Source organism: Pseudomonas sp. P867 (assembly GCF_019891455.1).
Taxonomy (GTDB): Bacteria; Pseudomonadota; Gammaproteobacteria; order Pseudomonadales; family Pseudomonadaceae; genus Aquipseudomonas; species Aquipseudomonas synxantha_A.
Genome location: NZ_JAFLXB010000013.1, coordinates 1 through 57,055, shown reverse-complemented (window position 1 = coordinate 57,055; position 57,055 = coordinate 1). Strand labels below are relative to the sequence as shown.

Sequence of the window (57,055 nt, the reverse complement as noted above, 5' to 3'; positions counted from 1 at the left end):
TCATGAAGAACACCGACTGCAGGGCCAGGCTGCGGATAAAAATGTCGCGGTTGACCGCCAGCAACGGCCTCCAGCTTTGCCACAGTTTCAGTGCAGCCCAGGCGATATGGCCAGGGTAGGCGCGCAGGGCTTTTTGCGTAAGTGCCAGGCCGAGCAGCGCGCCGGTCCATTCAGCGATCACCGAGGCGCGGGCGGAGCCGACCACGCCCCAGTCCAGGCCGAGTACAAACCACAGGTTAAGCGCAATGTTGACCAGGTTGGTGGTCAGCAGAATCGCCAGCGGCGCCCGCGCATTCTGTGTGCCGAGGAACCAACCGACCAGCGCATAGCTGGCAAGGGCGGCGGGCAGGCCGAACAGGCGGGTGTGGAAGAATTCGCGGGTCAGTTGGTTCAGTTCAGGGGAGGGCTGCATCCATTCCAAAGCCAGATGGCTCAGGGGAATACCGACCGTGCCCAGTAACATCGCCAGCCCCAGCGCCAGCAGCAAGCCTTGCAACAGGATTTGCCGCAGCGCCGCGCCATCCTTGCGCCCGGCGGCCTGGGCGGCGAACCCGGTGGAGCCCATGCGCAGGAAACCCATGGCCCAGGCCAGAAAGGTATACAGGCTGGCACCGACGGCCACGGCGCCCAGTTGATGGGCGTGGGGCAGGTGGCCGATGACCATGCTGTCGACCAGGGCTACCAGCGGCACGGAGATATTCGACAGGATCATCGGCGCGGCCAGGGCCCAGACGCGGCGATGGGTGGGGCGGTGGCGCCAGTCGGCAAGCAGGGCGGTCATGAAGGCTCCTTGGTGGAGCGGGCATTGTACCCGTCCACCCATCACGCCGCAGATCCATGTGGGAGGGGGCTTGCCCCCGATTGCGGTGAATCGGCCAGGAATTTCTAACCTGATACACCGCCATCGGGAGCAAGCCCCCTCCCACATTTTGAACTGCATTGTTTGTGGGATTTGGTTTAGCCCGGAAGGCACCCAGAACCAAACTTCCCTCCGTCGGTCAATGTGACCGGCACCGCAGCAGCCAGCGCGGCGCTGATATATAGTTCACCCCTCGGTTCCCTCTGACTACGAGTGCCCCATGCTTAACAAAGGACTGTTCCTCGCTTGTGCGCTGGCCCTGCTGAGCGCCTGTGATTCTTCCGATAAGCCCGCTGCACCGACGGCACCCGCCGCGGCAAGCGTAGTGCCCAAACCCGCCAAGGCGGCGGTCGACGTGGCGGCGCTGAAGCAGCGCTATGCCGGGCGCGAGTTAAGCGTGGTGGACGTGTCCGAGGTGCAGTTGGACGGGGCCAGCACCTTGTCGGTGAGTTTTTCCATTCCTCTGGACCCGGATCAGAAGTTCGCCGACAAGCTGCACTTGGTGGACAGCAAGTCCGGCAAGGTCGATGGCGCCTGGGAGCTTTCCGATAACCTGATGGAGTTGCGCCTGCGCCACCTGGAGCCGCAGCGCAAGTTGGTGCTGACCGTGGACGCCGGGGTGAAGGCAGTCAACGGCAACACCCTCGCCGCCGAATACAGCGCCCGCCTGGAAACGCGCGACCTGCAAGCCACCGTCGGCTTTGCCAGCCGTGGCACGTTGCTGCCGACGCGCCTGGCCGAGGGCTTGCCGGTGATCGCGCTGAACGTCGACAAGATCGATGTTGAGTTCTTCCGCATCAAGCCCGAATCCCTGCCGTCGTTCCTGGCGCAGTGGGGGCGCAATACCAGTCTGCAAAGCTATGAGTCCCGTGAACTGCTGCCAATGGCCGAGCTGGTCTACGGTGGGCGTTTCGACCTGAACCCGGCACGCAACACTCGCGAAACCCTGCTGCTGCCGATTGCCGGCCTCAAGCAATTGCAGCAGCCGGGCGTGTACCTGGCGGTGATGCGTGCCTCGGGCACCTACAACTATTCGCAACCGGCCACGCTGTTTACCTTGAGTGACATCGGCCTGTCGGTGCACCGTTATGCCAATCGCCTGGATGTGTTTACCCAAGCGTTGGAAGGCGGCAAGGCACTGAACGGCGTCGAACTGGAAATCCTCGATGCCGAAGGCCGCGTACTCGGCCAGGGCAAGACTGAAGACGGTGGTCACGCCGAGCTGCCGCTGCCGAAAAAAGCCCAGGTGTTGCTGGCCAAACAAGGCGAGCAGACCAGCCTGTTGCGCCTGGACAGCGCCGCGCTGGATTTGGCCGAGTTCGATATCGGCGGGCAGCCGTCCCACCCGCTGCAGTTCTTTGTGTTCGGCCCGCGTGACCTGTATCGCCCTGGCGAAACCGTGCTGCTCAATGCGCTGTTGCGCGACAAGGATGGCAACGCGGTCAAACCGCAGCCGGTGAGCGTCGAGGTGCGTCGTCCGGATGAACAGGTGAGCCGCAAGTTTGTGTGGGATGCTGATGCCTCCGGCCTGTATCAATACGCGCTGCAACTGGCCGGCGAAGCACCGACCGGGCGCTGGCAGTTGGTATTTGACCTGGGTGACGGCAAGCCGCAACTGTATGAATTCCTCGTCGAAGACTTCCTGCCCGAACGCCTGGCACTGGAACTCAAGGGCAGTGAAACCGCACTGAGCCCGGCGGAGAACCCGGTCATTCAGGTCAATGGGCGCTATCTGTACGGCGCACCGGCTTCCGGCAATCGGGTCAGCGGCCAGGTCTATGTGCGCCCGCTGCGTGAGGCGGTCAAATCCTTGCCGGGGTACCAGTTCGGTTCCGTCACTGAAGAAGAGCTGAGCCAGGATTTCGAACTGGACGAAAGCGTACTCGACGCCAATGGCGAGCAAGCGCTGACCCTGGAAAGCAAATGGGCCGAGGCCAAATCTCCGTTGCAACTGATCGTGCAAGCCAGCCTGCAAGAGTCCGGCGGGCGGCCCATCACCCGACGCCTGGTGCAGCCGATCTGGCCGGCCGAGCAATTGCCGGGCCTGCGCGGGTTGTTTGACGGCAAGGAAACCAATGGCGATGGCCCGGTGGAATTCGAAGTGCTGGTGGCCAACCAGGACGGTCAGAAACTAGCTGCGCAAAACCTCAAGGTGCGCCTGGTGCGTGAGCGCCGTGACTACTACTGGAACTACTCGGAGAACGATGGCTGGAGCTATCACTTCAACGAGAAATTCCTCAACCTCGATGAGCAGAGCCTGAACATCAAGGCCGGCGACACCGCCAAGGTCAGCTTCCAGGTGGAGTGGGGCCCGTACCGTGTCGAGGTGGAAGACCCGCAGACCGGACTGGTCAGCAGCGTGCGCTTCTGGGCCGGCTACCAGGCCCAGGACAACACCGAAGGCGGCGCCGTGCGCCCCGACCAGGTCAAGCTGGCGTTGGATAAACCGGCCTATGGCGATGGCGACACCGCCAATGTCACCGTCACGCCACCGGCTGCCGGTAAAGGCTACCTCTTGGTGGAATCCGCCGAAGGCCCGCTGTGGTGGCAGGAGATCGACGTACCGGCCGAAGGCAAAAGCTTTGCGGTGAAGCTCGACCCGAAATGGTCGCGCCATGATCTGTATGTGAGCGCCCTGGTGATTCGCCCCGGCGAGCGCAAAGCCAATATCACCCCCAAACGTGCCGTGGGCCTGTTGCACCTGCCGCTGGATCGTACCCAGCGCAAACTCGGCCTGACCCTCACTGCACCGGAAAAAATGCGCCCCAAACAACCTCTGACGGTGAAGATCGCCGCCAAAAACGCCGATGGCAGCGTGCCCCAACAGGTGCATGTGCTGCTGGCGGCGGTGGATGTGGGCATCCTCAATATCACCGAATACCCCACGCCTGATCCGTATTCCAGCCTGTTCGGCCGCAAAGCCTATGGCGTCGACCAGTTCGACATCTACGGCCAGTTGATCGAAGCCGGCCAGGGGCGCCTCGCCAGCCTGGCATTTGGCGGTGACGCGGCGTTGGCCAAAGGCGGCAAGCGCCCGGACACCAGCGTGACCATCGTTGCCCTGCAAAGCGCGCCGGTGACCCTGAACGACAAAGGCGAGGGCGAAGTCAGCGTCAATATCCCCGACTTCAACGGCGAACTGCGCCTGATGGCCCAGGCCTGGAGCGATGATCGCTATGGCATGGCCGAGGGCAAGACGGTCATCGCCGCACCGCTGATTGCCGAACTCTCGGCGCCGCGCTTCCTGGCCGGAGGCGACCAGACCACCTTGGCCCTGGACCTCTCCAACCTGTCGGGCAAGGCGCAGAAACTCGATGTGCAATTGACCGCGCAAGGGCAGTTGGAACTGGTCAACGGCGGTGCGCAATCGGTTGAGCTCAAGCAAGGCCAGCGCACCACCCTGCGTATTCCGGTAAAAGCCTGGGGCGGTCTCGGCCAGGGCAAGGTCAAGGTCACCGTCAATGGCCTGGACCTGCCGGGGGAAAACCTGCCGCCGTTCAGCCGCGAATGGACCCTGGGCGTGCGCCCGGCGTACCCGGCCTTGCTCAAGCATTACCGCGCTGTGCTCAAGGATCAGCCGTGGAGCCTGCCGGCGGGCACGCTCGATCAGTTCGATGCCTCGGGGCGTGAGGCGCTGTTGAGCCTGTCGAGCCGGCCGCCGTTGAACCTTGGTGCACAGATCAGTGCGCTCAAGGCCTACCCCTATGGCTGCCTGGAACAAACCGCCAGCGGCTTGTACCCGTCGCTCTATGCCGATGATGCGCTGCTCAAGCGCCTGAGCATCAAGGGCGAACCGGATGCCGAACGCAAACGCAAGATCGAGTTGGGCATCGAACGCCTGCTGGGGATGCAGCGCTACAACGGCAGCTTTGGCTTGTGGGGCGCTGACGGCGAGGAAGAATATTGGCTGACCGCCTATGTCACCGACTTCCTGCTGCGCGCCCGCGACCAGGGGTTTGCCGTACCGCCTGAAGCCTTGAAGAAGGCCAGCGAGCGGTTGCTGCGGTATGTGCAGGAACGCAACCTGATTGAAGTCGACTACAGCGACAACGCCGAGCACACGCGTTTTGCCGTACAGGCCTACGCCGGCATGGTGCTGGCGCGCAGTCAGCAGGCGCCGTTGGGTGCCTTGCGCAGCCTGTTCGAACGCCGCAGTGATGCGCGCTCCGGCTTGCCATTGGTGCAGTTGGCCATCGCCTTGCAAAAAATGGGCGACCAGCCGCGTGCCGATCAAGCCTTGCTCGCCGGTTTGGCGGCGCAGCGCAGTGCCAAGGAATGGCTGGCCGACTACGGCAGCCCATTGCGCGATCAGGCGATGATCCTGGCGCTGCTGGAGGAAAACGACTTGGCCAAGGGCAAACGTGAAGAGCGCCTGTTTACCTTGTCGGACCAGTTGGCGGCCAGCCCGTATCTGTCGACTCAGGAGCGCAACTCGCTGTTCCTGGCCGGGCGGCTCGGCTTCGCCAAGCCCGAGGCTGACTGGCAGGTGTCGCTGACCGGCAGTGGCGGGGCGCGGGAGCTGAACAACCAGCAGTCCACGCTGCAACTGGATGAAAAGCTGCTATCAAGCGACCTGAGCCTGAGCAATCAGGGCCAGACCCCCGTTTACCAGCAGCTGACTATTTCAGGTTACCCACAACTGCCACCGGCAGCGGGCGGCGAGAACCTGAGCATTCGCCGCGAATACCTGGGCATGAACGGCCAGCCGTTGAACCTGCGCAGCCTCGACAGCGGCGACCTGGTGCTGGTGCACCTGGCCGTCAGTGCCAAGCAGCGCGTGCCGGATGCCCTGGTGGTAGACCTGCTGCCCGCCGGCCTGGAACTGGAAAACCAAAACCTGGCACAAAGCGCGGCGAGCCTGGAGAACGCCAGCAGCCAGGTGAAGGAGTGGCGCGAGTCGATGCAGAACGCATCGCTCAAGCATCAGGAGTTCAGGGATGATCGCTATGTGGCGGCGATGAACCTGGACGGCTACGGCACCACGCACTTGCTGTACCTGGCACGTGCGGTGACGCCTGGCACCTATCGCGTGCCGCCGCCGCAAGTGGAGTCGATGTATCGGCCGAACTGGCAGGCGGTGGGCGAGACGCCGGCGGATATGGTGATCAAGGGCCGCTGATCGCTGAAGTTGAAGTGGGGGGCTTTTGTGGGAGGGGGCTTGCTCCCGATAGCGGTGAATCAGTCACAACATCATTGGCTGACACTCAGCTATCGGGAGCAAGCCCCCTCCTACAAGGGATTGGGGCTGTCAGATAAATCAGTGCACAACCCAGCTCAGCAACCACAGGCCCAGCAGCAGCCAGATGATGCCCACGATGATCGAGGCCCGCATAAAGGCGCGTACCGCCGAGTACAAGAAGAGCAACCCGACGATCAGGGTGATGATGCTGATGATCGAGGTGTCCATGCCTAGCGCTCGAGACATCCCATCGACAAAGTTGCCGCCGGCGTTGGATAGCATATTGAACAGCCCACTGAAGAACTCGATGATGTAGTGGATGATCAAGCCGAGTGTGTTACCCAGCCATCCAAAAAAGTCTGCTTGCATAGGTGTGTCTCGATGAATAAGTGGACGAAATTGCCAGCACTGAGCCTTTTGTCGCGATGGGGCGTGGCTAGTTCCCTACAAGCATAGAGGTTTAGCCGCTTGAATTTGCGTTTTGTTGCCCGCTGGACCCTGGCGAGCCTGCTGTTGGTAATCGCCGTGCTATGGCTGGCCGATCGTATCTGGCCATTGCCCCTGCCCCAGGACGACCTGGCCCGTGTGGTGCTGGCCGAAGATGGCACGCCGCTGTGGCGATTTGCCGATGCCAACGGCGTATGGCGCTACCCGGTGCAGACGCGCGAGGTGTCGCCGTATTATCTCGACGCGCTGCTCACTTACGAAGACCGCTGGTTTTACCAACACCCCGGGGTAAACCCGCTAGCGCTGGTACGCGCGACCTGGCAAAACCTGACCGGTGCACGGGTGGTGTCCGGCGGCAGTACCTTGTCGATGCAGGTGGCGCGTTTGCTCGACCCGCATTCACGCACCCTGCATGGCAAGTTGCGTCAACTGTGGCGTACCGCGCAGTTAGAGTGGCACCTGTCCAAGGACGAAATCCTCAACCTTTACCTCAATCGTGCGCCCTTCGGCGGCACGCTGCAGGGCGTGGCAGCGGCGAGTTGGGCGTATCTGGGCAAGTCGCCCTCACAACTGACCCACGCCGAAGCCGCCTTGCTCGCGGTATTGCCCCAGGCGCCCAGTCGCTTGCGTCCGGACCGTCATCCGCAACGTGCCCAGGAGGCCCGCGACAAAGTGCTGCGCCGCCTCGCTGAATTCCAGGTGTGGCCGCAGCCTGCGGTTGATGAAGCCCGGGAAGAACCGCTGCTGCTCGCCCCGCGCCTGGAACCGAGCCTGGCGCCGTTGCTGGCGCGGCGTCTGAACCGCCCCGACAGCCCGCCGCTGATTCGCACCACCCTGGACGCCACCCTGCAACGCCGCCTCGAAGACCTCCTGTTGGGTTGGCGTGCACGCCTGCCGGAACACACCTCGGCAGCGATTCTGGTGGTGGAAGAGGAAAGCATGGCAGTGCGCGCCTACCTGGGCTCGGTGGATATCAACGACACCAAGCGTTTTGGCCACGTGGACATGATCAGTGCGCTGCGCTCGCCCGGTTCGACCCTGAAGCCTTTCCTGTATGGCATGGCGTTGGACGACGGCCTGATTCACTCCGAGTCCCTGTTGCAGGACGTGCCCCGGCGTTACGGCGATTATCGGCCGGGCAACTTTTCCATGGGCTTTACCGGGGCGGTGCCGGCGAGCACGGCGCTGTCCAGCTCGTTGAACCTGCCGGCGGTGCAACTGTTGGAAGCCTACGGGCCCAAGCGCTTTGCCGCACAGATGCGCATCGGCGGCATGCCGTTGGCGCTGCCGGCGCTGGCCGAGCCGAACCTGGCGCTGATCCTCGGCGGCGCGGGCAGTCGCCTGGAGGACCTGGTGAGCGGCTACAGCGCCTTGGCCCGTGATGGCAAAAGCGCGACGTTGCGACTACAGCCGGAGGACGCGCTCAGGGAGCGGCCTTTGCTGTCGCCGGGGGCTGCGTGGATTGTGCGGCGCATCCTCAGCGGCCAGGCACGGCCCGACCGCGACCCGCGTGCCGAGCTGGTGCAACGCCCGGTGCTGGCGTGGAAAACCGGCACCAGCTATGGCTTTCGCGATGCCTGGGCGATTGGCGTGGGCCCGCGTTATTTGATCGGCGTCTGGATTGGCAGGCCCGATGGCACACCCGTGCCGGGCCAGTTCGGCCTGGCGTCGGCGGCGCCGTTGATGCTGCAGGTGCATGACGTGCTGACCAACCGCGACAGCCAACGCGGCATCAGTGCTCCGGTCAAACCGGTGCCGGCGAATATCGGCGTGGCGGCAATCTGTTGGCCGCTGGGCCAGCCCATGGCCCGCAGTGACCCCAATTGCCGGCGCCAGCGGTTTGCCTGGACCCTGGACAACACTACGCCGCCTACCTTGCAGGCATTGGATCAACCCTTGAGCGTGGGGCTGATGGAGAGCATCTGGGTCAATGCCAAGGGCTTGCGGGTTGATGCCCATTGCCCTGGCGCGGTGCCGAGGCATATTGCCCTGTGGCCCGCGCCGCTGGAGCCCTGGTTGCCAAGGGTTGAGCGCCGTGAAGCGCGCATTCCTGCGCCTGACCCGGATTGCCCGCCACCGGCGCTGGCTGCGGCTTCGCCATTGTCCATTGTGGGCGTGCGCGAGGGCGACCAGTTGCGCCTGCCCGCGGCCAGCCAACAAGCCTTGCGCCTGAAAATCTCCGCGTTGGGCGGCAGCGGTCGGCGCTGGTGGTTTCTCAACGGCGCACCGTTGGGGGACAGCGCCAATCAGGACAGCATCAATGCCAGTTTTGAGCGGCTGGGGCGCTATCAGCTCAGCGTGTTGGATGAGGCCGGGCAAACTGCGAGGCTTGAGTTTAGCGTGGTTGATTAGGGCCTCATCGGGGGCAAGCCCCCTCCCACATTTTGAAATGTGTTCACAAATCAGAGTATGGGAGGGGGCTTGCTCCCGATAGCGCCCTTGAGAACCCCCCCGCTATTCACTTGCCTTCAATCCCCATCCCCCTGAAGCTATACCCATTCAGGAGCCCCCCAATGAACCTCGAACACCTCACCGAACGCCTGCACCGCATCCGCGATACCAACGACTGGAAGCAGTTCCACAGCCCGAAAAACCTGGCCATGGCCGCCAGTGTGGAAATGGCCGAACTGGTGGAAATCTTCCAATGGCTTACTGAAGACCAATCCCGCCAGCTTCCCGCCGATAAACTCGCCCATGCGGGCCAGGAAGTCGGTGACATCGTGCTGTACCTGCTGTTGCTGTGCAGTGAGCTGGGCCTGGACATGAATGAAGTGGTGCGTGCCAAGTTGGCCGACAGCGAGCGGCGGTTTGCCCATGAGTGATCGTCATTTCGACCAGTTGGCCACGCGTTTTGCCGAGAAAATCTATGGCGGCGCCAAGGGCGCGATTCGCCTGGCGGTGCTTCAGGCTGACTTGCTTGAAGCGTTGCCTGATCGTCCGTTGCGCGTGCTGGATATCGGCGCGGGCCTGGGGCATATGTCGCTGTGGCTGGCCGAGCGCGGCCACCAGGTGACCTTGGCTGAACCCGCTGAGCCGATGCTCGACGGTGCGCGCCAACGTTTTGCCGACGCCGGCCAAAGTGCGACGTTTATTCATGCGCCATGGCAAGACTTGCTCGGCCAACTCACCGAGCCTTACGATCTGGTGCTGTGCCACGCGGTGTTGGAATGGTTGGCCGAACCCCATGCCATCCTGCCGGTGCTGCATCAGTTGACGCTGCCCGGCGGCTGGTTGTCCCTGGCTTTCTACAACCGCGATGCGTTGATTTACCGCAACCTGCTCAAAGGCCACTTTCGCAAAATGCGCAAGAACGACATGGCCGGTGAAAAGCAGAGCCTCACGCCGCAGCAACCGCTCGACCCTCGGGAATTGGCGGCGCAACTCGAAGGGTTGTGGCAGGTCGAAAGCCAGAGTGGGGTGCGGGTGTTTCACGACTACATGCCGATGGAATTCCAGGCCCGCGCCGATTTGCAGGACTTGTTGGAGATGGAGCTCGCTCATCGTCGTCACCCAAGCTTTGCCGGGCTTGGGCGTTATTTGCACTGGATCTGCCGTCCGGTTTAAGCGGCCCAGTCTGCGGAGGTCGAAATGCGTCGTCTCGGTTTAATCCTGTTATCCCTGGGGCTGGGGGCGTGCTCCAGCCCCAACCCTTACGTCGCCGCTTCAGCGCCGATGCCGCCGGCTCCGGCGCAGGCGGCCACGACCTTTGATGCCAGCGCCTATCCGGCACCAGTACGCGACTATGGCGCCTATCGCAGTTGGGGCTGGCTCAACGGCCAACTGCCGGCGGGTACGGCCTGGGCCGATTCGGCACAGATTGCCGAGGCGGTCAGCGGCGCCCTCGACCAGCGCGGCCTGCGCCCCTTGCATGACAACCGTGTGCCCGACCTGCTGGTGAGTGCCGATGTGCGCCTGGAGAAGCGCCTGCGCCAGGTCCAGGACGATTACGGGTATGGCTACAGTGGCTACAACCGCTATGGCAACGGTTATGGCATGTACAACACAGTGCCTGTGGTACGCACCTATGAAGTGACGGTGGCGGTGGCGCGCATCAGCCTGTTCGACGCCCGCACCCGCCAACCGGTGTGGAGCACCAGCGCAGAAACCACCAGCCAGGGCAGCCTGAGTGAGCGCGCCGATAGCTTGCGCAAGGCGATGCAGAAGGCAATGGCTGCCTATCCGCCCAGTTAGCAGCTATTCTCATTTCAGGTTCATGTCGTTTTCTGGAGAACATCATGTTGGGTCGCATCGCTGCACTTGCTGTTGTTGTGTTGCTGGGCGGTTGCCAGAGCAACCAGGTCAACCACGATTTCGACGCCAGCCGCGACTTTGGCGCCTACCGCAATTGGGCCTGGAAAGACCCGGCGTTGCAGTACCGCCCCGATGACCCGCGGATCAAGAGCGACCTTACCGAGCAGCGCATCCGCCAGGCCGTGGGCGAGCAACTCGACCAACGCGGCCTGCGCCCGGCAGCGGCAGGTACCAAGGCCGACCTGAATGTACAGGCGTACCTGATCGTCGAAGACCGCCAGCAACAAGTCACCACCAACTACGGCGGCGCCTGGGGCGGCCCATGGAATGGCTACTGGGGCGCGCCGATGTACAACGAAACGCGCAACATCACCTATAAAGTGGCGACCATCCAGATCGACCTGCTCGACGGCAAGGACGGCAAACTGGTGTGGCGCGGCAGCGACGAGCAAATGATGGCCAGCACGCCTAATCCGGAAGATCGCAGCAAGGCCATCCGCAGTACGGTGACCAAAATCCTTTCCAACTATCCTCCGCACTAATCAACATCGGATAACTAATGTGGGAGGGAAACTTTTATCAGTCGTCAATGTGGCGAGTTGCCAGCAACCTGCCTGTCCCTTGTCTACACTCCAGTGCAACCCCGGTGAGTTAGCGCAGGAGTGCTTCGATGTCTCCCCGATTCGGTTCCAGGCAGCGTGGGGCAATAGGCTTGATGGCGGCAGGCACCTTGGCCTTGGCCCTGGTGTTTACGTTGCTGGCGGTCGACAGCGGGCGTCTGTATCTGGAAAAGCGCAAGCTGCAGTCCGTCGCCGATACTTCGGCGCTGGAAGCGGCCGGCCTCGGTGGTCAGTGCGGCGCCAACACCACGGCCAACGCCTACGCCACGCAAAACGCTGCGCGCAATGGTTTTGTGGTCGGCAATGGCCGCACCTTGGCCGTAACGTGCGGGACCCTGGCCACCAACGCCCTGAACACTCGGGTGTTTACCGCCGATGCCACCAAGAGCGACGCGATCCGCGTGGTGGCTTCGCGCACGGTGATGAGCAGCATCGCCAACGGTCTGTGGAACCTCTTTAGTGGCGCGCCGATCACCGCGCAAATCAACCTGAGCGCCACCGCTGTCGCGGCGACGCCTCCTCCGGTAGCGCAGTTGTCGATCCGCAGCAGCCTGGCCAGTGTCGATTCGAGCAAGTCGCCAATACTGAACCTGGTCATCGGCAACCTGCTGGGGGGCAACCTGTCGCTCACGGCAGCCGGTTGGAACGGCTTGTTGCAGACCAACGTCAACCTGCTCAGTTATCTGGACCAGTTAGCGATCGACTTGCAGGTAAAGGCTGGAGACTACGATGCATTACTTAACACCGCCGTCTCCGCTACCCAGTTGATCGATGCCGCCGTCCAGGTCTTGCAGAAAAACGGTGCGGCAGTCACGTCGGTGATCAATGACGTGATTTCTATTGAAGCGATTGCGCCTAATTCCAAGCTGTTGACGGTGGGGGACCTGATCGACATCGCCACTGGCACGCCGACGGCGGCGCTCAATACCAATGTGCAACTGTTTCAGTTGCTCGAAGCGGTGGCGCAGTTGTCCAGCAGCAAGAATGCCGTGAGTGCGGCGGCGCAAATCGCTATTCCGCTGGTGGGCAACGTTTCGATCCAGACCAAAGTCATTGAGCCGCCGCAGTTGTCGGCCATTGGCAATCCGGCATTGGCGAAGAAGGGCTTATTGAATGTCCCTCCGACCGATCAGATTTTTGTGCGTACTGCGCAAGTGCGCACATTGGTGACCGTACAGGCGCCGATTATCAAGGCCGTGTCCGGCGTGGCTTCCATATTGACGGGGCTGGGTACGCCGGTGTCTCAAGTGGTCAAGGGCTTGTTGAACCTCAACCTGCCGGCAGTGGTGGGAGGGGTGCTATGCCTGGTGGCCTGCAATGTGGCTGATGTTGATGTTACGACGTCGCTGGCCATTTACATTGAAGCCGGCAGCGCGCAAACCCATGTCACGGACTTCAATTGCGACTCGCCGGCCTCCAAATCCTTGACGGTGAAAACCACTACGTCCCTGGCTACCCTGGCGGTTGGTACGGTGGATCCGGTAGCGGCTTTTTCTTCATCCGCACCTGTCAATGTGCAGCCTGTCAGGCTGATCGATTTTGGCGAGCGCTACTGTGTTGTCCTGACGCTGTTGTGCAGCCCCACCCGTACACCCAATGTGGGGGGCGGTTTGCTGTTGAAGGCCAACTCCACCATTGCCGCGCAAACCAGCACGATGGTGTTTTCGCCGGTTGCCGAGATGAATGCGCCGCCGACCTATAAGTTCGCGCCGGGCACAGCCAATATCGTCGGTAGCCTGGCGGCGACTTTAAATGGCTTGCAGGTGACTTACGCACCGCCCAGCGGCAGCGTATCCAACGGTGCGCTGGCTGGCGTCGCCGGGCTGCTGGCGACAATCACCACGGCGGTGGTGGGGCTGATCCAGAACGTGCTGTCGCCGATCCTTGATCCCATCGTCAACACGTTGCTCAGTGCCTTGGGCATCAACTTGGGCAACGCCGAAGTTGGCGCCAACCTCACCTGCCATATGGGCCGGGCTTACCTGGTGATCTGATCCTGGACGATGGGCAGTTCTACGCAGAATTTCGCTCCCGCCTCGCCATTGCTGACGCTCAGGCGCCCGCCCATGTTTTCTACAATCCCATAGCTCACCGAGAGCCCCAGCCCGGTGCCTACGCCGATTGGCTTGGTGGTAAAGAACGGCTCGAAAATCCGTTCCAGCAAGCGCGGGTCAATGCCGCCTGCGTTGTCTTCGACCCAGATGCGTACATGGTGGCGGTCATGCTCGCTGTACAGGGCAATCCAGGGGCGCAGTGCGGGATTCTTTTCGCGCTGGCTGAGCAGCGCGTCGCGGGCGTTGACCATCAGGTTGATCAGCACCTGTTCCAACTGATCGACGTAGCCTTTGACCTGCACCGCAAAGTCCGCAGGTGTGATGCGCACTTCCACACCTTTGCCACGCAAGCCTTCGCTGAGCAACGCCAGGGTGCCTTCCAGCGCTTGCGCCGGGTCGAACGGTTGCTGCTCGATTTCCGAGCGACGGCCGAACACGCGCATGTGGTCGACCACCCGGGCTGCGCGTTGCACCTGGGCGTCGATGCGCTGGAGTTTTTCGGTGAGATAGTCGATTTGCACATCGCCATTGCCCAGGCGCTTGAGCACGTTGACGACGGCCATATGCATTACGTTCAGCGGCTGGTTGATCTCATGGGCCAGGCCGGTAGCCATTTCGCCGAGGGTGGCCATTTTGGCGCTTTGGGTCAGTTGTTGTTGTGAGCGGCGCACTTCAGTGTTGTCGCGGCCCACGGCTTGCACTTCCACCAGGGTGCCTTGCTGATCAAACACGCCACGGTCGGACCACACCCACCAGGCATGTTCGCGTCCGGGCAGTTGCAGGCTGATCTCGGCGGTGCTGACCGGGAATTCGGGGGTCAATCGCGCGATGCGTTGCACAAAGGACGCGCGCTGTTCATCCGACAGCCATTGGCCTAGGTCAATGCCCGGCAATTGGGCGGGCTGGCATTCCAGGTAGTTGGCCAGCGGCGTGTTGCCGAAGGTCAGGATCAGGTCGGGCCGGTAGCGGCAGATCATTGCCGGTGAGTCTTCCACCAGGATGCGGTAGCGCTCCTCACTCTGGCGCACTTGCTCAGCCGCCAGGGTCGCTTCGGTCACGTCCAGCCACAGGCCCACGGCTTCCACCGGCAGGCCGAGGTCATCGCGCAACAGCTTGGCTTCGTCGAGCAGCCAGTGGTAATGGCCTTGTTTATCGCGCAACCGGTAGCGGCTGCGCACGGTGCCTTCGCGCAGCAGTTGGCGGGTGCGTTCAAAGTAGAGTTCGCGGTCGTCGGGGTGGATCAGCGTTGCCAGGGTGTCGTGGTTGCACTCGGCCAAGGTCCAGCCCAGCAGCGGTAACAGGCTGGCGCTGAAAAACGCCGGGTGCAGCGCGCCGTTGACGTAGCGCTGTACATAGATCACCGCCGGTGAGCTGGCAATCAGGTTGTCCAGGCGCGCATGGGCGGAGGCGGCTTGCAGTTGCTGGTTCTTGATGTCGCTGATGTCGAGCATGAAGCCGATCCAGCGCCGCTCACTGCCCACGCCCAGCACTTGCCCCTGTATGCGATACCAGAGCGGCGCCTGCTCGGCCTGTGTGCGTTGCAGGCGTACGCTGGTCAGCAACGGCTTGCCCAGGGCTTGCAGATCTTGCAGGCGGCTATTGAGGGCTTGGCGGTCGGCGGGGTGGATCAATCCGAGCCAGGTGTCGAGGGCCTGGCGGGTGGGGCCGTCCTCCTGGCTCAGGTTGCGCAGCAGTTGTGGCGCCAGCTGGATCTCTTGGGTGGCGGGCAACAGTTCCCACCAGCCGGTGCCGAGCAGGCCCTGCAAGGCTTCCACCCGTTCCAGTTGTTGGTGGTGGCGCTGTTCACGCAGGCGGCTCAGCAGTGGCGCGGCGAGGGCGGCGCACAGGGTGAGCCAGTCACGTTCGCGGGTGTGATCCACCTGGCCGTCGTAGCAGCCACACAACAACCAGGCCGCCACGCCGTGGCTGTCGCGGTAGGGCACCAGCAATCCGCCGGCATTACCGAAGATGCTGTGCAGGCGCGGGTTCTCGCTGCGGCCCAGGGCAATGTCCAGGTTCAGAGGCATGTTGCCGTTCAGGCTGTCGAGGCTGGTGCCAAGATGTTGCCCGGTTTGCCACAGGGCCGGGGCATCATGGGCGGCGTATTGGCTGTAGATGCGCCAACCCTGATCGTCTTCGTCGAGCAGCGCCATCGCTACGCAAGGTATGCGCCAGCGCTGGGCCACGCTGCGCAGGTGCTCGTTGAACACCTGTGGCAGGCGGTTGAAGCTGCACACGCGCAGTTGTTCGCTCATCAGGCTAGCGAGTTGATGGTTCTGTTCGCGCTGTTGCATCCGTGCCCGGTCGGCCAGCAGGTCGGTGACATCCAGCAGACGCAGGGCCCAGCCGTCGCCCTCTGGCTCAACCCAGCCGCGGGTGTGCAGAACCAGGCCGGCGGCACCCTGAAAGTCCAGGTCCAGACCCTGTCGTTGCCATTGCGGCGGTGCACCTTCGACACTCAGCGCGCTGCTTGGGCACAGCAATGTGCGCAACGGCGGGTTGGGCGTGTTGACCAGGTGTTGGTCGAGCAGAGGCCGCAGGCTACCGGCAATGCTTAGCACTTGGCCCAGGTTGTCCAGTTGCAACTGCAGGCCCGGCGCAGGCGTTGCCGGGGCATCCAGGGCCAAGGCGCTGCTGCGCCCGCGCAGGCGTGCGAACAATTTATCCCCCGTCGTCAAAATTGAAGGCTCGAGGTAGCGGTCAGGTTGGTGGGCAGGTTCGGAACGGTGCCAACGCCAGGCAATACCAGGGCCGGCAATACCGCTTTGATGTTGGCTGATGGATAAGTGATTTTCACCGTCAGCAAGTTATTGGTGTAAGTGGCGGTGATGTAGCCGGGCAAAAAATTCAAGGAGCCGGGGATCCAGTTCAACTGCGCCTGGGCTGCATCTTTGGCGCGCTGCACAACCAAAGCCGAATAGCCTGCGGTGCCTGGGTCCAGTGACACACTGCGGCGCACGCCTTCTGCCGCCGCCTGGTGGAACGACTGCATCAGCAGCAGCGGCAAGCTGTAGCTGAGGAGGCCGTAGAACACCGCAAAGAAGATTACGAAGACCAAGGCAAACTCGATCGCCGCCGCACCTTTTTGCTTTCTCGGGAGGCCTGATTTCATGACTGCGTCTACCCTGAGGCGAGTACCTGATATCAGCATAGAATCATTCGGCAAAAAGGGATGTTTTTTACGTGATCCAGAATGTAGTGATATTGCTGTGGTTGGGGCTGTGCGCTTTACAGGATATGCGTGAGCGGCAAATTGCTAATACGCTGACCCTGGGCGTCGGATTACTGGCGTTGATCTACCTGCTGTGGACCGGCTCGACGTGGCTCGGTGCTCCACGCAGCGATGGCGGCCTGGCCCTGGTGCTGGCGCTCGCCCTGACCCTGCCGGGTTATGCGTTGGGCCGCTTCGGCGCCGGGGATGTGAAGTTGTTGGCAGCCCTGGGCCTGGCCTCCAATACCGAGTATCTGCTGGGGTCTCTGATTGGCGCGGGCATCGCCATGGTGGCTTGGGCACTTATGCATCAAGGGCTTAGCTCAAGCCATGTAGAGCGGGACGCGCAGGTGTCAACAAAACAGCCTTTTGCACCCTTTGTTCTGACAGGTTATGCCGCCTGCTGGCTTTGGATCCACTAGTCGTTCGAGTTGATTAGTCGTATGTACATAGTCAGAAAGTACGTCTACGTTTAATGAGTGGTTGTGGGATTTTTCGTCAGAAAGGATAGGTCACCTTTTGGCTTGCCAGGCATGGAGTAGCGCGTGAACAAGCTTACATCTGCAGTAAAAGTGCTCGTAGTCGACGACCAACCGTTAATCGTAGAGGAGCTCTGTGAATTTCTTGAAAGCAGCGGGTACCGTTGTGTCCCGTGCGAGTCCAGCAAACAAGCTATAGAGCGTTTCAGCGAAGACCCTCTGATCGGCCTGGTGCTGTGCGATCTGCATATGCCGGACATGGATGGCATCGAACTGGTTCAGGCGTTGCAACGCGTCGCCGGCAAGCATCGTGCATTTGAAGCGATCATGCTCACCGGGCGCGCCGACAAGCAGGATGTGATCAAGGCCCTGCGTGCAGGGATCGCCGATTACTACCAGAAACCGATCAACCTGGATGAACTGCTCGAAGGCCTCAAGCGCCAGGAAGCGGCATTGGAGGAGCGGCAAAAGGACCTGCAACTGGGTACGCTTAACCAGAAGTTGCAGTACCTGTCCGAATCCATCAATGACTTGTATATGGACCTGGACAAGGTGCGGCGCAACCCGGCGCCCAAGGCCAGCGACGGCGAGGCGATGGCTGACGAAGCCGGGCCAGTGGAAATCCCGGCGATCTTCAATCAGTTGTCTCCGCGCCAGTTGGACGTGGCGCGCCTGGTCGGCAAGGGGCAGACCAACTACCAGATTGCCTGTGAACTGGGGATCACCGAGAACACGGTCAAGCTGTATGTGTCCCAGGTGCTGCGCCTGACCCATATGCACAATCGCACACAGTTGGCGCTGGCGTTGTCACCGAGCAACTCGGCGATGGGCCAGCGGGTGACGGCGCACTGAAAGCCCAGTCAACGGCAGAGCAAAAGCAGGTAGAGATTCAATGTGGGAGGGGGCTTGCCCCCTCCCACAGTCACCCTATTTATTCCCGCTCTGCGCAGACCCGCCCACCTTCTGATCAAAGAACTCCGGGATCGGATGCTTGTTGCTGTCCAGCCAGCGCTTCAGCGCCTGCTCGCGTTCCGCCGGCGTGGTCTTTTGCGGGTTGGCCGAGGCTGCGCGCCCGCTGAGTTGCAGGGCCATCCAGTTTTCTGTTTCCGCCTGTTGCGGGGAGGAGGGCCCGGCCTCGATGGCCGATGCTGCGTAGGGCAGGGCCAGCAATGCGAGGCTGGCGAGGTAATGGATTTTCATCATCGACTCCCTATTTCACAGACGCCGGCAGCGTGTCGCTGACGGCCGCTACCTGGTCTTTGGATGGACGTACCGTTGCCGCAGTCGCCCCCTTGATGCGTTGTGCGCGTGCCTGGGCCTGCGTCACTTGCTCGGGGCTCAGCCCGAGTTGGCCGACCACTTTTGCGGCCTGCTCCCAGTTGTCCTGGTAAATCAGCAAGGTCACCAGGTTCACCGCCGCCAATTGATCGCTCTGCTTGAGTTCGATGGCGGTCATGAATTCAAAGCGTGCGTCTTCAAGGCGCAGTTGATCGAGGTACACCACGCCCAAGTCATTGCGGATTTTTTCGTCGGTGGGCGCCAGGCGTGCCGCACGTTGCAGATGGGCCATGGCCTGGCCATTGTCGCCCTTGGCCGATGCCAGTTGCCCCAGGCCGTGCTCGCCATCGGCGGCCAGGCAGGTGCCGAGCAAACTGCGGTACAACGGCTCGGCCTCGGTGCGGCCCAGCAGGCGATAGGCGCGGGCCTGGCGCTGGCGCACCTGAGGCAAGGTAGCGGGCAGGTTTTGCAGGTTGGCCAGGCTGGCGTGCAGCTTGCCTTCGTTGGCCATGTCGTCGGCCAGGTTCAAGGACAGCTCCTGGTCCGAGCTGGGTTTGGGGCAACTGCCGGGCGCCAGCAAGCCGGCCCACGGAGCCTGGCCATTACTGGCGCAGCCACCCAGCATCAGCACGCTTATGGCGACAATCAGTGGCTTCATAACAGACTCCTCAGAAGTTATTCAGGGCGCGGGAGATGGCGATCATGGCCGGGCCCCCGAGCACAATCAGCAAGGCTGGAAACAGGAACACCATCATCACCACCGACATCTTCGCCGACATTTTCGAGATGTATTCCTGCAGGCGAGTCAGACGGCGGTCATCGAGCAATTGCTTGAGCGCCAGCAGCGACTTCATCGCGCCGCCGCCCTGCTGAATCAGTTGCTGAAGAATGATGCAGGTGTCGGTGAACTCGTCCACCGCCAGCAGGCGTGCGGTCTTGCCCAGCTCCTCGGACAGCTCCAGGCCCGAGTCGACTCGCGCCAGGATCAGGCGCAGTTCATGGGTCAAGTCAGGGAGCAGGCGCTGGGCTTCGGTACTCAACACTCGCAGTGATTGCTCAACCGCCATGCCGGATTCGAACAGGATGCGCAGCAGTGGAATGAACGTGGAGATTTCCCGAGCAATGCGTTCCTGGCGATATTTGGCGCTGAGGGCCAGGACGCGCTTGGGCAGCAGGTAACCAATCCCCAGGGCCACCGCCGGCGCGATCCACGGCGAGCCGGCATGGGGGAACAGCAGTTGCTGGCCCAGTAGGGTCAGGCCCAGCAGCACGATCGGTACGCCGACCTGGCAGGCGGCAAACATCGAGCGTTGGTTGGCCTTGCGCCAGCCGACACGGTTGAGCAGGGTCTGTGTTTCGTTGTCCAGGCTGACCGAGCGCTGGGCCACCTGGCTGGCGCCCAGTTGGCGCATCAGGCTGCCGAGTTTGTCTTCGCGGGTCAGGTGGCCTTGCAGGCGCTGGCTGACCATGCGCTGGCGCCGCCGTTGCTCCAGCAGGTTGCCGGCGATCAAGGCGACGGCGGCGAGCAACAGCAGGATGCTGATCAGAATCGCCATTTCAAATACTCCGCAACATGCGCCACATGACGAAGGTGCCCGTGATGTCGAGCGCCACCGCGGCCAGCAACAAATAGCGCCCGGTACCGTCATTCCACATGCTCATCAGATAACCCGGGTTGACCATCAGGAAGTAGCCCACCATGACGATGGGCAAGCCCGCCAACACATAAGCGGTCATGCGTGTTTCACCGGTCATGGCCTTGAGTTGGCGTGCGCCCTGCTCACGCTCGCGAATCATCTTGATCAGGTTCTCCAGCAATTCACTGGCGTTGCCGCCGTAGCGGTGGTTGACCTTCAAGCCCAGGGCAAACAGGCGAAACTCATCGCGTTCATAGAACTCGGCAAAGTCGCTGACAGATTCCGGCAGGCTTACGCCCATCTGCACGTTGCGCTGGATGCGGCTCATGGCCTGCTTGAGTGGCGCCTCGGTGCTGTCGATAGCACCCAGTACGGCATCGGCGAGGGTACGGCCCGACTTGAGGCTGCGCACGCTGTGGTCCAGCAGTTGCGGCAATTGTTCGATCATGCGCTGCACGCGTCTTTGGTAGCGCCAAGCGATATACGCACGCAGCAGCAGCGGCGGCATTATCAGCATGGCAAGCAGGCCCAGCCCGTCGGCCAGCAGGTAGCCCAACAACATGGCTACCGCCCAGCCGCTCAGCCACAGCCCCAGGCGATCGGTGGGTTTGCCCAGGCCGGCACGCTGGAACATGCGCTCCAGCGCAATCCAGCTGCCGTTCGGTTCCTGGGGCAACGGCTGGCCGTCGGCGAGACGCTCCAGCACGCGGTCGGTGCCCGCCTGGCGCAGCCCGCGCTGGAACAGCCACACCGACAGGCTGATCAGCAGGATGCAGATGAGCAGCAAGATAAGTCCGGTCATGGTGCCCTCTACAACGGCAATGCCGATTCACGCCGCAGCTTGTCGCCGGCCGGGTTGAGCGCCTCGCGCAGGAAGCCAAAACCGGTACGGCGGTCCAGGCGAAACAGGGTATTGGTGACATACACGTCATCGCGCACGCCCACCACTTCCACCACCTCGCTGACGCACCGGCGCCCATCGGGCAGGCGTGTCAGCTGGATCACCACATCGAGTGCCGCACAGATCATTTGCCGCAGGGTTTTTTCCGCCACCACGCGCCCGGTCAGACCCACCAGGGTTTCCAGGCGCAGCAGCGCGTCCTGGGCATTGTTGGCGTGCACGGTGCTCATGGAACCATCGTGGCCGGTGTTCATGGCGGTCATCACGTCGAGTACTTCTACGCCGCGAATTTCGCCAAGAATGATGCGGTCGGGTCGCATCCGCAGGGCGTTGCGGATCAGGTCGCTGGCTTTGACCTCGCCATGCCCTTCGGCATTGGGCGGGCGGGTTTCCAGGCGCACCACATGGGGGTGGCCCAGTTGCAGTTCGGCCACATCTTCAATGGTGACCAGGCGCTCATGGGGGTTGATCAATTGGCTGAGGATATTGAGCAGCGTGGTCTTGCCGGTACCGGTGCCGCCACTGATAAGGATATTGCAGCGCTTGCCCACCGCCTCCTGGAAGAACTCGAAGATGCTGTGGTCTATGGTTTGCATCGCCACCAGGTCGCTGCTCTTGAGCATGTCCTTGCGAAACTTTCGGATCGACAGGCAGGGCCCATCCAGGGCAATCGGCGGGATGATCGCGTTGACCCGGCTACCGTCAGGCAGGCGCGCATCGACCATTGGCGAGGATTCATCCAGGCGCCGCCCCAGTGGCGCAAGGATGCGCTGCATGACGCGCTCCACATGGTGCGCATCGATAAAGCGCAGGTCGCTCTGGTACAGCACACCGTCGCGCTCGATAAACACCCGGTGCGGGCCGTTGACCAGGATCTCGGTCACCGACACATCGCGCAGCAGCACTTCCAGTGGGCCGAAGCCGGTCAGCTCATCGACGATTTCTTCGGCCAGGCGCTCCATCTCATAGCGCGAGATCGCCAGGTGCATGCGCGTGATGTATTCGGCGACTTTGTCGATGACAAATTGCGCCAGGGATTGGCGCGAGCCTTCCAGCAAATTCTGTCCGGACTCCTCGATGGCGTCGATGATGTAGCGATGCAGCACCAGTTTCAGGCCGTCGTGATCGTTGTGCGCGGCGGCGCCGCGAGTTGGGGCGCCGAAGAGTTTTTCGCCGTTCATCGACCTGGCCCCAACAGGCGCTCGAACCAGCGCGTCGAGGGTTTTGCAATGCCCTCGGAGCGTTTCGCCAGGCGCTCACCCAGCTGACGCAGGGCTTGGGTCAAGGCTTCGCGTGGCGCCAAAGTGAACAGGCTTTGCCCCTGGTTCTTGGCGTTCAGGCGCACTTCGGGGCTCAGCGGCAATACGGCGATGCACTCAAGGCCGAAGCTTTTTTCCAGGGCTTCGGTGTCGGGCGCGCAGCCTTTGATATAGCGGTCGACAAGCAGCTTGGCATGGTCGAGTTTCATGCCTTTTTCGCGCCACAGGTTCAGCACCGCGAGGTTGCGGCGACAGTCCAGTACGCCCTGGTCGGTGCACCACAGCAGCTTGTCGCAGTGGCTGACAAAGGTGCGCAACGCTTCGCTGTCAGCCTGGCCGGTGAGGTTCACCACGATGTGCTGGAAGTGCTGGCGCAGGGCGCTGAGCAGCATGTACAGCTCGGCGGCGCTGGTCACTTCCAGGGGCTCTTCGTTGCCGGCGTAGGCGAGGATGCGCAAGCCCGTGTCGGTGCTGGTGAACGCGCTGTTGATCAGTGTGGTGTCGAGGCGGCGCAGGTGGCGCAAGGCGTCGCCGAAATTGAAGGTGCTCTCCAGGCCCAGCAGCGCGAGGCTGTCGCCCTTGGGCAGGCCGAGGTCGAGCAGCAGGGTTTGTTGGCCGCTCTTTTGCACCACCATCGCCAGGTGGCTGGCGAGCAGGGCGCCATCGGTATTGCCCTGGGCGCCGTAGAGCACGGTCAGGCCGCCAAGGTGGGCATTGGGCGCGGTGGGCGGCAGGCGTTTGCTCAGGCGCCGCACCAGCCCGGCGACTTCACTGGAGCGCGAGCCATAGGCGACAAAGTCTCTGGCGCCGGCGCGCATGGCGTTGAGTACCAATTGGTTATCCATGCCATCGCCGAGCGCGACCACCGCCAGCATCGGTTTGGCTTCCAGTGCGCCTTCGATCAAGGCGCTTTGGGCCACCAGGTGCTCGCGGTCCAGGCCCACGAACACCAGGTTGGCGAAGGTCACGTCCACCAGCGCCAGCAGTTCGTCGAGGCTGCCGCCGCCCACGCTGATCACTTGACCCAGCGGTGCCAGCGCACCCTGGAGCCATTCCAGGTCGGTGCTGTTGCGGGTGATTGCCAGGAAGGTCTGGCTCAGGCTATCGCTCATTGGGAAAGTCCACTGCGACGGTCGAAGTTGCCGTTTTCCAGGAAGAACAGGCGGAACCAGTTCGGGTCATAGTTGCGCAGTTTTTCGCCGGGCAAGGACGGCAATTGCGCATTGGCCGCCAAGGGTCGAACCAGGTGCGGGGTGACAATCATCAGCAGCTCTTTCTCTTCGCTCTGGATATTGGAGTCACGGAAAAACGCGCCAAGGATCGGGATATCGCCCAGGCCCGGAAGCTTGGCGATGGTGGAGCGGTTGGTGCTGCTGATCAGGCCGCTGATCACGAAGCTTTCGCCGTCGGCCAACGACACGCTGGTGTCGGTACGTCGCACGGTCAGGGCCGGCACCTGAATGCCCTCGATGCGGATCGCATTGTTGTAATCCAGTTCGCTGACTTCCGGGGCGACTTTCAGGGCGATGCGGTTGTGGTCGATAACCGTGGGCGTGAGGGTCAGGCGAATGCCGAACTCCTTGTATTCGATGGTGATGGTATCGCTGCCGGCACTGGGCACCGGGATCGGCACTTCACCACCGGCCAGGAAGGTCGCGCTCTGGCCGCTCATGGCCACCAGGCTCGGGCGCGCCAGGGTGTAGGCAAAGCCGCTGCTCTCCAGCGCGTTGATCAATGCCTTGACCCGCCCACCACCGAAACCGATGTTGAAGCTGTCAGCACTCACCGGCAATTTGAACACGCTCTCGGCTGGAGACAGCAGGTCGGGGCTGCCGAGGAAGAAGTTCTTGCCCATGCCGAGGATCTTGGTGCTGGCTTCCTTGAGCTTGGTACGGCTGACTTCGACGAAGCGGATGTCGGTCTGCACTTGGCTGGGCAGTGTCGGGTCTTCGGAGGGCGACAGCGATTGGCTGGTCAGCGCCGAAGTGGCCTTGCCCTTGACGAACACCATGCTCTGGCGCGGGCCGGTCGAGCAGCTCGTCCACACCATCAGGCTGGTGGCGCCGGTGCCGACGCCGGTCAGCAGGAAATTGCGGTCGCCATTGACCCGCACGTCGGCGATTTTCGGGTCGCCAATGGCCAGGCGCGTGATCGCCACCGGCGAGTGCAGTTCGGTTTGCAAACCTTCGCCCACCTCGACCACAGCGGGCAGTTGGCCCAGGGTGTTGCAGTTACCCGGTGCTGCCATCGCCACGCCCACGGGCAAGCACGGCAGCATCAAGGCCAAGGCCAATTGAGCGTAGCGTTGGCTCATTCAAGGCATCCTTGTTCAATCAGGGGGTTTGGGGTGCTGACGCTGCGCCGCGAATCACTTCGACGCCGCGACGCTGGCCGGTGTCGGCAACCGTGGGGGCGATTTTCTTCGGCGGTCCGCTGAGGGCCAATTGGGTGAATTGGTAGAGGTCGCGGTTGGCGCTTTGCACTTTGTCCGGGGTATCGCTTTCGCCAGCCCAATAGCGGCTGAGCAGTTGCTCATCGGCACTGCGCACGGCCAGGCGCAACGTGCCGGCCTGGGAGGCGAGCATCAGCCGGCTCAGCAGCGGTTCTGGCACTGCCAGCACGACGCTGCGCGCGGCGGTACGGCGTTGGGCCGCCTGGGCGCGTTCTTCGGCGGTGGCCGGTGGCGGCACTGCGGGTTGGCCGTCGTTGGCCAGGCCCAGTTGATCGCCGACGCTGAGCAAGCGAATCGCCGGAATAACCACCTGTGCCGACTGCTCGGCATTGGCATTGTCCTGGCGCAGGAACAGCAACACATCGACGTAATCGCCGGGGCTCAACTGGCCACCGGCCCCGATGACTTCATCGACAGCCACGGCCAGGGCACGTTCATTCGCCCGGATCATGCGGGCCAGGGGGCCGCCGGCGGTGAAGCTTTCTTCGTTCAGCCAGGTGCCGGCACCCAGGGCACGCAAAGGCGCGCGGCCGATGGCCTGGTCGAGGCTAGTGAGGCTCCCGGCCGGGACGGTGCGCAGTTTTTCCACCGCCACATCGGCGGCAGTGAGAGCGACGAAAGGCGGCACCGCGTGTACCAGCACCACCACCGGCTGGCGGGTTTGGTCCTCGACGACGGCGACGGTTTTTTCAACGGAAATGACAGGTTCTGGTGATGGGGCCGCCACTGGCACTGGAGAACGGCTAAGCACCAGGCCCCAATACCCAGCAATCAAAGCCCCAACAAGCAGCAAGCCAGCCAGGACCATGCTGATGCGACTGTTCATGACGGCTCTCCCTATCCTGTTGCACGGCTTTTTTCCCGTTACTTCAAACGAGTTAAATTCGCAACTTGGCTGTGATGAACAACTAACGATTTGGCTATTTGAAGGTAGCTCAGCTAGGACAAAATGCCATTACCGAACGAAAAAATTATCTGAGGTTCAAGGGTGGTCCTGTAAATGCAGGATGTGCGGCGTGTTTGCGGCGACTAATACTTTGTGATTAATGCGTTCTTACAGTTGTGAGTGTTAAATTTCTTGACAATGCTCTAGTGGCACACGGCAATCATTTTGCGGGCCAGCTGTAACGGCGCTTTGTGGCGCATGAAGGAGATCTTCCTATGATCCTTGACCTGTTCTTGAAGTTGTACATTCATGCCCAGTTATTTCTGCGTCGCAGAGAGGGGGCGTCGGCTATTGAATATGTGATTATTGTGGCGATAGTGGCGTTGGTTATCGTCGGCATTGGTACTGGGCTTGGCGATAAGATAAAAGGCATCTTTAAGCAAGTGTCTGATGCGCTGCCAGCTGCGCCTTAACCGTAACTGCTGTACGTTTTCGTTCCGGTGATTCTTTTTATCAGGTACTGCCCATGAGCAACCCCTCGTCATCCCGCCAAAAAATCCTATTGGTGGACGACGAGGAGGATGCGCTGATCGAGTTGGCCGAATCCCTCGAAAACGAGGGATTCGTCTGCTTTACCGCCACGTCCGTTACTTTTGCCCTGCAAGAACTGACACTTAATCCCGATATCGCCCTGGTTATCACCGACCTGCGTATGCCCGAGGAAAGTGGTATCTCCTTGATCAAGCGCCTGCGCGAACATACCTCTCGCTCGCATTTGCCTGTGATCGTGATGTCCGGTCATGCCGAGATGGATGATGTCAGCGATATGCTGCGCTTGCAGGTGCTGGATCTATTTCGCAAGCCGATCTATCTGGTGCGGTTGATTGATACGCTGGATAACTTGTTTCCCCCCTCGAAGCCTCATTGATCGATGGATCAAATGCGAGTGCTGCCTGACAACTGACAGGTATTGAACTAATACACCTCGGTCAAAATGTGGGAGGGGCGGTGCGACGATTCGACTTGCCCCCGATAGCGGTGGGTCAGGCAAAAATGCATCTGCTGACACTCCCTCATCGTGGCATGGGTATCTACACAAATTCAGTTCGCAGCCCCCTACGGTAACTACGATGCGAAGCGAGCCGCTCTTGATCTGCTTTTGATCTGAGGCGCCCCGTTAAACCACGCTGGCCGGAATTCGACAGGGATTTGGGGGGTAAACCGGCAGGGATGCCGGTTTAGCCGCCCCGCGCCATGGATGGCGCGTGGCGGCGGCCCCCCAAATCCATGGCGGATTACGGGCACACCGAGCCTAAGCGAGGTGCCGAGTGGTGGGGCAAGAGCCCTTTTGGTTACTTTTGGGGCTCTTTTCCAAAAGTGACCCGCTGTAAAAGCGGAACCAATAGTGGCCGTTACCTAAATAACGGATATGTACTCGGTCTAATCCAACATCCTGGTCGGCCCTGAGGCCGCCATCGGGAGCAAGTCGAATCGTCGCACCGCCCCTCCCACATGTTCACCGAGTCTGATCCAACAAATGATCAAGGCATCAAGCTCCTCAAAGCTGATAACTGAAACTCAGCGTATACCGTGGCCTGCGGTTAAAACTGTCCAGGGCGATATCCGACATCGGCTTGGCCGCCTCCAGGGCGATGTTGTAGTACTTGTTATCGCCAAAGCGTAACCCCACTGCCGCCGAAGACATGTCGCTGGCCTTGACCGGCAGGTCGTTGAACCAGGTCTTGGCGCGGTCGAGCACCACGTAGGGTTGCAAAACCTTCACCCAGTCGCCAGCACGGTTGAAGCTGTAGTTGACCTCGTACGCCACCCCCCAGCCCTTGTCGCCCGAGCCTTGATCATCAGGATAGCCACGCCCGAAATTTTGCCCGCCGAAGGTGGCACGTTCGCTGTCAGGCAGCGTGTTGTTGCTCCAGTACAACGCACCTGAGAGCACGCCTTGCCAGTTGTCGAAGAACTTGTCGCTTTGCACGCCGGAGAGGCGCAGGCGGAAGAAATCGAGGTCGGGTTTTGCCACGTCCAGGTCACTGCGCGCCTTGGCGCCCAAACCGTCGATGCCTTGGTACAGGCCGCCGCTGATGATGCGTAACCGGCGTGCGTCGGCCTTGCGCCAATCACCCTCGAAGGCGAGGGCGCGCAGGTTGGATTCGATGTCGAAACTCAGCGGGTAGCCCACCAGCTTGTAACGGGTGGTCTGGTCCACCACGTACAGGCGTGTGCCCAGGCTCAATGACTCGGTGGGAGAGGCGATAAACGGGTGGCTCAGGCCGATGGAGTAGCGATCGATCGACTGGTGCGGCTTGAGCTCGAAGCCGCCGTCCAGTTGCACGCTGCTGTTGGGGTCGGCGCGGTAACGTTCGGCAGCGAGTGCCAGTTGGGTGCCCTCGGCATTGATGAACTGGTTGTAGTCCACACGGTAGTAATGCTCTTTGTCCTCGCCGGGCGGGAACAGGCCGCTGACGGTCAGTTGTTCGCCCATGAACGTTTGCGAATTGCTGGTGGCGCTGAGCAAGGCTTGCGTACCGCCACGGCTTTTCTGCACCAGGCTCATGCTGGTGGTGAAAGGTTTGCGGCTGGCCTGGATCTGCATGTGTGTGGCGCCATCGGTGGTGCCGGGCGGTGGCACCTGGGCTTGTACGGTCAGGCCGGGAATGCGGCTCATCAGCGTGGTGTAGCGCTCGAAGGTCTTGCGCGTCAGCGGGCGTTCGGCCAACAGTTTTTTCGCCAGTTTGTCGACGTAGGCCGACACCGAGCCGATGTCGCCGGTTTGCTGGTAGTCCTTGATGTAACCCTCCACCAAAACAACGCGGACCAGGCCGTTTTCGAAATTCTGCTGTGGCAGGAACGCGTAGGACAGCAGGTAGCCGTCCTCCTGGTAGCGGCGGGTGATGCCACGGGTTGCTTCGATCAATTGCGCGAGGTTGGTCTCACGGCCAATCAGCGGTGCGTAGACTTGGGCCGTCTCGGTCAGCGGGTAAATGGTGCCGCCTTCGATCTGCAGCTTGCGAATGGTGACCTTGGTGTCCATCAACAGGGGCTGGCCGGCAGTCGGCGGTGCTTCAGGCACTTGGGTTTGTGGCGTGGCCGGTCGATAGGCATCGGCGGGCAGGTTGGGTACCGGCAAGGTGCGCACAGTGTCATTGCTGTTCAAAAAGCTGGGAAGGGGCTCGGCCTGGGCGTAAGCGCTGAGGGTTAGCATTAACAACGGCGTTAATACGCGCATAGGACACTCCATGGTCAACTGCAGCAGCGCTTCGGGCCCGCCGGGTTCTGGGACTCGGTTCGGGAGGGTGGCGGCTCATCACACAAGGCGTCGCCCATAAAAAAGACGAGAGACTTATTTAGGGTCTCTCGTCTCAACCAAGCGTAGGCGCTGTAGGGGAGGCCGTCTAATCGGCCAGGTGCATTTCTATTTGCCGGTCAGGCCGTTCAACAAACCGCCCAGACCGCCAGTGGCTGTAGTGCCGCCGGTGGTTGTGGCAGTGCCTGTGGTCGTGGTGGTGGCGCCGATGTTCAAGCCACCGAGCAGGCCACCGCTGGTGCCGGTAGTGCCGCCGGTGACCAAGCCACCCACCGAACCTACAGTGTTGCCGACAGCCGTTACGGTGGTGCCCACTGCGTTGGTGATCGGGTTTGCATTGGCGGCAGTCAGGTTGGTGCCTACGCTGCTGACTGCCCCTCCCACTTGCGTCACCAGCCCGTTGACCGGAGCGCCAACGCCAGTGGTAGTACCAATGTTTTGCGTCAGCGCGGTGACGCCGGATGTGACCGGGTTAAGCGCGGCGCCGACATTGGTTGCCACGGCGGCGACCGGTGCCGTGGCGCCTGTGTTGGCGACACCTGTACCACCCAGCACAGTCCCTACCGAAGCGATGGTGTTGCCCAGCGCGCCACCGGTTACACCCGCTGCACTGACCGTGCCGTTGGTGTTGCCGACATTCAGGCCGGTACCGACGTTGCTGACCAGGCCGCCGACCAGTTCTGGAATGCCGGGAGCTGCGGTGCCACCGGTTGGGGCGACATAGCCGCCAGACTTGTCGAGCGTGCCGCCAACGCCAGTCAGCACGCTGCCGACCACGGTAGTGACAGGGTTGCCGGTACCGCCAGTACTGGCGACTTGAGTCCCCAGGCTGGTGACCGTCGAGCCGACTTTATCCAGCAGGCCATTGACTGGAGTGCCCAGGCCGGTTGCCGTACCGAGGTTGCCGGTGGTGTTTTCCACCAGCGATACCACAGGCACCACTACTTTGCCGCCGAGGGTGTTGGTCAACGAGCCCAATGGGCCGGTGGTGCTGGCGGTACTGAGGGTATCGCCGAGCATGGTTACCGTAGTGCCGACTTTATCCACTACGCCGCCGACTGCAGTGCCTACGCCACCTGTCAGGCCGCCGACGACGGGTACACCGCCGAGGGTGGTCGACAGTGATTGGCCGGTGGTCGAAAGGCCGCTGCCCAAGTCAGCAACGCCGCCGCCGACACCTGCGACCGTAATGCCCAGCGAGTTGCTGCTGGTCCCCAGGGAACCCAAGCCTGTTGTGACTCCGGTGCCGATGGTGTTGACAGCCGTGCCGACCGAGGTGACCAGCCCGCCTGCTGTTGTGCCTACGATCGGAACCGCGGTCAGGGTGCCGCCGAGATCACCCACCGCTGTGCCTACATTGCCTACGGTGGTGCCGAGGGTGCCGGCGATCTGGCCAGTGATCAGTGGGGTGGTTGTCGAACCTGTTCCGCCGCCAGTGCCACCACCCGTCCCGCCGGTGCCGCCACCTGTGCCGCCAGTACCACCGCCGGTCCCACCAGTGCCGCCTGTGCCGCCAGTGCCACCGCCGGTCCCACCAGTGCCGCCGCCTGTGCCGCCAGTGCCACCGCCGGTCCCACCAGTGCCACCGTCAGTGCCGCCCGTGCCGCCGCCCGTGCCACCAGTGCCACCGTCAGTGCCGCCCGTGCCGCCGCCGGTTCCACCAGTGCCACCGTCAGTGCCGCCGGTTCCGCCGCCGGTTCCACCAGTGCCACCGTCAGTGCCGCCGGTTCCGCCGCCGGTTCCGCCAGTCCCACCGTCAGTGCCGCCAGTACCGCCGCCAGTGCCACCACCAGTCCCGCCAGTGCCGCCACCCGTGCCGCCGTCACCTGTGCCCGCACCTGCACCAGCATCCGGCGATGACGCCGCCACGCTGGATTTATGCCCGCCGCCACCACTGCTGCAGCCGCCGAGGCTCATTGCCAGAATCAGGGCCAACGCGGTACTTGCTTTCCACAACACGACTTGAGTTTTCATGATTGAGTTCCTTGCACCTGGTACAACCTGGGTTGTTTCAAACCTTCGCTACTTCTTGGGGCAGCAATAGATTTGTCCGTGGTTCTATCTCAGGCCATGGCACTCTTTCGCACAACGCTCAACTTGGTATTAACAATTTATATACCCTAGGCATCGGTCAACTTAGCGACTAATACAAAGGGTGTATGGCAAGGATGCTTACTGAAATTTAGGTGATGTAAATCAAAAGGTTGAATAAATAAGCGGACCTCGTAAGGTCCGCTATAACTTTGGGTGTATATATACAATTAATCGGTTTTTTCAGGCGATCGGCTGCCACTTTCCGAACATATGCTCAATGCCGCCCGGCCCTTTAAGTTCCAACTCGCCACTGGAACCGGCTGCGCTGCTCATCAATATCACTTCACCGGGCAGGCGCACGGGTTTCCTGAACTCGACATTGATTTCAATATTGGCGGCCGGCAGGTGTTCTCCCAGCGCCGCGAGCGTGCGGGCCTTGTTCCACAGCCCATGGGCGATGGCTTGGGGAAAACCGAACAGCTTGGCCGTCGGCGCACTGAGATGGATGGGGTTGTAATCGCCGGACACGCGGGCATAGCGGCGACCGATATCGGTGGGCGCTTTCCAGCGGGTCAGTTCGTTGAGCGACCCTGGGACGTGCACGCTGTTATTCAGCGATTCGCCTTCAAGCTTTACGCTACGACAGAGCATCTGGCTTTCGGCTTCCCATAGCAGTCCAAGGGCATCTTCGACCACGGTCGCAATGTCAAAGGTCGCGCCCTTGGCGTGGGGCTGTAGGTTGTGCGCGTACACACCGATGCTCAGCTCTCCCACGCCGCCCAGAGGCCGGTGAATGCGGATGCGATTGCTCAGGTGGACCAGCCCCAACAGCGGAAACGGAAACGCCTTGTCGGTCAGCAGTTGCAGTTGCAGACCGAACGCCAGGATGTGCGGGTAAGTCGCTGGCAGCATCGGGCTGTCGGTGAACCCGCAGACCTTGCGGTACGCCGCGACGGCCTTGGGATCGACGCTGACCCGACAGCGCCAGCCGCGTTCGGGCAACGTGCTGCCGGTGATCTTGCGCTTGAGTGCCGCACGCCAGTACAGCGGGAGTAGCGACGGTGTGCTGTCCAAGGTTTGCCATTGCATGCTTATGCTCCCAGAAGACTTTGCCCACACACACGCAGCGCCTGGCCGCTGACGGCACCGGAGCCCGGCTGGCCGAGCCAGGCCACGGCTTCGGCCACGTCCTGTGGCATGCCACCCTGGCCAAGCGAACTCATGCGTCGCCCGGCCTCACGCAGGGCAAACGGGATGTGTGCGGTCATCTGGGTTTCGATAAAGCCCGGCGCCACGGCGTTGATGCTGATCCCGCGTTGCTTCAAAAGGGGCGCCCATGCCTGGGCCAGGCCGATCAAACCGGCCTTGCTCGCGGCATAGTTGGTTTGCCCACGATTGCCGGCGATGCCACTGATGGAGGCCAGCAGCAGGACCCGTGCGTTGTCGTGCAGAGTGCCGCTGTCGAGCAGGGCCTTGGTCAGCACTTGCGGAGCATTGAGATTCACCGCCAGCACTGCGTCCCAGTATTCGGGCGTCATGTTGGCCAGGGTTTTGTCACGGGTGATGCCGGCGTTGTGCACCAGGATATCGAGCCCGTCGGGCAAGTGTTCGACCAACTGGCTGGCGGCGTCTTCGGCGCAGATATCCAGCACCACCGTACGCGCATTCAGGCGTGCGGCCAGGGCTTCGAGGTCGGCCTTGGCCTGGGGCACATCGAGCAAAATCACCTCGGCGCCGTCGCGGGCCAGGGTTTCGGCGATGGACGCACCGATGCCCCGGGCGGCGCCAGTGACCAGCGCCTTGCGCCCCGCCAGCGGGCGCGTCCAGTCTTCGACCGGGGTGTCGCAGGCTGACAGGCGAATGACTTGGCCAGAAATGTAAGCGCTTTTGGGCGAGAGGAAAAACCGCAGCGCGCCCTCTAATTGATCCTCGGCCCCGTCACCCACATACAGCAATTGCAACACGCCACCGCTGCGCAGTTCCTTGGCCAGCGAGCGGCTGAAGCCTTCCAGGGCGCGCTGGGCGCTGGCGGCAAACGGGTCGCTGAGGCTTTCCGGCGCACGGCCGAGGATCACCAGGTGCGCGCTATGGTCTAGGTTTTTCAGCAATGGCTGGAAGAACTCACGCAGTTGCTTGAGTTGGTCGGTGTGCTTCAAGTCACTGGCGTCGAACACCACCGCCTTGAGCTTGGGGCCGTGCCCGGGAATCCACACGGATGCCGTCGAGGCTTCTGCGCCGTAGCTGTAGATGGCGTCGGTGAGCCGATTGGCAAACGCCAGCACCTTGCTCGTCAATGCGCCGCCGCCCAGCAACAGTGCGCCTTCGACCGGGCGCAGGCGTCCGGCTTGCCAGCGTTCCAGGCGTACCGGTGACGGCAGGCCAATGGCGGCGACCAGGCGATGGCCGAGGCTTGAGTTGGCGAAGTCGATATAACGGTCAGACATGGAACGCTCTCCGAAGGCTGGGGTTCAAAGGGTTGACCATCCCAGGGTAGCAGTCGTTCGACTAGGCTCAGTGATCAAGCCCATAACCGACAGAGGGAGCTTTTCATGACTCAATTGCGCCGAGTGGCGATCATTGGCGGTAACCGCATTCCTTTCGCCCGTTCCAATGGCCCTTACGCCACGGCGAGTAACCAGGCGATGCTCACGGCCGCCCTGGAGGGCCTGATCGAGCGCTACAACCTGCATGGCCTGCGCATGGGCGAGGTGGCCGCCGGCGCGGTGCTCAAGCATTCCCGCGATTTCAACCTGACGCGCGAATGCGTGCTCGGCTCGCGGTTGTCGCCGCAGACCCCCGCGTACGACATCCAGCAAGCCTGTGGCACCGGTCTGGAAGCGGCGTTGCTGGTGGCTAACAAAATCGCGCTGGGCCAGATCGAATGCGGCATTGCCGGCGGGGTGGACACCACGTCCGATGCACCGATTGGCGTGAATGAAGGGCTACGCAAGCTGCTACTCAAAGCCAACCGCAGCAAATCCATGGCAGACAAATTAAAAATTCTGTTACAACTTCGTCCCCAGCACCTCAAGCCGGAACTGCCGCGCAATGGCGAACCGCGCACTGGGCTGTCCATGGGCCAACACTGCGAACTGATGGCCCAGACCTGGCAGATCCCGCGTGCCGACCAAGACCAGCTGGCGCTGGAGAGTCATCAAAAGATGGCCGCGTCTTACGCCGAAGGCTGGCACAACGATTTGCTCACGCCGTTTCTCGGCCTCACCCGTGACAACAACCTGCGCCCGGACCTGACCCTGGAAAAACTCGCCGCCCTCAAGCCGGCCTTCGAGCGTAGCGAAAAGGGCACGCTGACCGCCGGCAACTCTACGCCGCTGACCGATGGTGCCTCCCTGGTGCTGCTGGGCAGTGAAGCGTGGGCCAAGGAGCGGGGGCTGCCGATCCTTGCGTACCTGCGTGATGGCGAAGCGGCGGCGGTGGATTTCGTCAACGGTGCCGAGAGCCTGTTGATGGCGCCGGTGTATGCGGTGCCGCGCTTGCTGGCCCGCAATGGCCTGACCTTGCAGGATTTTGATTACTACGAGATCCACGAAGCCTTTGCTGCCCAGGTGTTGTGCACGCTCAAGGCGTGGGAAGACGCCGATTACTGCAAGACGCGCCTGGGCCTGGATGCTCCGTTGGGGGCTATCGATCGCAGCCGGCTCAACGTCAAGGGCAGTTCTTTGGCGGCAGGCCATCCATTTGCCGCTACCGGCGGGCGCATCGTTGCCAACCTCGCCAAGTTGCTGGATGCGGCGGGCAAAGGGCGGGGGTTGATTTCGATCTGTGCTGCTGGCGGCCAAGGGGTGACAGCGATTATCGAACGCTGATTGCCAAAAAAATTGGCCCATTGCATGCATTCTGAAGGGGTCAGAGGTCGGTAGCCTCTCCCACCGGCGAGCTGATTGCCGTATAACGAGTGCCACACGCGTGTTTGGTAATACAGGACCCACAATAAAAGCTGATGAAGACTCCTAAACGCATTGAACCCCTGATCGAAGACGGTCTGGTCGACGAAGTGCTGCGCCCACTCATGAGTGGTAAAGAAGCAGCTGTTTATGTGGTGCGCTGCGGCAACGAATTGCGTTGCGCGAAGGTTTACAAGGAGGCGAACAAACGAAGTTTTCGTCAGGCGGCCGAATACCAGGAAGGCCGAAAGGTCCGTAACAGCCGCCAGGCCCGGGCCATGGCCAAGGGCTCCAAGTTCGGCAAGAAAGAAACCGAAGATGCCTGGCAGAACGCCGAAGTGGCGGCGCTGTTCCGCCTCGCCGGTGCGGGCGTTCGCGTGCCCAAGCCGTACGACTTCCTTGAGGGCGTGCTGTTGATGGAGCTAGTGGCCGACGAGTACGGTGATGCAGCGCCGCGCCTGAATGACGTGGTGCTGGAGCCGGACCAGGCGCGCGAGTACCACGCCTTTCTGATCTCGCAGATCGTGCTGATGTTGTGCACCGGCCTGGTGCATGGTGACCTTTCCGAGTTCAACGTACTGCTTACGCCGACGGGCCCGGTGATCATCGACCTGCCCCAGGCAGTGGATGCGGCGGGCAACAACCACGCCTTCAACATGCTGGAGCGGGACGTGGGCAACATGGCTTCCTACTTTGGACGCTTTGCCCCGGAGCTGAAGAAGACCAAGTACGCCAAGGAAATGTGGGCGCTGTACGAAGCCGGCACCTTGCACCCGGCCAGTGTGTTGACCGGTGAGTTCGACGAACCGGAAGAGCTGGCGGACGTAGGCGGTGTGATCCGCGAAATCGAAGCGGCGCGGCTGGATGAAGAGCGTCGCCAGGCGATTCGCGCGGCAGACGATGCGCCACCGAGCAAAGTGCCGGACGAGCCACCGCCGCCGCCTTGGATGCAGTAACTCAAAACGGCGCGTTCCAATGTGGGAGCTGGCTTGCCTGCGATGCAGACCCCTTGGTGTATCAGTGACACCGAGGTGATGCTATCGCAGGCAAGCCAGCTCCCACATTGGGTTTTGTGTTTATCCGGTCAGGCGCAGCAGTTCCCCGCCGCCAACTCCTTGAGTATCGGGCAATCGGGCCGATGATCGCCCTGGCAGTGCTCCATCAGGTCCTGCAGGGTGTCGCGCAGTTGCCCCAACTCGCGAATCTTGTGGTTGAGCTCGTCTATGTGCTGGCGCGCCAGGGCTTTTACGTCGGCGCTGGCCCGCTGCCGGTCTTCCCACAAGGTCAGCAGCTTGCCGACCTCTTCCAATGAAAACCCCAGGTCCCGCGAGCGCTTGATAAACGTCAGGGTGTGCAGGTCGTCGTGGCCATACACACGGTAGCCGCTATCGGTGCGATGGGCCGTTTTCAGCAGGCCGATGGATTCGTAGTAGCGAATCATCTTTGCACTCAGCCCGCTGGTGCGGGCGGCTTGGCCGATGTTCATGGGCGTTGATCCTCCAGGTCCTTGGGTTTCCAGGTTTTCAACAACAGTGCATTGCTCACCACGCTGACGCTGGACAAGGCCATGGCAGCCCCAGCCAGTACCGGGTTGAGCAGGCCGAAGGCGGCCAGGGGAATGCCGATCAAGTTATACACAAAGGCCCAGAACAGATTCTGTCGAATTTTTGCATAGGTCTTGCGGCTGATCTCCAGCGCGGCCGGCACCAGGCGCGGGTCGCCGCGCATCAGGGTGATACCGGCGGCGTGCATGGCCACGTCGGTGCCGCCGCCCATGGCAATGCCGATATCGGCAGCGGCCAGCGCCGGGGCATCATTGATACCGTCGCCCACCATGGCCACCACCCCGGTTTTTTTCAGCTCGGCAACGGCGGCAGCTTTGTAAGCCGGCAGCACTTCGGCGTGCACGTCATCGATCCCCAACGCCTGCGCAACGACCCGTGCACTGCCGTGGTTATCGCCGGTAATCAGGTGGCTGCTGATGTGCTGCGCCTTGAGTTGTTGCACCGCCTCAAGTGCGCCGGGCTTGAGGGTGTCGCCAAACGCAAACAGGCCCAGCACACGCGGTTGCGCACCTTGCTCGATCAGCCAGGACAAGGTGCGGCCTTCGGCTTCCCATTCCTTGGCACGCTGAGCCAAATCGCCTGCGTCCAGACCGGTTTCCTCCAGCAGGCGTCGATTGCCAAGCGCCAGTGGGCGACCGTCCAGCGTACCGGCAATGCCGCGTCCGGTCAGGGATTGGCTGGCGCTCACATCGGCCACGTCCAGACCTTTCTCTTGGCAGGCATCCAGCACGGCTTTGGCCAGCGGGTGTTCACTGCCGCGTTGCAAGGCGCCGGCCTGTTGCAATAAGAGGGCTTCGTCGCCGTCTACCGCCGCCAGGTGCGCAATTTTCGGTGCGCCGGAGGTCAGGGTGCCGGTCTTGTCGAACACCACGGCGCTCACGGCATGGGCGCGTTCCAGGGCTTCGGCATCCTTGATCAGAATACCGTGGCGTGCTGCGACGCCGGTGCCGGCCATGATCGCGGTCGGCGTGGCCAGGCCCAGGGCACAAGGGCAGGCGATCACCAGCACGGCGACCGCATTAATGATCGCGGTTTCCAGCGATGCGCCATACAACCACCAGCCCACTACGGTGATCAGTGCCAATACCAACACGGCCGGTACGAACACCTGGCTGACTTTATCCACCAGTTTCTGGATCGGTGCCTTGGCGGCCTGGGCGTCTTCGACCAGGCGGATGATGCGCGCCAGCACGCTCTCCGCGCCCAGGGCCAGGGTGCGCACCAGCAAACGGCCTTCACCGTTGATGGCACCACCGGTGACCGGGTCGCCGGGCTGTTTCGGCACGGGCAGGCTTTCGCCGCTGATCAGCGCTTCATCGGCATGGCTTTGGCCTCCCACCACCTCACCGTCTACCGGGAAGCGTTCGCCGGGTTTGACCAGCACCAGGTCACCGTGCTTCAAGGCATTGATCGCGACGTCTTCTTCGCGGCCATCCAGCACGCGGATCGCCCGTTCCGGACGCAAGGCTTCAAGGGCGCGGATGGCGCTGGCGGTCTGGCGCTTGGCGCGGCTTTCCAGGTATTTGCCCAGCAACACCAGAGCGATGACCACCGCTGAGGCTTCGAAGTACAGGTGCGGCGTCACGCCTGGGGCGGCGGTGAGCCATTCATAGATACTCAGGCCGTAGCCGGCGCTGGTGCCGATCGCCACCAGCAGGTCCATGTTGCCGGCGCCGGCGCGTACGGCTTTCCACGCGGCGACGTAAAAGCGCGCCCCTAGAATAAATTGCACCGGTGTAGCCAGGGCGAACTGTATCCAGGCCGGGAGCATCCAGTGCAGGCCGAAGGGTTCTACCAGCATCGGCAGCACCAGGGGCAGCGCCAGCACAATCCCCGCCACCAGCGCCCAGCGTTCGCGGCGCAGGCGCCCGGCCTGGTCGGCTTCGGTGGCGGTTTCGCTTTGTGGCAGGGTGGCGGTGTAGCCGGCCTTGTCGACTGCGGCGATCAACACGCTGGCATCCATCGGGCCGAGCACTTCGATATGGGCGCGTTCGTTGGCCAGGTTGACGCTCACGCGTTGCACCCCCGGCACCTTGCCCAGCGCGCGTTCGACGCGGCCGGCACAGCTGGCGCAGGTCATGCCGCCGATGGGCAAGTCAAATGTGGTGGATCCATTCATGGGGCAGTCCTCCAGAAGAAGTTGCCACTAGGATCAACCTTAACCTGTGGGGAAGGTCAAGCGTCTTCAGTATTCCAATGCGGCAGGTTTGAGGTACATGCCGTCCTGGCCCTGGGCAATACGCAATTTGCGGACATCACCGGCTTTCAACGTAATGTTCTGCGCCGCTGGCGCCAGCATCCCTGGCTGGCAGCCCGGGGACTGGCCTGGCAATAGCTTGAGGCGCAGCGACACGTTACCTGCGGGCAGATTGAACGAGGTGGCTTGTTCCTGGAACAGGCGTCCGGCCAGTTGGTCCTGAAGATACAGGCCAATTTCGCAATTGGTGGGTACTTCCAGGCGTTCGCGGGAAATGATCAGCACCGCATAATCTTCAGCGGCGAGAGCCTGGGGCGCAGCGGCAGACAAGCTCATCAGGCCGGCAAGGGCAAAAAACGACCAGCGCATGGCGAATGCTCCATGGTTCACAGCGAGGAAAGTTGAAGCTTGGCCGACGTCGCCTGCGAATACCAGCCCGGCCGATTTTTTTGAAACTTGACCTTGCCATCATGGCAAGCTTGAGACTGGGTTCAACCTCATCAAAGGAGTCATGTCATGCAAATATTCAATGTTGAAGGAATGACCTGCGGCCATTGCGTTCGATCAGTGACCCAGGCGGTACAGAGCCAGGACCCGGCAGCGAGTGTCGAAGTAGATTTGGGCGCTAAAGAAGTGCGCGTGGCAAGCAGTCTGCCCTCGGATAAGGTCATCCAACTGATCACCGAGGAGGGCTACACCGCCAAACTGGCGTGATTTTTTCTGATCGTTAGCGACCTAACGTAATGTTCACGGCACCCAAGCGCGGCTAGACTGTCGAGCTGCCGACTCACTTGGGTGTCTGATGAACCTTCGCATAATCCTGATTCTGGGCGCCTTGAGCGCCTTCGCGCCGTTGGCGATCGACTTCTACCTGCCGGGCTTTCCTGCCATGGCCACGGCCTTTGCCACTGACGAAAAACATATCCAGTTAACCTTGGCGGTGTATTTCGCCGGCCTGGCTATCGGTCAATTGATCTACGGCCCGCTGGCTGACCGTTTCGGTCGGCGCGTGCCGCTGCTCAGCGGCGTCACCTTGTTTACTCTCGCATCCTTCGCCTGTGCCTACGCGCCGTCGCTGGAGTGGCTGATCGGCGCGCGTTTCGTGCAGGCCCTTGGCGGTTGTGCGGGCATGGTGATTTCCCGGGCGGTGGTCAGTGACAAGTGCGACGCGGTGGGCTCGGCCAAGGTGTATTCGCAACTGATGCTGGTCACCGGCCTGGCGCCGATCCTTGCGCCATTGGCGGGTGGGCTGATGGTCGGGGTGTGGGGCTGGCAGTCGATTTTCCTGGCACTGTCGTTGTTCAGCGTGATGGCGGCTATCGCCGTGGCAGTCGGGTTGCCGGAAACCTTCCCGGCCGATCAGCCGCGCCAGCCATTGTCTGGTTCGTTGCGCCGCTACGGCTCGCTGTTGTCGGACCGCGTGTACCTGGGCTATGCCTTGACTGGCGGCATCTCGATTGCCGGGATGTTTGCCTACATCGCCGGCTCCCCCTTCGTATTTATCAAACTCTACGGCGTGCCTGCCGAGCATTACGGCTGGCTGTTCGGTTCCAACGCAGCCGGCTTTATCCTGGTGGCGCAGTTGAATGCGCGGTTGCTGGCCAAGCGTGGCCCGGCGTTTTTGCTGTCGCGTACGGTGTGGGTCTACGTGGCGGCAGCGTTGACGCTGCTGGGGATTGCCGCGCTGCGTACTGAGGCGCTGTGGCCGTTGCTGGTGCCGCTGTTTATCTGCATCGCCAGCCTGGGCTGCATTTTGCCGAACACCTCGGCCTGTGCCATGAGCGGGCAAGGCGCACGGGCGGGCAGTGCCTCGGCGTTGCTCGGGTGTATCCAGTTCGGCGTGGCGGCGGGTGCGGCGTCGCTGGTCGGCGTGTTGCATGATGGTACGGCGATGCCGATGGCCATGGTCATCAGCTTGTGCGGCGTGCTGGCGGTAACGATTGCAATGTCGACCCAGCGCCTGCAACGGGCAAGGGCCACGCAGGCGCAGGTCTGATAGACGGGTCAGCCAGCGGCAGAGCGCTGCTGGACGAGGGGGAAACGGTGGGGGGCCTGTATCCGCGCTTGCAGGGTGTCAACAAAGGCGCGGGCCTCGGCTTCACTGCGGAAGGTGATGGCTTCGCCGTCGAGACGAACCTGCCATTGGCTGCCTGGGGATTTTGCTGACGCTTTTATCAGGATCTTCATTGCTGACTTCCTCGCGTAAAAGACTCGTGGCAAAGGCGGCCAATATAAACCCGAATCCCCTTAAAAATATGACAAGGGTCAACTCTCAGACTAATGGTGTCGTCCATTACTTACATGAATAACGGACGACACTGACAGTCGTTTTTTCAGAACCCTTCCAGCACGATCTTGCCCTTGGCCTTGCCGCTTTCCAGCAGCGCGTGGGCACGGCGCACATTGGCTGCATTGATCACACCGAAATGCTCGCCCACCGTGGTTTTCAGGGTGCCGGCGTCGATCAGATCGGCCACGCGGTTAAGCAGGTTGTGCTGCTCGATCATGTCGGGGGTCTCGAACATCGAGCGGGTGTACATGAACTCCCAGTACAGCGACAGGCTCTTGCGCTTGAGCTTGCTTACATCCAGCGCCTTGGGGTCGTCGATCAACGCCAGCTTGCCTTGGGGTTGCAGCGCTTCCACCAGTTGATCCAGGTGATGCTCGGTTTGGGTCAGGCTGGCGACGTGGGTCACTTGCCCAAGGCCTGCCTGTTTCAGCGCTTCGCTCAGCGGCTGGCTGTGGTCGATCACTACGTGGGCGCCCAAGGCTTTGGCCCATTCCTGAGTCTCGGGGCGCGAGGCGGTACCGATGACTTTCAGCGCCGTGAGTTGGTTGGCCAGTTGGGTCAGGATCGACCCCACGCCGCCGGCAGCGCCGACGATCAGCAGGCTCTGGCCGTGATCTTCCTTGCCTTCGGGTATTTGCAAACGTTCAAACAGCAGCTCCCACGCGGTGATAGCGGTCAACGGCAGCGCGGCCGCTTCGGCAAACCCCAGGCTTTTGGGCATATGGCCGACGATGCGTTCATCGACCGTATGCAGTTCGCTGTTGCCGCCTGGGCGCACCAGGGAGCCGGCGTAGAACACCTTGTCACCGGCTTTGAACAGCGTCACATCGCTGCCGACCGCCTTGACCACACCGGCCACGTCCCAGCCCAACACCTTGGCGTCGCCATTTTCCGGGGCGACGTTGTGGCGCACCTTGGTGTCCACCGGGTTGACCGAGATGGCTTTGACTTCCACCAGCAGGTCGCGCGGGCCGGCCACGGGCTCCGGCAGCTCTATATCTTGCAGGGATTTTGGGTCGTTGATCGGCAATGACGTGTAGTAGGCAATGGCTTTCATGAGGGCTCCGGTAAAAGGTCTGAGTGATATAGCTAAGAACGGGATGGGCAGATGATTGGCTATTTCCTACGCAGATAAAAGCGGCTAAAACAGCAGTCTGTTTCAACCAAATTTTGATAATTGGCGGAATTCCATGCTGCGTTTTGATGATTTGCAGTTGTTTGTACGTGCTGCGGACCTGGGCAGCCTGTCGGCGGCGGCACGGGTGATGGACCTGTCACCGGCAGTGGCCAGCGCCGCGCTCAAGCGTATCGAACAACAGCTGGGCACGCGTTTGCTGGCGCGCTCCACCCGCAGCCTGCGCCTGACTGCCGAAGGCGAGGGCTTCCTGGAATATGCGCGTGCGTCATTAAGTGCGCTGGACGATGGCCGGCGCTTATTGGCCAGTGGCCAGGATCATGTGAGCGGCGTGCTGCAATTGTCGGCGCCGTCGGATTTTGGTCGCAACCAGCTGTTGCCGTGGCTGGATGAGTTCCAGCAGCAACACCCGCAACTGAACGTGCGCCTGTTGCTGGGCGATCGCATTGCCGACCTGTTCCGCCAGCCAGTGGACATAGCCCTGCGCTATGGTGAACCCGAAGATTCCAGCCTGGTGGCTCTGCCCATCGCCCCGGACAATATTCGTGTGCTGTGCGCCGCGCCGAGCTACCTCGCCCGGCATGGCGAACCCCAGCATCTGGAGCAACTGGCCCAGCACAATTGCCTGCTGTACATGCTCGGCAGCCGGGTGCATGACCATTGGGGGTTTTATGACGGCAAGCGCCACGTGAGCCTGACAGTCAGTGGTGACCGGTTCAGTGATGACGCCGATGTGGTGCGGCGCTGGGCGGTGGCGGGCATGGGCATCGCTTACAAATCCTGGTTGGATATCAGCACCGACGTGCTGGCCGGGCGCTTGCGTTTGATCCTGCCGCAGCTGCAGGGCGAGCGCACACCGCTCAACTTGCTATGTGCCCATCGTGCGCAATTGAGCAAACCCATCAATCTGCTGCGGGAGATGCTCGTGTCCCGCTGTGCGACCTTGACGGCGCAACGACCGGGGCGAACGGCGACTGGGCAATAGCCTGCGTAATGATCGGAAATTTCACTCATACCCTGTCCTGATCCGAGCTGTCGGAGGCCGCGGAACCTGCTGCGTGCGCACCTATACTTTGGCGTCAACCGCAGCAGAAAAATGGTCTTACAGGGAGTGAATACATGGAAGCAGCACCTTGCATCAGTCAGATCGCCAGCTTGCTTGCCGAGCCCAAACGCACGGCCATGCTCTGGGCCCTGATGGACGGTTCGGCGAAGTCTTCAGAAGAGCTGGCAACGCTGGCCGGGTTGTCGCCGGCGTCGGCCAATGCCCATTTGGCGCGGCTGACCGGCAGCGGTTTGCTGCGGACCGAGGCCCGACGTGGCAAGCGCTTGTTTCGCGTGGCGGCTGCGGATGTGAGTGCCGCCATTGATGCGCTGGCCAGCACCACCATGGCCAGCGCGGCGCGCAGCACACCGCAAGCCTTGCCGCCGGCACTGATGGCACCGCAGTTGTTGCGCCGTGCCCGCTGGTGTCACGGCCATCTCGGCGGCGAGTTGGCGGCGCAGTTGTATCAACGGATGCTTGAGGACGGATGGTTCGAGCGCCATGAGCAGCGTACCGAGGTTACGGTCAAGGGCGCGCAGCATTTGGCGGACCTGGGGATTTTTATCCAGGCCCTGGCAGCGCCGCTGGTGTGCGACTGTTTCGACTGGAGCCAGCAGCAACCGCATCTGGGCGGAGCATTGGGGGCGGGGTTGATGCAGCTGTTTCTGCAGGCCAACTGGATCAGCGTGATCAACGAGTCGCGTGCCTTGTCAGTCAACGAGGCAGGGCTCAGGGAGATCAGCCGGCTGGCGGCACGTTAAGCGCGTCGTTCAGAGCTGCAATCAGGTCGCATCCAGCAATAGCCAGGACAAACGATGCCGCACACTCGCCAAGGGGATTTTTCATACGGGGGGATGCGGCATGGTCAGGCAGGGTTATAGCGCAGCACAGCGGCTGGAACGGTTGCCCATCAGCGGTTACCACCGAGTCATCTTCATCATCATTGCCTTGGCGTTTTTCTTCGACTCCATGGACTTGGCAATGATGACCTTTCTGTTGGGCTCGATCAAAACCGAGTTTGGCTTGAGCACGGCCCAGGCCGGGTTGCTGGCCAGTTCGAGTTTTTTCGGCATGGTGGTGGGTGCTTCTCTTTCTGGAATGCTCGCGGATCGCTTTGGGCGCAAACCGGTGTTTCAGTGGAGCATCGTGTTGTGGGGCGTTGCCAGTTACCTGTGCTCCACGGCGCAGACGGTGGAGGCGTTGACGTTGTTTCGGATCCTGTTGGGCATTGGCATGGGCATGGAGTTTCCTATTGCTCAGTCGATGCTGTCGGAGTTGATTCCCGCCAAACGGCGCGGGCGTTACATCGCGTTGATGGATGGTTTCTGGCCGTTGGGCTTTGTAGCCGCCGGGGTGCTGTCGTACTTTTTGCTGCCGGTGATTGGTTGGCGCGACATCTTCCTGGTGTTGGCGGTACCGGCGGTGTTTGTGTTGGCCATCCGCTTCTTTATTCCAGAGTCGCCGCGTTGGCTGGAACAGGCCGGGCGCCACGAAGCGGCGGACAAGGTATTGCTGGGTATCGAGCAGAAGGTACGCGACTCCCTGGGCCGCGCCGATTTGCCGGAGCCGATGGCCCTGCCATGGGTAGAGAGTACGCCGGGTACATTCTTTTCCGCGTTCCAGCAGCTGTGGTCGGCGCAGTACCGCCAACGCACGATGATGATCTGGAGCGTGTGGTTCTTTGCCTTGCTCGGGTTCTACGGGCTGACGTCGTGGTTGAGCGCGCTATTGCAGCAATCGGGTTTCGCCGTGACCCAGTCGGTGTATTACACGGTGATCATTTCCCTGGGCGGGATCCCCGGCTTTTTGATGGCGGCCTGGCTGGTCGAGCGCTGGGGGCGTAAACCGGTGTGCGTCGTGACGCTGCTGGGTGGCGGGGTGATGGCGTTTCTGTATGGGCAAAGTGCTGTGTTTGGCGGCAATGTGGCCCTGCTGATCACCTCCGGGTTGTTGATGCAGTTTTTCCTGTTTGGCATGTGGGCGGTGCTGTACACCTACACGCCGGAGCTATATCCCACTTCGGCGCGAGCTACAGGTTCCGGATTTGCGTCAGCAATTGGCCGCGTAGGCTCGTTGCTGGGGCCGTTGGTGACCGGGTTGGTATTTCCGATAACCGGGCAGGGCGGGGTATTTGCCTTGGGGGCGTTGTGCTTTGCCGTGGCGGCGCTGGTGGTGTGGGTGTTCGGGATGGAGACCAAGGGCAAGACGCTGGAAGAGCTCACCCAAATCTAAAGGTCAGCGCAAAACCTATGTGGGAGGGGGCTTGCTCCCGATGAGGGAGTGTCAGTAAACACATCTGTGACTGACCCACCGCCATCGGGGGCAAGCCCCCTCCCACATTTAGCCTGCATTCGTTCAATGATGGCCGGTTATGGCTTTACGAGCCGCGCATCCAGGCTGTTCTGCGCCAGGCGTTTGGCCTGGTCCTGGGTCATGCCCAGGGAGGTATGCAGCGCGTGGAAGTTCTCGGTGACATAACCGCCGAAGTAGGCCGGGTCGTCCGAGTTCACGGTGACTTTCACGCCACGTTCGAGCATGTCGAGGATGTTGTGCTGGGCCATGTCGTCGAACACGCAGAGTTTGGTGTTGGACAGCGGGCATACCGTCAGCGGGATCTGTTCGTCGATGATGCGCTGCATCAAGCGTTCATCTTCAATGGCACGCACGCCGTGGTCGATACGCTGGATTTTCAGCAGGTCGAGCGCTTCCCAGATGTACTCGGGCGGGCCTTCTTCGCCGGCGTGGGCGACGGTGAGGAAGCCTTCGTGGCGGGCACGGTCGAACACGCGCTGGAACTTGCTCGGCGGGTGACCCATTTCTGAGCTGTCCAGGCCCACGGCTACGAACGCGTCACGGAACGGCAGGGCCTGGTCGAGAGTTTTCTCGGCTTCGGCTTCGCTCAGGTGGCGCAGGAAGCTGAGGATCAAGCCGCTGGTGATGCCCAGTTGCTGCTCGCCATCTTTAAGCGCAGCGGCGATGCCGTTCAGCACGACTTCGAACGGGATGCCACGGTCGGTGTGGGTTTGTGGATCGAAGAACGGTTCGGTGTGGATCACGTTCTGGGCTTTGCAGCGCAGCAGGTAGGCCCAGGTCAGGTCGTAGAAATCCTGGGACGTGCGTAGCACATCGGCACCTTTGTAATATAGGTCGAGAAACTCTTGCAGGTTGTTGAAGGCGTAGGCCTTGCGCAGGGTGTCGACGTCGTTCCACGGCAGCGCAATCTTGTTGCGCTCGGCCAGGGCGAACAGCAACTCAGGCTCCAGCGAACCCTCCAGGTGCAGGTGCAGTTCAGCCTTGGGCAGGGCGTTGAGCCAATCGTACATAGTTAAAATCTCATCAGGTGCAATGGCGGCATTCTACAGGCCATGGCTGAAATAATCGGCAAAACCTGACCAGCAGGAGAGTATTTGTGTCACTCACGCAAGGGTGAGGTGAACTAAGGTGTAACGAAACGTTAGCGGCTTGGCGCAGTCTGTACCCCATCAATGACTGATTCGCTGCACGAAAAGGCCCGTAATGCTCACACACCTCAAGCAAGAAAAATTCATGCTGCTGGCGCTGATTGCCGCCATTGCGGCTTATCCGCTGGAGCACTGGATGCTCCACAGTGGGCAACTGGTGGCCCTGCTGGCCGGTGCTGCGCTGATTGCGTTTATCGTAATGGCCTCAATGCGCGTAGCCCACCACGCCGAGCAGTTGGCAGAAAAGGTTGGCGACCCCTACGGCACCATGATCCTGACCCTCGCGGCCGTGTTGGTGGAAGTGGTGATCCTGGCGATCATGATGAGCAACGAGCCATCGCCCACCCTGGTGCGCGATACCATTTACTCGGCGGTGATGCTGGATATCAACGGTATTCTCGGCCTGGCCGCCTTGATGGGGGGCATCAAGCATGGGGAACAGTCCTACAACGATGACTCAGCGCGCACCTACAGCGTGATGATCCTCACCGCCATGGGCGTGTCGATGGTGGTGCCGGAATTTATCCCCGAGGCCGATTGGAAAATTTACTCGGCCTTCACCATTGGCGCGATGGTGGTGCTCTACACCTTGTTCCTGAGGATGCAGGTAGGCCCACACAGTTATTTCTTCAGCTACAGCTACCCGGAAAAACGCCGCAAGAAATCAACCGAAGAAGAACACACACCGCCCGTTAACCTCGCGTTCTCGATAGGCACGTTGGTGTTTGGCGTGATTGTGATTGGCGCGTTGGCCGAGGTGATGTCCAAAACCCTGGATCTGGGCCTGGAAGGCACGGGCGCGCCGCCGGTGATCACGGCGATTGTGGTGGCGGCTATCTCGGCCGCGCCAGAGATTCTGACGGCATTGCGCGCTGCATTGGCCAACCGTATGCAGTCGGTGGTGAATATTGCGTTGGGTGCTTCGTTGTCTACGGTGATCCTGACGGTGCCGGTGATGGAAGCCATGGCGCTCTATAGCGGCCAGCCGTTCCAGATGGCGATGACGCCGGTGCAGACGGTGATGGTGTTTATCACGCTGATTGTCAGCGCGATCAACCTCAACGATGGCGAGACGAATGCCATTGAAGGGATGACTCATTTTGTGTTGTTTGCGACTTTTATCATGTTGTCGCTGCTGGGGCTGTAACTGTTTTTGATGACGCCGTAGACCCAATGTGGGAGCGAGCAGGCCCCCCTCCCACATTTTGATCGGCGTCTGGCTCAGGTGCCGGCGATGAGTTGGCGAGCCGCCTGGGTGTGATCGGCGATCAAGCCTTTCAGGTCCAGGCCTTCGACTTGGCCGTCGATCACCCGCCACTGGCCGCCGATCATCACTCGATCCGCCCGATCTGCACCGCACAACAGCAGCGCTGAAATCGGATCGTGGCTACCGGAGAAGCGCAGTTCATCAAGTTTGAACAATGCCAGGTCAGCCTGCTTGCCTACGGCCAATTCACCGATGTCCGTTCGGCCCAGCAACTGTGCCGAACCTTTGGTTGCCCAGCCCAGCACGCCTTCTGGGGTGATCTTTTCTGCGCCATAACGCAGGCGCTGAATGTACAGGGCCTGACGCGCTTCAAGGATCATGTTCGAGGCATCGTTGGACGCCGAGCCGTCCACGCCCAGCCCGATGGGCGCGCCGGCGGCAAGCAGGTCCAGGGTCGGGCAGATACCGGAAGCCAGGCGCATGTTGGAGCTTGGGCAGTGGCAGATCCCCGTACCGGCGGCACCCAGGCGTGCGATTTCATCCGGGTTGAAGTGAATGCCATGGGCCAGCCAGGTGCGTGGGCCGAGCCAGCCGACGCTGTCGAGATAATCCACGGTACGCAGGCCGAAGCGTTGCAGGCAGAAGTCTTCTTCGTCGAGGGTTTCCGCCAAGTGGGTATGCAGGCGCACATCCAGGCGGTTGGCCAATTCGGCGCTGGCTTGCATGATCTCGGGGGTGACGGAAAACGGCGAGCACGGAGCCAGGGCAATCTGAATCTGCGCGCCGTCACCCCGCTCGTGATATTCGCGGATCAGGCGCTGGCTGTCGTCAAGAATGATTTGGCCTTGTTGCACGGTCTGCTGCGGTGGCAGGCCGCCATCGGCTTCGCCCAGGCTCATGGAGCCGCGGGTGAGCATGGCGCGCATCCCCAGTTCGCGCACGCTGGCTACCTGCACATCAATGGCGTTTTCCAAACCATCGGGGAACAGGTAGTGGTGGTCGGCCGCCGTGGTGCAGCCCGACAGCAGCAATTCAGCCAGGGCGACTTTGCTGGCCAGGGCGAGTTTTTCCGGGGTAAGCCGCGCCCATACCGGGTACAGCGTTTTCAGCCAGGGAAACAGCGGCTGGTTGACCACCGGGCCCCAGGCGCGGGTGAGGGTTTGATAGAAATGATGGTGAGTGTTGATCAGCCCGGGCAGGACCACATGTTCGCGAGCATCGAACACCTGCGTGCAGGGTTGTGCCGGTTCTTGGCCCTGGGCCAGTAATTCGGTGATCACACCGTCTTGCAGCACCAGGCCGCCACGGGCGTCGAGGCCATTGGCAGTGAAAATCGCGAGGGGGTTTTTTAACCAGATACGGGTCGCAGGCATTGGCCGGCTCCTCTGAATGATGGGTTCAGGTTTGCCAGCTCAGTGTTGCCCTGTCTGCTGATCCAGGGTCGCCGGGGAGGGCGAGGGGGCTAGATTACGTGTAGTTCATTACGGGGTCTAGCTGTAGGAGTAGGTACAGAGTGGGAGGGGGGCTTGCTCCCGATAGCGGTGGGCCAGTCCACACAGCATTGACTGACACTCAGCCATCGGGAGCAAGCCCCCTTCCACAGGTTGATCGGTGTATTTACCAGGCGATGGTGTCGCCCTTGTAGTCCACGAAGTGATGGCCGCCCTTGCCGGTGTAGGCATTTACTTGATCCACCAGGCCGCGCACGCTGGTGTCGACGTCGATATGTGCGTTCTCTCCGCCCATGTCGGTTTTCACCCAGCCCGGATGCAGCGACAGAACCGTCGGCTTGTGGTCGCCCAACTGGGTGATAAAGCTGTTGGTCATTGAGTTGAGGGCAGCCTTGCTGGCCTTGTACAGCGCCAGGTCCGAACCGTCGGGAATGGTCACGCTGCCCAGCACCGAACTCATGAACGCCAGCACGCCGGTGTCTTTGCGGATCTGCCCGACAAAGCGCTGGGCCAGGTTGATCGGCGCCACGGCGTTGGTGAAAAACAGCTGGCCGACCTCTGCGAGGGTGGCGTGGCCTGGCTCCTGGTTCGCCGGGCCCTTGACGCCAGCGTTGACGAACAGCAGGTCGAAGGTGCGGTCTTTCAAGCGTTGGGCCAGGGCGATCACGGCTTGCTGATCATCCATATCCAATTTCTCGATCTGCACCGGGCCCACGGCTTTGAGGGCATCGGCCTTGTGCGGATCACGCACGGTGGCGGTGACGTCCCAGCCATCCTGGAGCAGTTGCTTGACCAGGCCAAGGCCCAGCCCGCGCGAGGCGCCGATGATCAGTGCGGTTTTTGGCGTAGACATGAAGGCTTCCTTTGAAGTCGCGGTTCAGGGAGTTCAGCGCCTAACAGTAGCAGTTTCAGCGTTGCAGCAGGATGCGCCCACGGCTCAGGTCGGCGAGCTGGGTTTGCAGGGTGTCGATGTGTGCCCCTGCCAGCGCAAGGTGTAGCTCCACGCCGTTGGCGGTGAAGGTTTCTTCCAGCACTAAACCGCCGAGTTCGGCGACGCGCAGCTTCACCAGGTTCAGCTCGGAGAACCCACAGGCGCAGCTCAGGGGCACACGGCTGATCAGTTCGATACGCTCGGCATTTTGCAGGCATTTGTTTGCGCCACCACCGTAGGCGCGGGCGAGTCCGCCCGTCCCCAATTGAATGCCGCCGTACCAGCGGATCACCAGCACCGCGACCTGATCGAACCCCTGGGCCTCGATAGCCGCGAGGATCGGTCGCCCGGCGGTGCCACCGGGTTCGCCGTCGTCGTTGCTGCGGTATTGATCGCCCAGCTTCCAGGCCCAGCAGTTGTGCGTGGCGTTCAGGTCGCTGTGCTGCTCGAAAAACGCCTGGGCGTCCTGCGGGCTGGTGATCGGCACCGCCAAGGTGATAAAGCGGCTTTTGCGTATTTCTTCACGAAATTCGCAAAAGCCTGTCAGCGTAAAAGACATAACTCGCTTCGTTTTTATAGGGCCGGCTTGATGCCGCAGCCTTTGAGAATGATATGGATCAGGTTGGTGCCGGCGTCTTCCATGTCCTGCTTGGTCAGCTTGGTGCGACCGGTGACGCGGCAGATCTGGGTGGCGAAGTCGGCGTAGTGCTGGGTGCTGCCCCACAGCAGGAAGATCAAGTGCACGGGATCGACGGGGTCCATTTTGCCGGCGTCGATCCACGCCTGGAACACCGCGGCTCGGCCACTGAACCAGGCGCGATAGTCCTGACCGAAATATTCGGTGAGGCATTCGCCGCCGCTGATGATCTCCATGGCGAAGATCCGCGAGGCTTGTGGTTGGCGCCGCGAGAACTCCATCTTGGTGCGGATGTAGCGCGCAAGCGCCACGGCCGGGTCATCCTCGGCGGTCAACGCGTTGAAGGTGCTGTCCCATAATTCGAGGATATTGCTGAGCACCGCGATATACAGGCCCAGCTTGTTGGTGAAGTAGTAGTGCAAGTTGGCCTTGGGCAGCCCGGCACTGGCAGCGATGGTGTTCATGCTGGTGCCTTTGTAGCCATGGCGGGCGAATTCATCTTCAGCAGCCTGGAGAATAGCTTGTTCGTTCTTTTGCCGAATGCGGCTGGCGGGTTTACCGGCGTGGTTGCTGTGGGCAGGAACTTCGAGGCTCATGGACGTTTCCGTGCTGATCGATAAAGGCGACGTGTGCACAGATAACCCACCCTCAAGCCTCAGACAAGTCCCGATGCAATAAAACCGTCAAAGCGGCTCCAGGCTTTCGCTTTGCGCTGTTGGGTTTGTAGCGCATGTACTCGCCTTGGCTTCCGGCAGCAACAGGCACAATACGATGGCGGTGAGGCCGCCGCTGGTGATGGCCGAGTCGAACAGGTTCTGTACCAGTGTCGGCATCAGGTGCAGCAAGTTGGGTTGAGCGGCGATACCCAGGCCGACGCCAAACGAGGTGGCAATGATCAACATGCTGCGTCGATCCAGCGGCGCCTGGGCGAGGATACGCACGCCGGCGGCGGCCACGCTGCCGAACATCACCAGGGTCGCGCCGCCCAGCACCGGCTTGGGGATTTGCTGCAGTACGGCGCCGATCAATGGAAACAGGCCCAGACAGAACAGCAGCACACCGATATACAAACCGACGTAACGGCTGGCCACGCCGGTGAGCTGGATCACGCCATTGTTCTGGGCAAAGGTGGTGTTGGGGAACGCGCTGAAGGTGGCGGCAATCATGCAGCTCACGCCATCGCCCAGCACGCCGCCCTTGAGCCGGCTTATATAAGATGCACCGCTGATGGGTTGGCGGGCGATCATGCAATTGGCCGTGAGGTCGCCGACGGTTTCGATGCTGCTGATCAGATAAATCAGCGCAATCGGCAGGAAAGCGCTCCAGTCAAAGTTGAAACCAAATCGGAACGGCATCGGCAGGCTGATCAAGGGCAAGTCGGGCAGGGCTTGGGGCACCAATTTGCCGCTGAACCACGCCGCGAGGCTCCCCAGGGCCAGGCCGATGATAATGGCGCTCAAGCGTACCCACGGGGTATTGGAGCGGTTGAGCAGGATGATTGTCAGTACCACGAACAGGCCGAGTGCGAGGTTCGCAGGGGCGCCGAAGTCTGGCGCATTAAAACCGCCGCCGAGGTCGGTAATCCCCACTTTGATCAGGCTGATGCCGATCAACGTGATGACGATCCCCGTTACAAGGGGGGTGATGACACGACGCAGTTGGCCAATGAAGCGGCTCAACACGATCTGTACCGCCGCGCCGAAGAAGCACACGCCGAAGATCATCGCCAGAATGTCTTCCGGGCTGCCGCCGCGTTGCTTGACTAGAAAGCCTGCCGCCAACACCGCGCCGAGAAACGCAAAGCTAGTGCCTTGCAGGCAGATCATACCGGCGCCGATACCATACGGCCTGCGTGCCTGGATGAACGTGCCTACGCCGGACACCATCAGCGCCATGCTGATCAGATAGGGCAGGTGGGCGGTGAGGCCGAGCGTGGAGCCGATGATCAGCGGCGGAGTAATGATGCCGACGAACGCCGCCAGCACATGTTGTAGTGCTGCCAATAGAGCCGGCAGTGGTTTGGGGCGGTCGTTGAGGCCGTAGATCAGGTCGCTGGGGCTGGCAGATTCTGGTGGCATGGCGGGTAGACTCGAGGCGGACGGTTCAAGGTCCTTGTGCCTTGCAAAAAGCTGTCCAAGTGCTCAGCTTTTTGCGTGAGGCCCGAGTTAGCGCGTCGCGGCCAGGCTTTCAAGGAAACTTTCCAGCACCAAATGAGGGCGCCGGCCTTTGCGCGTGACCGATGCCAGGCTCAAATCGTAAAAACGTGTAGCCGGTTTCAGCGCGCGCAGTCGGCCTTGTTGCACCCACAGGCTGGCGTAGTGATCGGGCAAGTAGCCGATATAGCGGCCAGTGAGGATCAGGAACGCCATGCCTTCACGGTCCGAAGCGCTGGCCGTGCAGTTGAGTGCCTGGTAGTGGGCCTGGATCTCTGCGGGGAGGCGAAAGGTAGGGGCGATGGCGTCCTGGCTATCGATGCGCTCGTCATCGAGTTGTTTGTTGTCGGCGTAAAAGAGCGGGTGCCCGACCGCGCAATAAAGCAGTGAGCGCTCGCTGTACAGCGGTTGGTATTCCAGACCCGACAGGGCGCTGGCCTGGGGCACCACGCCGACATGCAGGCGGCCATCAAGTACACCTTGTTCTACTTCATTGGGGGCGATCATGCGGATCTGGATCTGCACGTCCGGGCCGCGTTCCTTCAACTGCGCCAGTGCGTGGGTGATGCGCATATGCGGCAGGGTGACGAGGTTGTCGGTGAGGCCGATGATCAACTCGCCGCGCAAATGCTGGTGCAGGCCGTTGACCTCGGTGCGAAAGCTTTCCAGGGCGCTCAACAATTGCAGGGCTGACTGATAAACCTCGCGGCCTTCCTCCGTCAGGGAAAAACCGGCGCGGCCGCGTTGGCAAAGTCTGAGGCCGAGCCGCTGCTCCAGGTCGCTCATCTGCTGGCTGATGGCCGAGCGGCCGATGCCGAGCACGGTCTCTGCCGCCGAGAAGCCGCCGCATTCCACCACGCTGCGAAAGATGCGCAGCAAGCGAATGTCGAAGTCGCTGACTTGGGCCAAAGGGTCGGGACGACGGCTGCTCATAGTTTAGTGAAGTCCAGACTGAAGGTTAGAAGAGTTGGATTTCACCGACTTTATCCCCGTGGCAATTTAGCTGCAACTAAGCTTTTTCAATCCCGACGCTGCCTTTTGCCTTGCGAGGTTTTGCTGATGAACATGCCCGAAAACGCCCCATCGCCCCTGGCCAGCCAACTCAAGCTGGATGCGCACTGGATGCCCTACACCGCCAACCGCAACTTCCAGCGCGACCCGCGCCTGATCGTGGCCGCTGAAGGCAGTTGGTTGACCGATGACAAGGGGCGCAAGGTTTATGATTCGTTGTCGGGCCTGTGGACCTGTGGCGCCGGGCATACGCGCAAGGAAATCCAGGAGGCGGTCGCCAAGCAATTGGGCACCTTGGACTACTCCCCAGGCTTCCAATACGGTCATCCGTTGTCCTTTCAGTTGGCGGAAAAGATCACCGACCTGACCCCAGGCAACCTGAATCATGTGTTCTTCACCGATTCGGGCTCTGAATGTGCCGATACGGCGGTGAAGATGGTGCGGGCCTACTGGCGCCTCAAAGGTCAGGCCACCAAGACCAAGATGATTGGTCGCGCCCGTGGTTACCACGGTGTGAACATCGCTGGTACCAGCCTGGGCGGTGTGAACGGTAACCGTAAGCTGTTTGGCCAGGCGATGATGGATGTCGACCACCTGCCTCACACCTTGCTGACCAGCAACGCCTTCTCCCGGGGCATGCCGGAGCAGGGCGGTATTGCCTTGGCTGATGAGTTGCTCAAGCTGATCGAGCTGCATGACGCGTCGAATATTGCCGCCGTGTTTGTCGAGCCGATGGCCGGTTCAGCTGGCGTATTGGTGCCACCGCAGGGTTATCTCAAGCGCCTGCGCGAAATTTGCGACCAGCACAATATCCTTTTGGTGTTCGACGAAGTGATCACAGGCTTTGGCCGCACCGGCTCGATGTTCGGTGCCGACAGCTTCGGCGTGACGCCGGACCTGATGTGCATCGCCAAGCAGGTCACCAATGGCGCTATTCCGATGGGCGCGGTGATCGCCAGCAGCGAGATCTACCAGACCTTCATGAACCAGGCGACGCCGGAATACGCCGTGGAATTCCCCCACGGCTACACCTACTCGGCGCACCCGGTGGCTTGCGCGGCGGGCTTGGCGGCATTGGACCTGTTGCAGAAAGAAAACCTGGTGCAGAGCGTAGCCGAAGTCGCACCGCACTTTGAGAATGCGCTGCACGGTTTGAAGGGCAGCAAGAATGTGATCGACATTCGCAACTACGGCCTGGCCGGTGCTATCCAGATTGCCCCGCGTGATGGGGATGCCATCGTGCGTCCATTCGAGGCCGGCATGGCATTGTGGAAGGCCGGTTTCTATGTGCGTTTTGGCGGCGACACCCTGCAGTTCGGGCCAACCTTCAACAGCAAGCCGCAGGACCTGGACCGTCTGTTTGACGCGGTCGGCGAAGTGCTGAACAAGATCGACTGATTTCTCCTTCTATATAGAACAATTTTTCAGGAGCCCTGCATGAGCCTTATCCAGCATTTGATCAACGGTGAGCTGGTCATCGACAGCGGTCGTAGTGCCGACGTCTATAACCCGTCTACCGGCCAGGTGATTCACCAGGTGCCGTTGGCCAGCCGTGAAACCATTCAACAGGCGATTGACTCAGCCAAGGCGGCGTTTCCGGCCTGGCGCAATACGCCTCCGGCCAAGCGTGCCCAGGTGATGTTCCGTTTCAAGCAACTGCTGGAGCAGAACGAAGCACGTATCTCGCAGTTGATCAGTGAGGAGCATGGCAAGACCCTGGAAGACGCGGCGGGTGAACTCAAGCGTGGGATCGAGAACGTGGAGTACGCGTGCTCGGCACCGGAGATTCTCAAGGGCGAATACAGCCGCAACGTGGGGCCGAACATTGATGCTTGGTCGGACTTCCAGCCGCTAGGCGTGGTGGCGGGTATCACCCCGTTCAACTTCCCGGCGATGGTGCCGTTGTGGATGTACCCGCTGGCGATTGTGTGCGGTAACTGTTTCATCCTCAAACCTTCGGAGCGTGATCCGAGTTCTACGTTGTTGATCGCGCAACTGTTGCAGGAGGCTGGGCTGCCTAAAGGCGTACTGAGTGTGGTGCACGGCGACAAAGGCGCGGTGGACGCATTGATTCAAGCGCCGGAAGTTAAAGCCTTGAGCTTTGTAGGCTCGACGCCGATTGCCGAGTACATCTATAGCGAAGCGACCAAGCGCGGCAAGCGTGTGCAAGCGTTGGGCGGGGCGAAGAACCATGCGGTGCTGATGCCGGATGCAGACCTGGACAACGCCGTGAGTGCCTTGATGGGCGCGGCTTATGGTTCTTGCGGCGAGCGTTGCATGGCGATTTCGGTGGCGGTGTGCGTGGGCGACCAGGTGGCGGACGCGTTGATCGCTAAGCTGGTGCCGCAGGTCAAGGCGTTGAAGATCGGCGCGGGCACCTCCTGTGGCCTGGATATGGGCCCGTTGGTGACGGGGCAGGCACGAGATAAGGTCAGTGGCTATATAGAAGAGGGTGTTTCGGCGGGTGCAGAGCTGGTCGTTGATGGTCGCGGCTTGAGCATTGCCGGGCATGAACAAGGATTTTTCCTTGGCGGCAGTCTGTTCGACCGCGTTACCCCCGAGATGCGGATCTATAAAGAAGAGATCTTTGGGCCAGTGTTGTGCGTGGTCCGGGTGGATAGCCTGGAAGCGGCGATGCAACTGATCAACGATCATGAATACGGCAACGGTACCTGCATCTTCACGCGTGACGGTGAAGCAGCGCGGCTGTTCTGTGATGAGATTGAGGTCGGCATGGTAGGGGTTAACGTACCGTTGCCGGTGCCGGTTGCATATCACAGCTTCGGTGGCTGGAAGCGCTCTCTGTTTGGCGACTTGCACGCCTATGGGCCGGACGGGGTGCGTTTCTATACCCGTCGCAAGGCGATCACTCAGCGTTGGCCGCAACGGGCCAGTCATGAAGCGTCGCAGTTCGCCTTCCCTAGTCTGTAAGACTCGATAAGCGAAAGCCGGCCCCCTTGGGGCCGGCTTTCGCGTTTCTAAGGCATTTTCGACCGATATGACAGAAATGTGAAAAAGAAGGTTGACGGCAGATTCTGGAAGCCTATAATTCGCCCCACTTCCGGCGCAGTCGAAACGGAAAACTCCTTAGTAAACAATGAGTTACGTAGTTTTCGGCAGCAGGTTGCTTCAGTTCATCGAAGCCAAAAGGAAGTTGAAAAAGAGGTGTTGACAGCAGCGTGTAACGCTGTAGAATTCGCC

50 protein-coding genes (1 of these 50 cut by a window edge) are annotated in these 57,055 nt (G+C 61.4%); 22 read left to right on the top strand and 28 right to left on the bottom strand.

The annotated features are described in order from the left end of the window. Positions 1–781, bottom strand: partial view of an MATE family efflux transporter gene (locus J1G33_RS21555; RefSeq protein ID WP_223018711.1) — the 5' portion only. Its footprint begins 563 nt before the window's first position; only the first 781 of its 1,344 coding nucleotides appear in the window; the start codon lies at positions 779–781; its stop codon lies off the left edge, out of view. 298 nt (positions 782–1,079) lie between these two features. Between J1G33_RS21555 and J1G33_RS21550 the strand changes: the two genes are divergently transcribed. Continuing rightward, complete coding sequence (locus tag J1G33_RS21550) at positions 1,080–5,978, top strand: alpha-2-macroglobulin (protein ID WP_223018710.1); 4,899 nt, start codon at positions 1,080–1,082, stop codon at positions 5,976–5,978. A gap of 138 nt (positions 5,979–6,116) precedes the next feature. On the opposite strand, the gene J1G33_RS21545 is transcribed toward J1G33_RS21550, so the two are convergent. Beyond that, positions 6,117–6,407 carry a hypothetical protein gene (locus J1G33_RS21545; RefSeq protein WP_032878103.1) on the bottom strand — a complete coding sequence of 97 codons (291 nt, stop codon included), beginning with the start codon at positions 6,405–6,407 and terminating at the stop codon, positions 6,117–6,119. Between the two features lie 99 nt (positions 6,408–6,506). On the opposite strand from J1G33_RS21545, the gene pbpC reads away from it, so the two are divergent. The 6 genes from pbpC (at position 6,507) to J1G33_RS21515 (ending at position 13,350) form a co-directional block, all read left to right on the top strand. Further along, the gene (gene pbpC, locus J1G33_RS21540; RefSeq protein ID WP_223018709.1) at positions 6,507–8,837 is read left to right on the top strand and encodes a peptidoglycan glycosyltransferase PbpC; all 2,331 of its coding nucleotides are present in this window, start codon (positions 6,507–6,509) and stop codon (positions 8,835–8,837) included. 161 nt (positions 8,838–8,998) lie between these two features. Beyond that, the gene (locus J1G33_RS21535) at positions 8,999–9,307 is read left to right on the top strand and encodes a MazG-like family protein (protein WP_003188211.1); all 309 of its coding nucleotides are present in this window, start codon (positions 8,999–9,001) and stop codon (positions 9,305–9,307) included. Continuing rightward, entirely contained in the window at positions 9,300–10,049 is a 750-nt protein-coding gene (locus tag J1G33_RS21530; protein WP_078820191.1) for a methyltransferase domain-containing protein, read from the top strand. Before J1G33_RS21535 ends, J1G33_RS21530 begins: the two co-directional genes overlap by 8 nt. 24 nt (positions 10,050–10,073) lie before the next feature. Beyond that, the gene (locus tag J1G33_RS21525) at positions 10,074–10,676 is read left to right on the top strand and encodes a DUF4136 domain-containing protein (protein ID WP_032878100.1); all 603 of its coding nucleotides are present in this window, start codon (positions 10,074–10,076) and stop codon (positions 10,674–10,676) included. A gap of 44 nt (positions 10,677–10,720) precedes the next feature. Continuing rightward, positions 10,721–11,278, top strand: coding sequence for a DUF4136 domain-containing protein (locus tag J1G33_RS21520; RefSeq protein WP_032878099.1), 558 nt, complete (start codon positions 10,721–10,723; stop codon positions 11,276–11,278). 128 nt (positions 11,279–11,406) lie between these two features. Then, entirely contained in the window at positions 11,407–13,350 is a 1,944-nt protein-coding gene (locus J1G33_RS21515; protein ID WP_223018708.1) for a pilus assembly protein TadG-related protein, read from the top strand. On the opposite strand, the gene J1G33_RS21510 is transcribed toward J1G33_RS21515, so the two are convergent. Beyond that, the gene (locus J1G33_RS21510; RefSeq protein WP_148854576.1) at positions 13,335–16,088 is read right to left on the bottom strand and encodes a PAS domain-containing sensor histidine kinase; all 2,754 of its coding nucleotides are present in this window, start codon (positions 16,086–16,088) and stop codon (positions 13,335–13,337) included. The genes J1G33_RS21515 and J1G33_RS21510 overlap by 16 nt on opposite strands. Next, entirely contained in the window at positions 16,085–16,522 is a 438-nt protein-coding gene (locus J1G33_RS21505; protein ID WP_032878095.1) for a TadE family protein, read from the bottom strand. The genes J1G33_RS21510 and J1G33_RS21505 overlap by 4 nt, the downstream gene beginning before the upstream one ends. A gap of 71 nt (positions 16,523–16,593) precedes the next feature. On the opposite strand from J1G33_RS21505, the gene J1G33_RS21500 reads away from it, so the two are divergent. Beyond that, positions 16,594–17,043: a prepilin peptidase gene (locus J1G33_RS21500; protein WP_032878094.1), complete on the top strand. Its 450-nt coding sequence runs from the start codon at positions 16,594–16,596 to the stop codon at positions 17,041–17,043. Between the two features lie 123 nt (positions 17,044–17,166). Further along, positions 17,167–17,952, top strand: a complete 786-nt coding sequence (locus J1G33_RS21495; RefSeq protein ID WP_032878093.1) for a response regulator transcription factor — start codon at positions 17,167–17,169, stop codon at positions 17,950–17,952. Between the two features lie 75 nt (positions 17,953–18,027). Here J1G33_RS21495 and J1G33_RS21490 read toward each other — a convergent pair whose 3' ends face one another. From J1G33_RS21490 to cpaB, 8 genes are read right to left on the bottom strand one after another with little or no spacing between them, the layout of a single operon-like run. Further along, the gene (locus J1G33_RS21490) at positions 18,028–18,300 is read right to left on the bottom strand and encodes a DUF3613 domain-containing protein (protein ID WP_223018707.1); all 273 of its coding nucleotides are present in this window, start codon (positions 18,298–18,300) and stop codon (positions 18,028–18,030) included. A 10-nt stretch (positions 18,301–18,310) separates the two neighbouring features. Next, the gene (locus tag J1G33_RS21485; protein WP_223018706.1) at positions 18,311–19,036 is read right to left on the bottom strand and encodes a tetratricopeptide repeat protein; all 726 of its coding nucleotides are present in this window, start codon (positions 19,034–19,036) and stop codon (positions 18,311–18,313) included. 10 nt (positions 19,037–19,046) lie between these two features. Then, positions 19,047–19,934 carry a type II secretion system F family protein gene (locus J1G33_RS21480; protein ID WP_005784440.1) on the bottom strand — a complete coding sequence of 296 codons (888 nt, stop codon included), beginning with the start codon at positions 19,932–19,934 and terminating at the stop codon, positions 19,047–19,049. A gap of 1 nt (position 19,935) precedes the next feature. After that, positions 19,936–20,817, bottom strand: a complete 882-nt coding sequence (locus tag J1G33_RS21475) for a type II secretion system F family protein (RefSeq protein WP_122732321.1) — start codon at positions 20,815–20,817, stop codon at positions 19,936–19,938. Between the two features lie 8 nt (positions 20,818–20,825). Beyond that, positions 20,826–22,097 carry a CpaF family protein gene (locus tag J1G33_RS21470; RefSeq protein WP_032878088.1) on the bottom strand — a complete coding sequence of 424 codons (1,272 nt, stop codon included), beginning with the start codon at positions 22,095–22,097 and terminating at the stop codon, positions 20,826–20,828. Beyond that, positions 22,094–23,287 carry a pilus assembly protein gene (locus J1G33_RS21465; protein WP_032878087.1) on the bottom strand — a complete coding sequence of 398 codons (1,194 nt, stop codon included), beginning with the start codon at positions 23,285–23,287 and terminating at the stop codon, positions 22,094–22,096. Before J1G33_RS21465 ends, J1G33_RS21470 begins: the two co-directional genes overlap by 4 nt. Continuing rightward, a complete protein-coding gene (locus J1G33_RS21460) occupies positions 23,284–24,489 on the bottom strand; it encodes a type II and III secretion system protein family protein (protein WP_032878086.1) in 1,206 nt (401 codons plus the stop codon). Before J1G33_RS21460 ends, J1G33_RS21465 begins: the two co-directional genes overlap by 4 nt. Before the next feature lie 19 nt (positions 24,490–24,508). Further along, positions 24,509–25,453 carry a Flp pilus assembly protein CpaB gene (cpaB, locus tag J1G33_RS21455; RefSeq protein ID WP_032878085.1) on the bottom strand — a complete coding sequence of 315 codons (945 nt, stop codon included), beginning with the start codon at positions 25,451–25,453 and terminating at the stop codon, positions 24,509–24,511. 335 nt (positions 25,454–25,788) lie between these two features. Between cpaB and J1G33_RS21450 the strand changes: the two genes are divergently transcribed. After that, positions 25,789–25,986, top strand: coding sequence for a Flp family type IVb pilin (locus tag J1G33_RS21450; protein ID WP_032878084.1), 198 nt, complete (start codon positions 25,789–25,791; stop codon positions 25,984–25,986). A 53-nt stretch (positions 25,987–26,039) separates the two neighbouring features. Then, positions 26,040–26,441, top strand: a complete 402-nt coding sequence (locus J1G33_RS21445; protein WP_032878083.1) for a response regulator — start codon at positions 26,040–26,042, stop codon at positions 26,439–26,441. A gap of 630 nt (positions 26,442–27,071) precedes the next feature. Here J1G33_RS21445 and J1G33_RS21440 read toward each other — a convergent pair. The 4 genes from J1G33_RS21440 to J1G33_RS21425 form a co-directional block, all read right to left on the bottom strand. Next, on the bottom strand, positions 27,072–28,754 hold the full coding sequence (locus J1G33_RS21440) for a POTRA domain-containing protein (RefSeq protein ID WP_223018705.1): 1,683 nt from the start codon (positions 28,752–28,754) through the stop codon (positions 27,072–27,074). A gap of 186 nt (positions 28,755–28,940) precedes the next feature. Continuing rightward, a complete protein-coding gene (locus tag J1G33_RS21435; protein ID WP_223018704.1) occupies positions 28,941–30,806 on the bottom strand; it encodes a collagen-like triple helix repeat-containing protein in 1,866 nt (621 codons plus the stop codon). A gap of 300 nt (positions 30,807–31,106) precedes the next feature. Further along, on the bottom strand, positions 31,107–31,955 hold the full coding sequence (locus J1G33_RS21430; RefSeq protein ID WP_223018703.1) for a MaoC/PaaZ C-terminal domain-containing protein: 849 nt from the start codon (positions 31,953–31,955) through the stop codon (positions 31,107–31,109). A 2-nt stretch (positions 31,956–31,957) separates the two neighbouring features. Then, the gene (locus tag J1G33_RS21425; protein ID WP_223018702.1) at positions 31,958–33,310 is read right to left on the bottom strand and encodes a 3-oxoacyl-ACP reductase; all 1,353 of its coding nucleotides are present in this window, start codon (positions 33,308–33,310) and stop codon (positions 31,958–31,960) included. A 105-nt stretch (positions 33,311–33,415) separates the two neighbouring features. On the opposite strand from J1G33_RS21425, the gene J1G33_RS21420 reads away from it, so the two are divergent. Both J1G33_RS21420 and J1G33_RS21415 read left to right on the top strand, forming a co-directional pair. Continuing rightward, positions 33,416–34,693 carry an acetyl-CoA C-acetyltransferase gene (locus J1G33_RS21420; RefSeq protein ID WP_223018701.1) on the top strand — a complete coding sequence of 426 codons (1,278 nt, stop codon included), beginning with the start codon at positions 33,416–33,418 and terminating at the stop codon, positions 34,691–34,693. Positions 34,694–34,827: 134 nt separating this feature from the next. Further along, the gene (locus J1G33_RS21415; RefSeq protein ID WP_005784460.1) at positions 34,828–35,727 is read left to right on the top strand and encodes a PA4780 family RIO1-like protein kinase; all 900 of its coding nucleotides are present in this window, start codon (positions 34,828–34,830) and stop codon (positions 35,725–35,727) included. 128 nt (positions 35,728–35,855) lie between these two features. Here the strand turns inward: J1G33_RS21415 and cueR are convergent, their stop codons facing one another. From cueR to J1G33_RS21400, 3 genes are all read right to left on the bottom strand, one after another. Beyond that, a complete protein-coding gene (cueR, locus tag J1G33_RS21410; protein WP_003188242.1) occupies positions 35,856–36,257 on the bottom strand; it encodes a Cu(I)-responsive transcriptional regulator in 402 nt (133 codons plus the stop codon). Continuing rightward, positions 36,254–38,455 carry a heavy metal translocating P-type ATPase gene (locus J1G33_RS21405; RefSeq protein WP_223018700.1) on the bottom strand — a complete coding sequence of 734 codons (2,202 nt, stop codon included), beginning with the start codon at positions 38,453–38,455 and terminating at the stop codon, positions 36,254–36,256. Before J1G33_RS21405 ends, cueR begins: the two co-directional genes overlap by 4 nt. Before the next feature lie 66 nt (positions 38,456–38,521). Beyond that, positions 38,522–38,902 carry a hypothetical protein gene (locus J1G33_RS21400; protein WP_032878074.1) on the bottom strand — a complete coding sequence of 127 codons (381 nt, stop codon included), beginning with the start codon at positions 38,900–38,902 and terminating at the stop codon, positions 38,522–38,524. 147 nt (positions 38,903–39,049) lie between these two features. Here J1G33_RS21400 and J1G33_RS21395 point away from each other — a divergent pair, with 147 nt between their 5' ends. Both J1G33_RS21395 and J1G33_RS21390 read left to right on the top strand, forming a co-directional pair. Beyond that, complete coding sequence (locus tag J1G33_RS21395; RefSeq protein ID WP_057010836.1) at positions 39,050–39,247, top strand: cation transporter; 198 nt, start codon at positions 39,050–39,052, stop codon at positions 39,245–39,247. A gap of 88 nt (positions 39,248–39,335) precedes the next feature. Continuing rightward, positions 39,336–40,529, top strand: coding sequence for a multidrug effflux MFS transporter (locus tag J1G33_RS21390; protein ID WP_032878072.1), 1,194 nt, complete (start codon positions 39,336–39,338; stop codon positions 40,527–40,529). A gap of 8 nt (positions 40,530–40,537) precedes the next feature. Here the strand turns inward: J1G33_RS21390 and J1G33_RS21385 are convergent, their stop codons facing one another. Both J1G33_RS21385 and J1G33_RS21380 read right to left on the bottom strand, forming a co-directional pair. Next, a complete protein-coding gene (locus tag J1G33_RS21385; RefSeq protein ID WP_032878071.1) occupies positions 40,538–40,720 on the bottom strand; it encodes a hypothetical protein in 183 nt (60 codons plus the stop codon). Positions 40,721–40,866: 146 nt separating this feature from the next. Continuing rightward, on the bottom strand, positions 40,867–41,880 hold the full coding sequence (locus J1G33_RS21380) for a zinc-binding alcohol dehydrogenase family protein (protein ID WP_223018699.1): 1,014 nt from the start codon (positions 41,878–41,880) through the stop codon (positions 40,867–40,869). 133 nt (positions 41,881–42,013) lie between these two features. On the opposite strand from J1G33_RS21380, the gene J1G33_RS21375 reads away from it, so the two are divergent. The 3 genes from J1G33_RS21375 to J1G33_RS21365 all read left to right on the top strand — a co-directional run bounded on the left by J1G33_RS21375 (position 42,014) and on the right by J1G33_RS21365 (position 45,235). Continuing rightward, complete coding sequence (locus tag J1G33_RS21375; protein WP_032878069.1) at positions 42,014–42,943, top strand: LysR family transcriptional regulator; 930 nt, start codon at positions 42,014–42,016, stop codon at positions 42,941–42,943. Between the two features lie 134 nt (positions 42,944–43,077). Continuing rightward, on the top strand, positions 43,078–43,764 hold the full coding sequence (locus tag J1G33_RS21370; protein ID WP_223018698.1) for a helix-turn-helix transcriptional regulator: 687 nt from the start codon (positions 43,078–43,080) through the stop codon (positions 43,762–43,764). A gap of 100 nt (positions 43,765–43,864) precedes the next feature. Continuing rightward, positions 43,865–45,235, top strand: a complete 1,371-nt coding sequence (locus J1G33_RS21365) for an MFS transporter (protein WP_032878067.1) — start codon at positions 43,865–43,867, stop codon at positions 45,233–45,235. Between the two features lie 137 nt (positions 45,236–45,372). Here the strand turns inward: J1G33_RS21365 and J1G33_RS21360 are convergent, their stop codons facing one another. Continuing rightward, positions 45,373–46,326, bottom strand: a complete 954-nt coding sequence (locus tag J1G33_RS21360; RefSeq protein ID WP_005784479.1) for an adenosine deaminase — start codon at positions 46,324–46,326, stop codon at positions 45,373–45,375. 193 nt (positions 46,327–46,519) lie between these two features. Between J1G33_RS21360 and J1G33_RS21355 the strand changes: the two genes are divergently transcribed. Beyond that, positions 46,520–47,611: a calcium:proton antiporter gene (locus J1G33_RS21355; RefSeq protein WP_005784481.1), complete on the top strand. Its 1,092-nt coding sequence runs from the start codon at positions 46,520–46,522 to the stop codon at positions 47,609–47,611. A gap of 74 nt (positions 47,612–47,685) precedes the next feature. Here the strand turns inward: J1G33_RS21355 and J1G33_RS21350 are convergent, their stop codons facing one another. The 6 genes from J1G33_RS21350 to J1G33_RS21325 form a co-directional block, all read right to left on the bottom strand. Continuing rightward, positions 47,686–49,044: an 8-oxoguanine deaminase gene (locus tag J1G33_RS21350; protein ID WP_223018697.1), complete on the bottom strand. Its 1,359-nt coding sequence runs from the start codon at positions 49,042–49,044 to the stop codon at positions 47,686–47,688. A gap of 244 nt (positions 49,045–49,288) precedes the next feature. Beyond that, on the bottom strand, positions 49,289–49,975 hold the full coding sequence (locus J1G33_RS21345; protein WP_005784485.1) for an SDR family oxidoreductase: 687 nt from the start codon (positions 49,973–49,975) through the stop codon (positions 49,289–49,291). Between the two features lie 55 nt (positions 49,976–50,030). Beyond that, positions 50,031–50,612, bottom strand: coding sequence for a YigZ family protein (locus J1G33_RS21340; RefSeq protein ID WP_032878063.1), 582 nt, complete (start codon positions 50,610–50,612; stop codon positions 50,031–50,033). A gap of 14 nt (positions 50,613–50,626) precedes the next feature. Continuing rightward, positions 50,627–51,286: a TetR/AcrR family transcriptional regulator gene (locus tag J1G33_RS21335; protein ID WP_005784489.1), complete on the bottom strand. Its 660-nt coding sequence runs from the start codon at positions 51,284–51,286 to the stop codon at positions 50,627–50,629. 87 nt (positions 51,287–51,373) lie between these two features. Next, positions 51,374–52,768, bottom strand: a complete 1,395-nt coding sequence (locus J1G33_RS21330; protein WP_078820208.1) for a nucleobase:cation symporter-2 family protein — start codon at positions 52,766–52,768, stop codon at positions 51,374–51,376. 87 nt (positions 52,769–52,855) lie between these two features. Then, positions 52,856–53,776 (bottom strand): LysR family transcriptional regulator, encoded by a 921-nt coding sequence (locus tag J1G33_RS21325; protein ID WP_003188270.1) that lies wholly within the window; start codon positions 53,774–53,776, stop codon positions 52,856–52,858. A 126-nt stretch (positions 53,777–53,902) separates the two neighbouring features. On the opposite strand from J1G33_RS21325, the gene J1G33_RS21320 reads away from it, so the two are divergent. From J1G33_RS21320 to J1G33_RS21310, 3 genes are all read left to right on the top strand, one after another. Further along, positions 53,903–55,252 carry an aspartate aminotransferase family protein gene (locus J1G33_RS21320; protein WP_032878060.1) on the top strand — a complete coding sequence of 450 codons (1,350 nt, stop codon included), beginning with the start codon at positions 53,903–53,905 and terminating at the stop codon, positions 55,250–55,252. Positions 55,253–55,291: 39 nt separating this feature from the next. Continuing rightward, positions 55,292–56,785, top strand: coding sequence for a CoA-acylating methylmalonate-semialdehyde dehydrogenase (locus tag J1G33_RS21315; RefSeq protein WP_223018696.1), 1,494 nt, complete (start codon positions 55,292–55,294; stop codon positions 56,783–56,785). Between the two features lie 78 nt (positions 56,786–56,863). After that, positions 56,864–57,055: hypothetical protein (locus J1G33_RS21310; RefSeq protein WP_223018695.1), on the top strand; the 192-nt coding region annotated here is incomplete at its 3' end.

Excerpts from the sequence above, each read along its gene's own strand:
- J1G33_RS21550 (WP_223018710.1), top strand. The coding sequence starts at position 1,080 with ATGCTTAACAAAGGACTGTTCCTCGCTTGTGCGCTGGCCCTGCTGAGC.
- J1G33_RS21545 (WP_032878103.1), bottom strand. The coding sequence starts at position 6,407 with ATGCAAGCAGACTTTTTTGGATGGCTGGGTAACACACTCGGCTTGATC.
- J1G33_RS21535 (WP_003188211.1), top strand. The coding sequence starts at position 8,999 with ATGAACCTCGAACACCTCACCGAACGCCTGCACCGCATCCGCGATACC.
- J1G33_RS21530 (WP_078820191.1), top strand. The coding sequence starts at position 9,300 with ATGAGTGATCGTCATTTCGACCAGTTGGCCACGCGTTTTGCCGAGAAA.
- J1G33_RS21525 (WP_032878100.1), top strand. The coding sequence starts at position 10,074 with ATGCGTCGTCTCGGTTTAATCCTGTTATCCCTGGGGCTGGGGGCGTGC.
- J1G33_RS21520 (WP_032878099.1), top strand. The coding sequence starts at position 10,721 with ATGTTGGGTCGCATCGCTGCACTTGCTGTTGTTGTGTTGCTGGGCGGT.
- J1G33_RS21515 (WP_223018708.1), top strand. The coding sequence starts at position 11,407 with ATGTCTCCCCGATTCGGTTCCAGGCAGCGTGGGGCAATAGGCTTGATG.
- J1G33_RS21505 (WP_032878095.1), bottom strand. The coding sequence starts at position 16,522 with ATGAAATCAGGCCTCCCGAGAAAGCAAAAAGGTGCGGCGGCGATCGAG.
- J1G33_RS21490 (WP_223018707.1), bottom strand. The coding sequence starts at position 18,300 with ATGAAAATCCATTACCTCGCCAGCCTCGCATTGCTGGCCCTGCCCTAC.
- J1G33_RS21485 (WP_223018706.1), bottom strand. The coding sequence starts at position 19,036 with ATGAAGCCACTGATTGTCGCCATAAGCGTGCTGATGCTGGGTGGCTGC.
- J1G33_RS21480 (WP_005784440.1), bottom strand. The coding sequence starts at position 19,934 with ATGGCGATTCTGATCAGCATCCTGCTGTTGCTCGCCGCCGTCGCCTTG.
- J1G33_RS21475 (WP_122732321.1), bottom strand. The coding sequence starts at position 20,817 with ATGACCGGACTTATCTTGCTGCTCATCTGCATCCTGCTGATCAGCCTG.
- J1G33_RS21470 (WP_032878088.1), bottom strand. The coding sequence starts at position 22,097 with ATGAACGGCGAAAAACTCTTCGGCGCCCCAACTCGCGGCGCCGCCGCG.
- J1G33_RS21465 (WP_032878087.1), bottom strand. The coding sequence starts at position 23,287 with ATGAGCGATAGCCTGAGCCAGACCTTCCTGGCAATCACCCGCAACAGC.
- J1G33_RS21460 (WP_032878086.1), bottom strand. The coding sequence starts at position 24,489 with ATGAGCCAACGCTACGCTCAATTGGCCTTGGCCTTGATGCTGCCGTGC.
- cpaB (WP_032878085.1), bottom strand. The coding sequence starts at position 25,453 with ATGAACAGTCGCATCAGCATGGTCCTGGCTGGCTTGCTGCTTGTTGGG.
- J1G33_RS21450 (WP_032878084.1), top strand. The coding sequence starts at position 25,789 with ATGATCCTTGACCTGTTCTTGAAGTTGTACATTCATGCCCAGTTATTT.
- J1G33_RS21445 (WP_032878083.1), top strand. The coding sequence starts at position 26,040 with ATGAGCAACCCCTCGTCATCCCGCCAAAAAATCCTATTGGTGGACGAC.
- J1G33_RS21440 (WP_223018705.1), bottom strand. The coding sequence starts at position 28,754 with ATGCGCGTATTAACGCCGTTGTTAATGCTAACCCTCAGCGCTTACGCC.
- J1G33_RS21435 (WP_223018704.1), bottom strand. The coding sequence starts at position 30,806 with ATGAAAACTCAAGTCGTGTTGTGGAAAGCAAGTACCGCGTTGGCCCTG.
- J1G33_RS21430 (WP_223018703.1), bottom strand. The coding sequence starts at position 31,955 with ATGCAATGGCAAACCTTGGACAGCACACCGTCGCTACTCCCGCTGTAC.
- J1G33_RS21425 (WP_223018702.1), bottom strand. The coding sequence starts at position 33,310 with ATGTCTGACCGTTATATCGACTTCGCCAACTCAAGCCTCGGCCATCGC.
- J1G33_RS21420 (WP_223018701.1), top strand. The coding sequence starts at position 33,416 with ATGACTCAATTGCGCCGAGTGGCGATCATTGGCGGTAACCGCATTCCT.
- J1G33_RS21415 (WP_005784460.1), top strand. The coding sequence starts at position 34,828 with ATGAAGACTCCTAAACGCATTGAACCCCTGATCGAAGACGGTCTGGTC.
- cueR (WP_003188242.1), bottom strand. The coding sequence starts at position 36,257 with ATGAACATCGGCCAAGCCGCCCGCACCAGCGGGCTGAGTGCAAAGATG.
- J1G33_RS21405 (WP_223018700.1), bottom strand. The coding sequence starts at position 38,455 with ATGAATGGATCCACCACATTTGACTTGCCCATCGGCGGCATGACCTGC.
- J1G33_RS21400 (WP_032878074.1), bottom strand. The coding sequence starts at position 38,902 with ATGCGCTGGTCGTTTTTTGCCCTTGCCGGCCTGATGAGCTTGTCTGCC.
- J1G33_RS21395 (WP_057010836.1), top strand. The coding sequence starts at position 39,050 with ATGCAAATATTCAATGTTGAAGGAATGACCTGCGGCCATTGCGTTCGA.
- J1G33_RS21390 (WP_032878072.1), top strand. The coding sequence starts at position 39,336 with ATGAACCTTCGCATAATCCTGATTCTGGGCGCCTTGAGCGCCTTCGCG.
- J1G33_RS21385 (WP_032878071.1), bottom strand. The coding sequence starts at position 40,720 with ATGAAGATCCTGATAAAAGCGTCAGCAAAATCCCCAGGCAGCCAATGG.
- J1G33_RS21380 (WP_223018699.1), bottom strand. The coding sequence starts at position 41,880 with ATGAAAGCCATTGCCTACTACACGTCATTGCCGATCAACGACCCAAAA.
- J1G33_RS21375 (WP_032878069.1), top strand. The coding sequence starts at position 42,014 with ATGCTGCGTTTTGATGATTTGCAGTTGTTTGTACGTGCTGCGGACCTG.
- J1G33_RS21370 (WP_223018698.1), top strand. The coding sequence starts at position 43,078 with ATGGAAGCAGCACCTTGCATCAGTCAGATCGCCAGCTTGCTTGCCGAG.
- J1G33_RS21365 (WP_032878067.1), top strand. The coding sequence starts at position 43,865 with ATGGTCAGGCAGGGTTATAGCGCAGCACAGCGGCTGGAACGGTTGCCC.
- J1G33_RS21360 (WP_005784479.1), bottom strand. The coding sequence starts at position 46,326 with ATGTACGATTGGCTCAACGCCCTGCCCAAGGCTGAACTGCACCTGCAC.
- J1G33_RS21355 (WP_005784481.1), top strand. The coding sequence starts at position 46,520 with ATGCTCACACACCTCAAGCAAGAAAAATTCATGCTGCTGGCGCTGATT.
- J1G33_RS21350 (WP_223018697.1), bottom strand. The coding sequence starts at position 49,044 with ATGCCTGCGACCCGTATCTGGTTAAAAAACCCCCTCGCGATTTTCACT.
- J1G33_RS21345 (WP_005784485.1), bottom strand. The coding sequence starts at position 49,975 with ATGTCTACGCCAAAAACCGCACTGATCATCGGCGCCTCGCGCGGGCTG.
- J1G33_RS21340 (WP_032878063.1), bottom strand. The coding sequence starts at position 50,612 with ATGTCTTTTACGCTGACAGGCTTTTGCGAATTTCGTGAAGAAATACGC.
- J1G33_RS21335 (WP_005784489.1), bottom strand. The coding sequence starts at position 51,286 with ATGAGCCTCGAAGTTCCTGCCCACAGCAACCACGCCGGTAAACCCGCC.
- J1G33_RS21330 (WP_078820208.1), bottom strand. The coding sequence starts at position 52,768 with ATGCCACCAGAATCTGCCAGCCCCAGCGACCTGATCTACGGCCTCAAC.
- J1G33_RS21325 (WP_003188270.1), bottom strand. The coding sequence starts at position 53,776 with ATGAGCAGCCGTCGTCCCGACCCTTTGGCCCAAGTCAGCGACTTCGAC.
- J1G33_RS21320 (WP_032878060.1), top strand. The coding sequence starts at position 53,903 with ATGAACATGCCCGAAAACGCCCCATCGCCCCTGGCCAGCCAACTCAAG.
- J1G33_RS21315 (WP_223018696.1), top strand. The coding sequence starts at position 55,292 with ATGAGCCTTATCCAGCATTTGATCAACGGTGAGCTGGTCATCGACAGC.